Source organism: Nostoc sp. DedQUE07 (assembly GCF_034530975.2).
In the GTDB taxonomy this organism is placed as follows: Bacteria; Cyanobacteriota; Cyanobacteriia; order Cyanobacteriales; family Nostocaceae; genus Nostoc.
The window spans coordinates 1-56,105 of the sequence record NZ_JAVRCC020000045.1 but is presented as its reverse complement, the minus strand read 5'-3'; the positions used below and the strand labels follow the sequence as shown (position 1 = coordinate 56,105).

Genomic DNA, 56,105 nt, shown 5'->3' with positions numbered 1-56,105 from the left:
ACAGTAAAGTTGTGGAATCGCCAAGGTCTTCCCTTAGCTGAACCATTGCGCGGTCATGAGCGTATTGTCAATTCTGTTGCCATCAGCGCCGATGGGCAGACGATTGTTAGTGGCGGTACTGATGGCACAGTAAAGTTGTGGAATCGCCAAGGTCTTCCCTTAGCTGAACCATTGCGCGGTCATGAGCGTATTGTCAATTCTGTTGCCATCAGCGCCGATGGGCAGACGATTGTTAGTGGCGGTACTGACGGCACAGTAAAGTTGTGGAATCGCCAAGGTCTTCCCTTAGCTGAACCATTGCGCGGTCATGAGCGTATTGTCAATTCTGTTGCCATCAGCGCCGATGGGCAGACGATTGTTAGTGGCGGTACTGATGGCACAGTAAAGTTGTGGAATCGCCAAGGTCTTCCCTTAGCTGAACCATTGCGCGGTCATGAGCGTATTGTCAATTCTGTCGCCATCAGTGCCGATGGGCAAACGATTGTCAGTGGCGGTAATGACGGCACAGTGCGGTTGTGGAACCGCCAAGGTCTTCTCCTGGCTGAACCTTTGCGTGGTCATGAGGGTTATGTCTTACCTGTCGCCATTAGCGCCGATGGGCAGACGATTGTCAGTGGCGGTAGTGACGGCACAGTGCGGTTGTGGCCCAGTGGTTGGCGTGCATGGTTGCAAGTCTGCTGCGACAGGTTACGTTACCATTCCATCTTCACCAATCCGCAAACAGAGGAAGCAAAAGCTGCTTGCGAAGTCTGCCGTAAATATGTATGGAGTAAAGTAAACGGGTAAAAACACGGCATTGCCGTGCCTCTAAGAAGGCCTGTACTCGACTCAATTGCAAACGGCTATCAAAGCAGTAAGTGTCGGTTTGCGCTGGCAAGAACTTGCTGCTTACCTACAACCACAAATACACGAACACGCGATCGCCTTCCTGGATTTGCAATATATCTATGCATTGGTACGGGGGGTAAAGATGACTGGGCGGCAGAGATGTTAGAAAGTATGCAAACTCATGGAGAAAACGTCTTATATCATGTCCGGCTAATTAGTTATAATGCTTTTTTAGGCAGTATTCAAGATTTTTATTCATACTTGTTATTTCTAACGGTACAAGACAAAGAACTAAAAATGGTGCAATTTAAAAGTAGTGTAAATATGGTCAATTATGGACGCTGCCAAACGCCTTGCTACTCTAAATCGCATTCGCAAACTTAGCCGTCTGATGGATACATCAATACGTATTCCTTTGACAGGTTTTCGCATTGGCATAGACCCAATCATTGGTCTAGTTCCAGGTGCTGGTGATTTAATCAGTACAGCGTTTTCAGCTTACATTATATTTTTAGCTACTCAGTTTGGCATCCCGCGTCAAGACTTAGCCAAAATGATTTTTAATGTAGGTTTGGAAACAGTCGTTGGTACTGTGCCTTTAGTGGGTGATTTGTTTGATGCTTTCTATAAATCCAACATTCGGAATTTGGCAATTTTAGAGCAACATTTGACAGTAGTTGAACCAGAACTAAAAAAAGTGTCTGATGAACTTTACTCTCAAAAATTCAGCCAAATTTAAGTAGGAAAAGAGCGTAGTTTACGATCGCAGGCATCGCCATTGCACATTTACTATGTATTTTCTAGTACATTACTAGCCAGTTGTAGAGAAGCGATGACCGAGCGCTGTGGGTTGGCTGCTGAGTTCTTCTACAGCGTTAGGTCAACAACTGGCGATTTGCGTCTGTTCTGTTGATATCTTATTTAAAGGGCAATTCAGAGATAAGTTATGCCAAATTGCCAGAACCTTTGAACGTGGTATCGTCACTTCAACTTTTTCTTGAAGTGGAAAGAATTGATGCGCGAACCTATCGGTTAAATTAAGCCTTGGTGTAGTTGAAAATATTGTAGAGTATAGAATTGTCCTAAGTATTGCCCTACGCAACTCACCCTATGACTACCGCACCCTTAAGCTGGGAAGAACTAGAAACCCTCACGGACTATCAAATAGATACCGTTAATGGTCTCACCAATGCTAGAGCCAGGTTGCGCTTGTTTGGTCAGCCGGAATCTGATGTACGGGTAACGCTGTACCGCGATAACCATGCTTGGTGTCCTTACTGTCAAAAAGTTTGGTTATGGCTAGAGGAAAAACAGATCCCCTACCGCATCGAAAAAGTGACAATGTTCTGCTATGGGGAGAAAGAAAGTTGGTACAAACGTAAGGTACCATCAGGAATGCTCCCCGCGATCGAGCTAGATGGACGGATTATTAAGGAAAGCGATGACATTTTGATCGCTTTGGAAAAGGTATTTGCTCCATTGAACCAAGGGATGGAAGACCATAGGGTGCTTCCTCTACGGCAATTAGAACGACTTTTATTTAGAGCCTGGTGCGTTTGGCTATGCTCTAGAGCAGGTTCGTCTCAACAAGAACAACGCAACCGAGAACAATTTATCGGAGTAGTGGCTAGGGTAGAGTCGGCTCTGGGTAGCACCCCAAGCCCTTACTTTCTAGATAGCTTCGGCATTGTCGATGTCATTTTTACGCCATATCTCGAACGGATGAATGCGAGCCTTTACTACTACAAAGGCTACTCACTGCGGGAGGAAAACCCTCGTTTGAGCGCATGGTTTGCGGCAATGGAAAGCCGACCGACCTACTGCGGTACCCAGAGCGACTTTCACACCCACGCACATGATTTACCACCCCAGATGGGAGGTTGTTGGGAAAACGGCGAAACCCAGATGCTTCTCAATAAAGCGCGGGTGGATAACGGCCCCTGGTTTGGACTACCAGATGTTACTTATCCAGAGCCGGAAAACTCCCGTATGGAAGTTCTTAAACGAACAATCGATCACCGCATTAATATTATCCGAGTCAATCCCTTAGATGATAAATTGTTCGATCGCGCGCTACGTTGTGCTTTAACACACATGATGACAGGGGAAGACTGCGTACCTCCATCGGGATCTGATGTGGCTCTGCGATATTTGCGCGATCGCATTAATGTACCACGAGATATGTCTATCTACGCAGCCAAGCGATTGAGGGAATCCCTAGAAAAAACCGCAGCCCTTGCGGGTGATGGGCAGCCAGCCCCCATTCCCATTAAGCATCGACGAGATCAAGACCCGTCTAACTTTGCCATCAAGTAGGATTTCAGATATTTATGCCTAACCGAATGGCAGCAACCATGTAGCGAAAGATGTAGTCTAATAACTCAATATAATTACGAGCAGCTTCAAGAGAACAAGCCCAAACTGTCAAACCATGATCCCGAATTATGAATGCGGATATTTGCGGTGGAGTGACGGCAAAGCGTTGTTCAATATCACCAGCAATCTGGGCAACTTGGAAATGATTAGCAAAAATTGGCATTACACAACAGGGATTTTCTTGCCAAACTCCCAAACCTTTGAGCATTTCTAGGGGTGGTAAAAGTAAACTATCACCTTCAACCAAACGAGAAACCAAATTGCTCTCAATAGAATGTATATGATAACAAGCAAGTGATTGTGGAAACAGGCGGTAAACTAATTGATGAATAGCTGTTTCAGCTGAAGGTATCATCTGGGTGGCTGATGCTTCTATTTTGCCATCTGGAGCAATCAGAACAAAATCGTTGAGTAATAACTCACCCTTAGATTTACCACTAGCTGTAATCCAAAAACTACCATCAGCTAATTGAGCCGAGAGGTTGCCGGCAGTTCCTACCATCCAACCTTGTTGGTAAAAATACCGAGCATTGGCAATTAGTTGCAAACGAGGATCTGGTAATGTTGGGTTTAACTCCATGATTTTGCTAAATAATCGCGGATTTGGAAAAAATCATTCCAAGGAATATAGGGTTTTTGGTGTTCATCTAAATATTCTGCTAAGGGAGAGCGTGCAAAGACAACAGAAGCTTGCAATCCCATATTTAAGTCGGTAATGGAGTCACCAATCGCGATTTTTTCATCGGCTGGGTACCGATCCATAACTTGCACCTTAGCGATCAGTTCCGTATCTCCTTCGTATTCAGAATTTACTTTTAAATAAGCACTGCTAATATCGACATCTACAGCATAAATTTTCTCTATTCTATGCACTATCCTATCCAAAACAACCTCTACCATTCCCCGTAGTCCCCCAGAGATTACTATTAATGAAACTCCCTGAAACTCCAGAAAATCCAAAAATTCTATAAACCCAGGACGTATCAATTTAGGTTTAGTAAATTCCAGAATTTCTGGATAACTTGCAGATGGAATTGATTGCAGAATTTCCTTGACTCCCTCTCGCAGTGTCAGCCTTTTTGCATACATTTCAGGCAGTAGTTTTGCAGAAAGTACTGGTGCAAACTTTTTCAGAACCGCGACAAAAGTTTCGTCAACTGTAATAGTGCCATCAAAGTCACAAAAAACAATCCGCTTCATACTAATTCGTAATTCGTAATTCGTAATTCGTAATGTTTGATAATTTGGAATTGAGCGAAGAAAGATAAAAGGCAGAAAATATATTTTTGCCCTCTGCGGAACGGGTTTAAAACCCCTAAATTTATTTATGTCAATTACTTTCTGCCTTTTGCCTTCTCAACTCACTAGGGGTTGGCGGGTGCGAATTTCTCTACTTGTATATTGGGGTATCCAACCTTCTGTGGTGATGAAATAGCGTACTGCTTTCACTCGCTTTGCTGGGGTGAGATAAAACCAATGTTCGGTTCCGGCTGGAATGTTGATATATTCTTCTGGTTGTACTGTCAGTTCTACTTGACTACCATCAGAACGTACAAAGCCAAAAATCGCTTCTCCATCAATGATGTAGCGGACTTCATCATCTGCATGGGTATGAATTTGGTCAAACTTTGCCATTGACTCATCAAGGTTAGGAATCCCTTGATGAAGGACAACCAAATCACGAGATTTATAGCCGGCTGTCTGTTGTAGTTGCTCAAAGTAACTATCTATTGCTTTGAGTACTTGTTCTTTTTCATCTTCGTTGAGACTATCCTGTGCCAACAAATGTTGGAGTTTGGGGTTATCTCCTACCGTCTGACGATTAATTTGAATATTCAGGGGGGCTAATTCTTGAGCAATGTGAATTAAATCGGTGTAGAGAGTTCCATTTTCTAGTTTGAGAACTGCCATTTTTGACCTCCAGTAAAATAGTTAGAATAAGCCTTTTGAGGCATAAGGAACTTCCAACTAAAAAAATATCCTATCGTTGTGTAAGTAAAGGAGAAGGCTTGCTGTAAGTGACCCGTGCCGAGCGGTACTGAGGTAAGCCAACGGGAGCAGGGGAAGAAATGGTATTAGGTAATTTCTATTGTGAGCGCGGTGAAACTTCTGCATTCAACCAATTGACAAAACCCTGATTAACTGCTATCGGAGAAATTTCGGCGATGAAATTAGTATAAGTAATGTGCTCATGAATAAGTTTTTCGATTTCTAAAGCATAACCATCTTGAGTTTTGATAATTAAAACAACTTCTGGTTCTTCAGTAATTTCTCCTTGCCAACTATAAGCACAAGTAATCGGGAACCAATTGACACAAACTGCTAACTTACATTCTAGTAATGCCCGACCAATTTGACGCGCTTCATCTGTATTATTTAAAGTTACATAGTAGATTTTCATAAAAGTTTCCGACTTACAATTAGAGTGAGAAAACACGCCTTAATCCCTCTTGCTGGGCTACTGTTGCTTGCAAATGGGGTAAATGAGTATCTAGAGCTTCCACAGATGCCCACTTCTGTCCAAAAGTAAACTTATTTTATCTCGTTATGCCAGTATATTGACTCTGTTCTATCGATTGAGGCAGCAGTCGTGACTATTGCTTTGAAGTTTTGGGCTTACTTACTAATAGGATCGGTAGGGCTGGATGCCATTTAATACTTCTTGGTTAAGCAGAAAAGTGAAAAGAAAAAACCTTTAACCCAAACCCAGTAACCTTTTCGCAAAATCCGATTCCGAATTAAAAATCCTTAACTGATAAATATTGAGATGCCATTGAGTCGTGTGTGAATCTTTTGGCAGGGGGAGTAATCCAAGACTCAGCTAATAGTACTTCTTGAGTCGCTTTGATAGCAGCTAAAAAACAGTTAAAAGCAGATATTAATCAACTGGTTGTCTACACTTCTACTCAAGCACACTTTTCAATTGAGAAAGCTGCTATTGTAGCGGAAATTAAGCGAGAAAATTTCCATTTAATTAAGGTTGATGCTGATTATAGAATGTGTCCAGAATTACTACAACAGCAAATTGTTACAGATATTAAATTTGGGTTAATTCCTTTTTATATTGCTGCTACTGTGGGGATATTAACTTATTCGTCTCAAAAAAGTATTTCACGGGCGAGTAAGCTTTTTCTACCTTTGTCACTTTGGGGGTTTATCTTTTGATAGCAACATTTTGACTGCGATCGCAAAGCCTTCAAGCTCTTTAAATAGTAATTTTTGTTTGAATATTTATCTAAGATTGTAGACCATAGGCTTTTCTATAACATAGCTTATGGTCTAGGCTCCTAATCTTGTAGATTGCAAAGTTTATGAAAATTTTTACCCATTTACTTTAAAGACTTCTGAGCTTGGATTCGATCGAAAATAGCACCTTCATCAAAAAATTTCTGTTGAATCTTGTTCCATCCTCCTAAATCTTCAGCTTTGAACAGAGTTTTAACTTTAGGAAAATTGCTACCCAATTCTTTTGCAATCGTATTATTCACAGGACGAAATCCTATTTTGGAAAATTCCCGTTGTACCTCTGGGGTATAGAGATATTGAACAAATGCTTCTGCAACTTTCCGAGTCCCGTGTTGCTCGACGTTCTTATCTACCACAGCAATTGGATTATCAATAGATATATTCACATCAGGGACAACATATGAGAACTTTTCGCCTTTTTGTTTTGATAAAATCATTTCATTTTCATAGTTGAGTAAAGCATCCCCTTGACCTTGTTTAAAGAACAATTCACTGGCATTACGAGCAGTCTTGGGCAGCACAGGTACATTTTTATAAACTTTGGAAGTAAAATCTAATGCTTGCTTCTCATTCTGACCAGTTTTTGTTATGTAACCCCATAAACTTAAGAAGTTCCATCGCGCACCACCAGATGTTTTCGGGTTAGCTGTGAGTACGCTCACTCCTGGTCTTGTCAAATCTGTCCATGTTTTAATATTTTTGGGATTCCCCTCGCGAGTAGCGATCGCACCTACGGATTGGGTGACAATTGCATTATTTGGGGCTTCTTTTTCCCAACCCGGTTGAATAAAACCTGTCTGAACCAGTTTGTCAACATCAAGGGCTAGTGACAGATGTATCACATCAGCCTCTAAACCATCAATCACATTTAGGGTTTGAGAACCAGACCCATCATAACTTTCAGTAAACTTCAGATTTTGGTTATGCTCTTTTTTCCATTTTTCTACAAATTGGGGAATAATTTGCTCGTATGCAGCCTTTGTCACTGAGTAAGAAACAAACGTTAGGTTTAGATCGCGCTCTGAAGTGGCGATTCTATTACCAGTGTTATCAACATTAGCTCCAGAGCAAGCACTCATCACTATACTTAAGCTTACTCCCGCCAAAAATAGGGATATAAACCCCCAGTTTCTTATAGCTTGCCAAGCTTTAACAGTACGAGTGTGAACTTGTTTCCTGATATAGTTTAACTTCCAAGTATGCTGCCGCTTGTTTCTCAAAATTTCCCTCCTCTATTAAATTCGGTAAGCCGAGAGATTTACTGTAGTTTAGAGGTATTATAAGATAGTTGCGATTCATTGCATAACCTTTGGTTAACCTCAATTTAAACAAGTTGTATATGTAGAACACCGAAAGCACTTCGCCTGCCGGATCGTTGAGGCTCAAATGGTATCAAGTTAAGCTCAAACAAGCAACTAGTAGTTCGCGAAGGAAACGCAAGCGGGGTAAAGGGAAAGGGGTAAAGGGGAAAGGGAAAATAACAAACCTTTCCCCCTTTCCCCCGCGCCTTATCCCCAGAGGGGGCCCCACCTTCACTTTTTCCCGACTTTTGCCAAGAAGTCTAATGACCATGAAAATTGCAAATCCCTCAAAGCGTGGGCTAGAGAGGGATTTTTGATTATTGGGTATTGGGTGTTAGGGATTGGGTTGCTAGTTTAAATTATTTGCTTTCTCAACTGCTTCCTTTAACTTTTCAAAGGTAATACTACCGTCTTTGTCTGCATAATTTACTAGCAATTCCTGGGGACTAGTGGTATTTGTTTCTGATGAAATGATTGCACTTAAGCCAGGACTTAAAAAAAGATCGTTAATGAATACTTTACCATCTCCATCGGTATCTAAGGAATTAAAAAGGGATTGAAGCTCTTGCTCGGTCATGATAAGTTTCTATCTGAACTAGTTTTTCAACTTAATATCTCATTAATCTTTGATTAATATCTCAAAATTAAAAAAACTTGTATCTTTAGACGTAGAAACGGCGATCGCTGGGGCTTAGATCGGTTGTACGCTGTGGGTTACAGGGTTTACAGTCTGACAACGAAAATAAATCGACATGGATGCGCCTTCTTTCTAACGTAGTCAGATATTTCCCTCGACGACTGCCCGAATTCAATATAGGAATTTAGCAAACTTGCTTTTATTAAACACAAAAGCGATCGCTTTGCCAACGCCTGCCGTAGGATGCTCGAAGGGCTGTAGGGCGAACGTAACAGTTGAACTGATACAAAGCGTAGACGCTGCATCAGTGAGGAGTCGCAGTCTTCTTCCAAGGGGAGACAGTTAATAAGGGCGGGTTTCCCGACTTGAGACGACTGTCGTAGGCTCTGCGGACTTGTACTCCTACGCGGTAATAGTTACATTAAAGAAAAAGTTACAAATCACTAATCAACCTCGCCTTACGGAGAAAGAATTGCAGCACAGTTTCTTCACGGGAAATAATATCAACCCTACCCTCCATACCCAATTGAATATGACACTGGTTTTTCCCTTTACCTAAAACCAGAGTTTTCGGTTCAATTGTGACTTCATAAAAAGCACCGGGCGCAGTAGCTTTTGGGCTAGTAGTCCCATTCATCGATGTATTTGTGCCATTCTTTTGAGGAGCGATCGCATCTGGAGAAATGGTCTGCACTTGACCATTCAGAGTACCATAATCTGGGTAAGGACAAGCGCTGACCCGCATTTGGACTTTTTGACCAATTTTTAACTTACTTTGCTCATCAGATGCCACCGCAGCCTTCAAAACTTGAGGTGCATCAGTAGGGACAATTTGCAATATTTCCTCGCCAGCCCGCACAGTTTGACCTGGGTTTCGCAGATTGAGTTGAGAAATGATACCATCGGCGGTAGCTGCGATCGCGGTTTGAGCTAAATCTATTTCTGCTTGCTTGAGTTCGCTAGTATCATGCTCTAACTGCTTTTCAATTTCAATCCGTTGGTTAACTAGGGTTTGGCGTTCTTTTTCTAATGTTGCTTTGTTGCTTTCCCCTCCGGCTTTTTCTTGAGCGATTCGCTCAGTAGCAACAGTTACTGCTGCATTACTTGGATTTACGGCAACTTGGGCGCGTTGTTTTCTGGCAATCACAGCAGATACCGCTTGTTGTAACCGTTCAATTGTCTGTTTTTGCGCCTCCACTGCTGCAAGTTGTGCCTTTACCGCTTGCTCTTGCTGTCTGGCAGATAATTGTGCTTCTTCCAATTGATCTTGAGATAGCGCCCCTTGGTTGGCTACACTCTCATATCGCTTCTGTTTTGACTGCGCTACACCCAAAGCAGCTTCAGCAGCATGGAGATTTGCTTGTGTTGTTTTTAATTGTGCTTCCCCAGCCAGCAATTCTTTTTCAGCAATTTTGACGTTGGCATCAGCTTCTTGGAGTTCGGAAACAGTGGTGAGATTTTTATCTTGATATTCCCGACGGCGACCGCTCAATTCGGCTTGAGCGCCAGTAATAATCCGGTTAAGGCGGTCAGTTTCGGCTCGAATCTGGCTATTAAGGGAGCTAATCTGGGCATTAATTTGCACTAATTGTAACTTAGATTGTTGAATACTAGTTTGCAATTGGCTTTTTTTAGTTTGCAGACGCGAGTCATCAATAGTTGCGATCGCATCTCCTTTTTTGATAAGTTGATTTTCTTTGACATAAATGTGCATAACCTGGCCTTCAGTCGCCGCTTGCACAATTCGCAATTCACCTGCCGGACGCACAACCGCCTGTGCTTGGACTGTAACCTTATACTTACAAATTGCAGCAAGTGGCACAGCTAATCCGAGAACGCAGAGAATAAACATTCCGCCCCATGTTGTCCAACGAGTAATTGGTGGGAGAAATTCGTTTGTTTGAATTGGGGGGAGAAAATTTGTATTGCTAACCATGACCTTTTACAAATGACGAATTACGAATTACGAATTACGAATTATCTTAATTAATAGTGGCAGTCTTGCCGTTATGATGAGCCGGGGAAGATATCAGCACCAACCCATTATGAGAAGGAAAAATATCATCTAAAAAATCTAAATGTTCGCCAGGTAAAGAGCGCAATTCTTCTGGTGTACCTTGGATTTTTAAGCGTCCTTGTTCTAAAAATACAATTAAATCTGCCCTCTGTATCACCTTGGGACGGTGACTAATTAAAATAGTCGTTTGATTGTGACGATGGGATAAAAGTCTATCTAATACTTGTCTTTCGCTTACTGGGTCGAGTGCGCCTGTGGATTCATCTAAAATTAAGACTGGTGGCTGAGTAACTATGGCTCTGGCTATGGCTAATCTTTGGCGTTGTCCACCAGAAAGATTAGCCCCAAATTCTCCTAAAACAGTTTGATATTTATCAGGTAGTTTGCTAATAAATTCATCTGCACCTGCAATTTGACAAGCTTTAACAATTTCTTCAAAACTAATATGAGGATAGCTAAACTGGAAGTTATCAATAATCGAACGACTCCAAAAGTGGGGTTCTTGAGGAACTAATACTACTTGTTGACGCAAACATTCTAAGGATAAATCTTGCTGATTATAAAAACCATAACGAATATTCCCAGACTCGACTTTATATAAGCCTGTGAGCAATTTTGCCAGGGTACTTTTACCACAGCCAGATTTGCCAATTAAAGCAATAACTTTACCGCCAGGAATAGTTAAGGAAAAATCTTGTAGGAGGTCAACTCTACCTGCGTGATGAAAGTTAAGTTCAGTGCAAGTTATATCTGCATTGCCAGGAATTTGTGCCCAAGGCTTTTTAAAATCATTTTCGGATTCTGGAGTAGCGTCAATCACTTCTGTCATCCGTTGCAGGACTATCTGGGCTGTGATCAACTCATCTACTAAGCCGATCGCAGCACCTAAGAATCCGAGAAAGTTGCCACTCATGCCGTTATATGCCATTAATTGACCGATTGTTAAGGTGCGATTAATGACTAAATAGCTACCCATCCAAAGAATGCCAATACTAATGAAGGTGGAAAGAATACCAGTAACTGTACTGCTATACAGTCCCAGTTTCATCATACTCCAGCCCAAGTTGGCGAGGCGACCATAATTCCCTTGATATTCTGACCAAGCTTGGGGAGTAGCTTGGGTAGTTTTTAATACTTGGATGCCGCGAAATGTTTCTACCAAAAAGCCTTGGTTTTCTGTACCAGAAATAATCAGATTCCGGGTTTTCTGGCGCATCGCGGGTAAGAAAAGCAGGTTAACACCCGTGACAACTATAAATGCAACTATGGAAGCTAAAGTTAGTTCCCAACTGTAAAAGAGCATAAAACCCAAGGAAATTACAGCAATAAAGAATTGACTGGGTAATCCGAGGACAATTTGGGAAACTAAGTTATTGATGGCTTTGACATCGGCAATGCGGCTGACAACTTCCCCACTGCGTCGTCCTTCAAAGTAGGATAGGGGTAAATGTAAGAGTTTGCGTCCGTATTCTAGAATTAACCCTAATTGCAATCTTTGACCGAAGTGACCGATAAGGTGAGATTGGACTAAGCTAATGGCGCTTCTAATTAAGTTCATGGCAATAACGCCAATGGCGACGGTGGTTAGTAGTTGGGTATCACCTCGTACTAAGACATCATCGGTGAGGAGTTGCATCATGAAGGGAGATGCCAAAGAAAGTAGTCCAATAGCGATGTTAATAGCGATCGCTTGAGCGAGAATAGAACGATAAGGCCAAACCCGTTGCAGATATCTTCCCAAACCGCCAATTTTATCTGATTCTTGTTGATAAAAACGACTGTCGTCTGGAGTCAGCAGTAACATGACGCCATTACCCCAACCCGCCATTAACTCTTGACGGGTAAGATGACGAATACCAACCCCAGGGTCAGCGATGACGTATTTTTTGCCTTTTTGCCCGTATAATACGACCCAGTGGTAGCCTTTCCAGTGGATAATTGCTGGTAAGGGAGCTTGATGTAATTGGTCGATTAGTTGGGGACTAGCTTTAACTTGACGGGCGTTGAATCCTAGTACTTCTGCACCCCGCTTCAATCCTAGCAAGGATGTTCCTCTACAACCAGTGCCTACGGCTTCTCGAACGCGGTTGAGGGTAAATGTGCGTCCGTAGTGTTTGGCAATCGTGGCAAGACTTGCTGCACCGCAGTCTTCTTCGCTGTGTTGAAGGACTATTTGGTATTTCATTGTCAAGACGAATAGTAATGGAAAAAGAGAAGTCGGGGAGAAAACCCCGACTAGAGATGATATTTAGTTTGTCTAACCTAAATATCTAAGTACTAAGCTATTTCTGGAAAGTTCTACCAATTTGAAAAATGATTGCAATATATGGATTGCCCAAAAGCTTAGTCACTAACTCTTTTACAATCCAAAATCCAAAATCTAAAATCCAAAATGGTACTACTCAGGTCGGTTTGTAATCTCTTCAACTGACTGAGTAAGATACTCTGTATCTAGAACCGCCCCCACTTATAGTAGTTCTTTGTATGCCGTTTGTTGGGCCGGAGACGGAAAAACCGCCTAGAGCGTCGTCAGAGTCTGGCCAATCACTATCGAAAAAGCTGATTTCTGCATTTTCAAAAAAGTTAAATTCCCAACCTAGATTTTTACCATCTCCTGCACTCATGCCACCTACATCGAGTCTACTGCTTATCTCGTCAACAGTGACGTTAGCATAAACATCATCCTGGCTAAAACTATCTGCACCATCTTTCAGGCAAACTATACTACTTACATAGAGGTTATATCCTCCTTCAATGATAGCCGCTTCTTCTGGTGTTAGGTTAGTGAAAAGTTGTTCTTGAGCAACAACAGCAGCATTAGTAGAAATGATTTTTGACATGAACTTTATCCTTGATTTTAGTTTGCTAAATACACTTAAGAATTGCAGATTAGGCTACCTTGTTAATTAGATCGTACAAAGATAATTAAGTAGCTTTTAAAAAGTTGCATATTTGTGGGATGAATTTGCGGCTGTAACTATCGAAATTTTGTTCTGTATTTGACAAACTTATTCAATGATTCCGCTATTCCCCAAAGAAAGCATTTTTCTAAATGAACTTCTCTGCATATCACTCTCTACGATGTCTTTTAGTCTTTATGCACTAAGAACGGAAAAATTTTGAAAAAGCTGTTAAATCCTTATGCATGAAAAAATCGGGGCACTTGCCCCGACGTTATATTGTATTCAGCTTTTTAGCTCAGATTTTTGAGTAGTTAGCTCTTCGATCTGAATCGAGATAGGACAATCTAACCTCGGAAATTCAAATCAGTAAATCAACTTGAGAATTGCAGATTAGTCTACCCGATAAAGTTCGATATCATAATATTTTCTAGAGAGTGATAGAAGAAAAGTAGTTGAAAATTTTAATTTTGAATTGCTATGATTCATATCCAGGTTTTTTCTTCCGGTGACAGTTGATTTACTTGCTGTTGAAACCAAGTTTCAAAATTTTTTTGCAGTAATCGCTGGCGCATAAAATTGTCCAACTGGGCAGTTATAAACTTTTCCACACGTAAAATGATCCATGATTCTCCAAAGGGTATGGGTGGTTGAACTATACCCACTTGCCTTGTGCAAAGTAACTGAGCAAAATTGGGAGTAATAGTACCAAGTTCTACTGGGCCGACGATGCCGCCTGTATCAGCTTCTGTCCCTTGAGAATATTCACGCGCTAGTTCAGCAAATGACTGTTCCCCTTCTGTAATTCGGAAAAATAGTTCGTTGGCAGTTTCTCTATTTTCAGTCCGAATTAAAGAATAAATGACTTTATCAAAATGTTTTTTGTATTTGATAAAGTAAGATTCTAGTTGATGTCCCCAAGTTATTTGTTTGAACTTTTCAACTCTGAGCTTTCGGGTTGCGAAAAGTTCTAATTGCTCTTGAGTCAGACAATAACGCGAACACCAATCTTGGATTTTTTGCTCGCTTGTTAAATCCCAATGCTGATAAAATTGCTCTAGAGCATGAGATGTTTCTGCTTGTGTGCAGGTGATTGGTGCGATCGCAGATTCGATAATGCTCTGAGATAACAATTGCCCAATCAGGTTGTAACTAGCCAAAAATGGAATAATTTCTTTAGGTAAGACCGAGATGCAGCTATGCCCGTCGTAGACATCGCCTATTTGTAAAGCTTTAGTCATATTTCAAGACTATTTTGTTGAAATATTTAATAAGTGCAGCGATCGTTTTTGGAATAAAGCGGCAAAGTTCAAGTATGATTCTCTGCCGCAAGACTATTTACGTACACTTGAGAGCATTACCTTACAATGCTTTCAATTACCGCCTATCACTTCTAATGCCTAAACTTAAGCATCGGTGGTGGTAAATTGGTCAAAAGTTAAGGTGTAGGCAGTCTGTATACTACTAAATTGATTGACCTGCAAGAAGTAATTACCAGAAAGATTAGTGTTAGAAATTACTTCCGATGTAATACCACCACTAGTAGAACGTGCAACTTCCTCACCTGCATCAACAATACGATTGTTGTTATAGTCCGCAATCAGTCGGATGTCAGCATCACTTTGGAGTCCGCTCAGTGTAATGTCAACACCCTCAAATAATCCCAGAGAGAATTCGTAAGTATCTGTGGTGTTGGTATTACTTATTGTCCCAAAGCGGGTAACATCACCTGACAAGTCACCAAGTGCAAACTCTCTAGGCAAAAGATTGCTGAAACCACTTAGCGAACTATTGGGTGTAGTTGCAGACAAGGCTAAATTGTAACTTACATCGCCTGATGAAGTGCTAAAGCGACTGACTTCGGCAAAATAAGTACCTGCGTCTGCTCGACGATTAAGGAAGTCATCTTGGTTGCTTCCCCTACTGGAAAAATCAACTAGTTGGTCGCCTGTATCAAAGAAACCGTTACCGTTATCTTGATAAAGGCGCAAATCGGCATCATCACCAGCACTGATATTTGTCAGAGACAAATTTATGTTTTGGGTGGTGTCAATTCTGAACTCAAAGACATCAGTGGAATCTAAAACATTTAAATTAAAGTCATTGCGGGTAACAGGGGTAGCAGGTAGAACACCGATATCATCGTAGACAGTCATTTTTGACTCCTTTTGTTGTTGATGTTGGTTAATTAGGTGATGCAGAGATAATTAGGTAACTTTTAAGAAGTTGCATATTTGTGGGATAAATTTGCGGCTGTAATCATCGAAATTTTGTTCTGTATTTGACGAACTTATTCAATGATTCCGCTAGTCCCCAAAGAAAGCATCTTTTTAGATGAACTTCTCTGCATATCACTCTCTACGATGACTTTTAGTTTTTATGCACTTGGATGAAAATTTTTTGAAAAATCTGTAAAGTCCTTACGCAGCAAGGAATTAGCTTTTGTACCTCTGGCTGTATAATTGTAATCAGCTATGTTTCAAACAACGGCAAGTATTCCATGCAACCCCGACAGGGCATTATTGAAATCTTTTCTACGTTTGTGCAATTCGATGTAGACCAATTTAGTGGTTGGGCAACAGATGCCAAACTGCGACGTAGTATGAAATTTTGCCTGGAGGAGTCGTCAACTGAGAAATCAGATACCTTTTGGGCGCTTTACTGGTATAGAGTTTGGCAAACTCAATCTAGTGCTGTGGCACTTGCACATATTTCTGCTTATTTACAAGAGGTGTGCTATTGGACTGCCAGAAAATTCGCTCTTAACTTTCCCACGCAGTCGTCTGTAGCCGATTGTTTTCAGATGGCGATCGCTAATACTAACAAAATACTCAAAAATTTCAATCCTCAATACAGTTCGCATTTAAAAGCCTATGCACAATTAACTTTTGAATCGATTATCAAAGATGCAGTGCGCTTACAGCGGGAAGCAGACATTTGCTCAGACTGGGCATTATTGCATAAACTCAGTCGGAAACGACTAGTGCATTCATTAGAAAATGCCGGATTTAACAAAGAAAGCATCGAGAGTTATGTTTTAGCCTGGGAATGCTTTAAGGAACTCTACACAGGTGATAATACAAAAATTCGTCAGCTTGCCAAACCAGATGCTCAGACTTGGGAGGCTATTAGCAATCTTTATAATGCAGAACGTTTGGGCCGATTGAGTTCGTCCACTGCCGCAGTCAATCAGCAAACTATAGAAACCTGGGTATTATCTGCTGCTAAAGCTGCCCGTACTTTCCTCTATCCTAAGTTTGTTTCCGCAGACGCTCCCCTCAAAGAAGATGAAGGTAATTTATTAGATATACTGCCTGTAGATTTGCAAACATCTTTACTAACGGAAATTATTGAGCAGGAAGAAGCTGTGAATATGCGATCGCAGCAAACTCAGTTAAACCAAGTTTTGCACCAAGCGATCGCTGGACTCGATGCTGAGTCTCAAAAAGTACTACAAGCTTACTACGTTCAACAACTGACTCAACAAGAAATTGCTGCCCAGCTAGAAATTAAGCAATATACTGTTTCCCGTCGCCTGAGCAGTATTAAAAAGTCATTGCTCCTGACTCTTACACAATGGAGTCAAAACACCTTGCATATTTCCCTTAAATCCGACGTAGTAGATGCCATAAACACAAGTTTAGAGGAATGGCTCAAAGTCCAATATAGCCATACCCAGATTCAATCAGCAGACAAGAAATAATTTTGTCTCTCCCCTCTCCCTAATATGGTCTTTATATGGAGCCATTCTAAAATTATTTATGTTGAATTCACCTCCCCCATTCACTATTGACTCACAGCATTTATACTTGGAAATTACTCAATTTCCAGAAGTGCAAGAACAACCATACTCAACAGCTGGTGCTTGTCAACGTGGGTGGATAAATCAAAAATGCTTGCAAGCATTTTTGCCTTGGTTCCAGGAGGAAATTGCTCCCACCGCCAGGGTTTATCCTAACAGTGCGGCATTGCCGAGTTTTTGGGAAGTAGTCAATGGCACAGCTATTAGTTTCGAGCGCGATCGCCTGGTATTAATTCCCACCCTGGCGATGGATGACGATGAATTACGCGTACCGCAAGAATGGATAGATATACCAGAGTGGATTGCTGATTATTACATAGCTGTACAAGTTAATCCCGATGATGGCTGGATAAAGATTTTTGGCTATACAACCCATCAAATTCTGAAAACAAAAGGAGTTTACGATGCTGGCGATCGCACTTACAGCTTGGAAAGTGAAGATTTAATTCCAGATATTAATGTGCTGTGGGTTACACGCCAACTCGATCGCTCAGAAGCCTTACGTGCTGAGATTGCACCAATAGATCCTATTGGCAAAACCCAGGCAGAAAACCTTTTAGAAAGGTTGGGCGATCGCGATGTAAAATTCCCGCGTTTGGCAGTTCCATTTTCACTCTGGGGTGCGCTCTTGGCACATAGCGGTTGGCGAAAAAAGTTGTATGAACTGCGTCAGGGTTTACTCATACAGCGATCGATTCCGCAATGGTTGCAGACAGGAGTAGCCAATTTAGCTCAACAGTGGGGATGGGAAAAAAGAGAATTCGTTGTAGTACCTGCCGGAATGCGGAGTGCAGAACCAGTTCTCGGTTTGTCTCGGCAAATAAAAGTTGCAGAGCAAACATACGAGTTACGCATTTTCCCAAAAAGCACTTCTGAGGATTATGTTTGGCGTTTTGAATTGCGAAGTACAACTGTTGATGGTCAAATTCCGGCTGGATTTAAGCTCCGACTACTAACGGAAGACTTACAAGCTTTTGAAAATAATCAAGATACAGCAACAACTCCTGTAGATATGTTGTATTTGGAAGTAATTTTGGAACTAGGAGAAGGATTGGTTTGGGAAATAGAACCCACACCTGAAGACTATGACCGAGAGATTTTGCGGTTTTAAGTTTTACCTTCAAAAATCTTCACGGTTAGCTTCTATTATTTACTCTTAAACTGAATTTTACTACACACAACAACCTAGTTAGCAACCAAGATATATATAGCAGGGTGTAAGGGCACGGCAGTGCCCATAGGTGTCAATTTAACGTGAAACCTTGTCAAGACGTGATATTGAGTTCATTCACTTATGGTTACTCACAGCGTCACCTCACCTCGGTTTTGTCTAAACCCAAAACCGTCCCTCCTCTTACCACGGCTACGGTGTACACACAAGTCAAATTACCCCCCTCAATCCCCCCGTGTATTGGGGGGAAGCCGGAAATCGAATTCCCTCTTAAAGGGGCTGGTGAATTGTCGCCCACTAACTAACCTTGCAAAGAAAAGAAGCCGGAAATCCAGTACCCTCCCCTTTACAAGGGGAGGGTTAGGGTGGGGTAAAACATATGTGCAACAAGCGTTTAAGCTGAAGTTGACACCAATGGGCAGTGTCCTGCTCCTACGGGTGTACTCAACATCTAGGGAGAACTAGCTGTGGACAAGTTAATCATCTTAAAGTTAGGGGAGGGAAACTTTGAACAAGGGTTTACCGTGACTCTACAGATTGGCGATGAAAATGTCCGCCCGACTGTGGAAATCACAGGTGAGCTTCCCCCCAACCCGGAAATTCTTCGCGATTATCATCGTTGGCAATCTATTTATCGTAATTTAAGGCTGCCATCTCGTCCGATTGGTTTAGCTAAAGAACTTACCCAAGCCCCTAGCCTCGAATACTGCCAGCAGGTGAGTGAAGAATTCAAAGTAAGTTTTAATACTTGGCTTGCTTCCGATTCCTTTCGTTCCATCCGCGAGAAATTGTTAGAAAAACTCATGCTTGCGGATAATATTCGGATGCTTTTACAAACCAAAGACCTGCGATTACAGAAATTCCCCTGGCATCTTTGGGATTTGATAGAACGCTATCCCCAGGCGGAAATCGCCTTGAGCGCTCCTGGCTACGAACAAGTCAACCTTAACCGCATAGCAACTACATCCGATAAAGTAAAAATCTTAGCGATTTTGGGTAACAGTCAAGGTATTGATACCAAAGCAGACCAAGCGCTGCTTAATTTGTTACCCAATACAGATATCACTTTTTTAGTTGAACCACAATGTCTTGACCTTACCGATCAGCTATGGGAGCAGAATTGGCAGATTCTATTTTTCGCCGGACATAGTTCCACTCAGGAAACGAATCAAACCGGAAAAATCTACATTAATCAAACAGAAAGTCTCACAATTAGCCAGTTAAAGTATGCCTTGAAAAAGGCAGTAGAACGAGGTCTAAAACTAGCGATTTTCAATTCTTGTGATGGCTTGGGATTGGCATGGGAGTTTGCAGATTTACATATTCCCCAAATTATCGTCATGCGAGAGCCTGTACCCGATCGCGTGGCGCAACAGTTTTTAAAGTATTTTTTAGAAGCCTTTGCGCGGGGAGGCTCGTTGTATTTAGCCGTCAGGGAAGCACGAGAAAGGTTACAGGGACTAGAAAACCAATTTCCCTGCGCTACATGGTTGCCTGTCATCTTTCAAAATCCGGCTGAGACGCCGTTGAATTGGCGGGAATTGTTTAGAAATACACCCAATCTTTCTGCATCTTTGTCTCAAACCACGCCTGTTAGAAGAACTACAAATCGGCTTGGCTTCTCATTAATCTTACTGACGAGCATGGTAGTAACAGTAATATTAATCGGGATCAGGTATTTGGGCATGCTGCAAACATTAGAGTTAAGTGCATTTGACCAACTGGTACGCTTGCGCCCTCCTGAAAAACCAGACTCACGCCTACTGATTGTCACTGTGACTGAAGAAGATGTCCAGGCGCAAAAACCGGAAAAACCTCAAGGTTCGTTGTCAGACAAATCACTTGCCAAACTGTTAGAAAAATTAGAGGCATATCAACCACAAGTTATTGGTTTGGATATATACCGAGATTATCCAGTGGATAAGGATTATCCAGCATTGGCAAAAAGGATGCGAAAAAGCGATCGCTTTGTCGGGGTATGTCAACTCAGCGATTCTCAAGCCGGAAAACCAGGTGTAAAACCACCCCCAGAAGTTTCTTCACATAATCTCGGTTTTAGCGATATTGCCATCGATTCAGATAATGTTGTGCGTCGCCATCTGTTAGCGTTAACTCCTGCGCCTTCATCTCCTTGTACTGCGCCCTATGCCTTGAATGTTCAACTGGCGCTGCGTTACCTATATACGAAAGGAATTCGGTTGCAATTTACCCCTGATGGCGCATGGCAATTAGGGAAGGTGACATTTAAACCAATAGAAGCTCATACCGGAGGTTATCAAGGAGTTGATGCTTTTGGACACCAAATTTTATTAAATTATCGTTCTTCTCCTTCACCAGAAGCGATTGCACCAAGTATGACCTTACAACAAGTGTTAAGAGGTAAGCTAAATGCCAATGCAGTCAAAGGCAAAATAGTCATTATTGGCACAACAGCAGAAACTTTTGGTGATTACTGGTTAACTCCCTACATCACTCCTCAAGGAAAATTACAGGCAATACCAGGAGTATTTTTACAAGCCCAGATGGTCAGTCAACTGCTCAGTGCTGCTTTGGACGGAAAACCTCTGTTGTGGACTTGGCCGCTTTGGGGTGAGGTAATTTGGGTTTGGGGTTGGTCTTTTTTAGGCGGTTTATTTACTGCTTATCTGCACCGATTCATTTACTTAAGTTTGGCAGGAGGAATAGCCATTATTAGTTTATACGTTAGCTGTTTTATATTTTTAATTGTATATAGTTGTTGGGTTCCGCTAATTCCTGCTATGTTGGCTTTAGTAGTTAATAGTTTAATAGCTACAACTTACTTAAACATGAAATTTAAAAATTAATAATAATGCCAATCAAAAGAGGATGTTTGGAAAGCTATATTTGTTACCCAAAGTATCTAATACTCCCCCTAACCCCCCCTTGCAAAGGGGGGGAAATAGTCTCTTAAAGCCCTTGGAAAGGGGAGGAAATAGTTTCTTAAAGCCCTTGGAAGGGGGGGGAAATAGTTTCTTAAAGCCCCCCTTTATAAGGGGGGTTGGGGGGGTAATGTCAGAGAAAGCTTTATAAGGGGGTTGGGGGGGTAATGTCAGAATTTAATATGTTATACGACACTTTTCAAACATTCTCTAAGCATGAAAATCGCCGTTCAGCAAGCAAGTTTAGGAGGTTTTATGAAAAGCTATTGGCAAAAAATGCAATTAATCGCGGCAGTGGGAATGACTTTCTGGGGAATTATCGGCTATTCTCCAATGATTTGGATGACACCAGTTGCGGCGGCTACTCCTAAGAAATTTTCGCCTCCTCCGCCTCCTCCAGACAGGGGTGCAGCAGGCGATCGCGGAGGGGCTGCAAGTCGCGGTTGTGGCGTTGGGAATCAGTCTGTAGTTGGACTTGTACCTATATATAAAGAGACAGTCAATCAAGGAAAAACAGAAGCTGTTTCTGTTACTAAAGTTTGGGGCTTGACGAATGAGGAATATCCAACTTTTTGGTTTTTTGTCCCCTATCAAAAGTCTCTAATTGATTCCATTGAATTTGTTGTCAAAGATGAGTCAGGTAAATCAAGTCAAACTCTTTACCGAACAATAGTAACAATACCAGAAACACCAGGAATTGTTAGCATTCGCTTAAACGCAAATGCTTCTCCATTGCAAGTAGACAAGATGTATCACTGGTTTTTCAAAATAAAAGTCATTTGCAATCCACAACAACCTCCAGAACGAGAGTATGTGGAAGGATGGGTGCAACGAGTCAATCCAAATCCTCAATTAGTAGATAACTTGAAGCAAGCAACTCCCCAGCAACGGGTAAACCTTTATGCCGAAAATGGTATTTGGTTCGATGCCTTAACTACTTTAGCTGAATTACGTCTTAGCAAACCTGAAGATCCAACTCTAGCGGTGGAGTGGATGAATTTGCTTCAATCCGTAGATTTAGAGAATTTAGCTAAACAACCTTTGATAAAATGTTGCCAAGCTAATGCAAAGTAGCACAGCAGAGCAATAGACCTTTTGCAAAAGTCGTCAGGCAAATTCGGTTTGAGCGATCGCTCATGAACAGCTTTTGTCACACTCCAAAAGGGCAACCTCTAGAAACTTCAATAAATGAGTAGAATTTGTCAAAGCCAGTTACCAACTAAAACATAAGGTGCCCAGTAGCCAGGACGACTGTAATTGGGATAATCTTTTAACAACTTTATTTGGGCACGACGCAAGGCTTCAGCCTTTGTCACCTCATTTTTAACTAACTCACGATAAAATTCCCCAATTAAGATAGCAGTAGATTTATCGCTGATATGCCATAGTGAAGCCAAGGTACTACGGGCGCCAGCTTTCACGGATGCTCCTGCTAGCCCTAGCGTGGCGCGATTGTCACCAGTAGCAGTTTGGCAAGCACTTAACACGAGCATTTCCAAGGCTTCTGAGCGAGTTCGATCTCGACGGCGCAATAAGCTATCAAATTGCGTAACGTTAATCGGCCCATCGTTTGCAAGTATAAAAGTATTCTCAACATTGGAACTAAATTGACCGTGGGTTGCCAGATGTAACACATTAAATGGCACAGTATTTACCTTACTCTCTAGGTTTTTGCTGTTGAAGTCTCGATCTAGTAACTGGGTGGTAGAGGCGATCGCTTGGGAAATAGAGTCGAATTCTGATTTAATTTCTGGTAGCGGTGGAAATTGCTGTTGAAAGCCTTGTGGTGGTTGCATTAACCCGGCAGCTAGTACATTGAGTTTTGTTTGTGTCAAGGGTTTGAGTGCGAGTAACTGGAGTCCTAAGCTGAGTGCTACAGCGTATTTTTCTACCAAATATTGCTGACCGTCATACAATATAGCCATTGGCACATTTCGCAATATGCCATCCAGTACAAATACAAGGGTTTTGACGCCACTATCTTTTAAATCTGACTCAATTTCTTTGATTAACCAGCCATAGACTTCCTGCGATAACGCTTGCACTTCTTCATTGCGATCGGGTTCTAATAAATACTCTCTGAGTTGTTTTATAGTACCTTCTACCTCATTCTGGGGCTTATTTACTGTATAATTACGCAGTGGTTGTTTAGGAATTTTGACAATCACTTGGAGTCGATCGGGTAAAATAATTGGATAAACGATCGCGGCTGTGGGATTATCTTTATCTACCACTGTGTCAAGCAAAACAGTTTTGGCATTAATGCAAGCTTCCCGGAAAAAGTCGTCTAATTCCGCTAGTTGCAGTGCTTCAATCCTCTGTCTAGCTTTGTCTAGGATTGGTTCGCTCGGATGAGTTTGCTGAAACTGCAACAATAATTCTACGGACTCTCGATATACAGGTTCTACACTTTCTTTAAAGGAAAACTGGACATCTCGATTCACAACTACTAAGTCACTACGGAGAGTCTGCAACTCACCGATCGCAGTATCATAGCTAGCAATAGCGCCCTCAATTTCTCCCTGCTGTTTTAACAAGCGTCCTAACTGCCAATGCCAACGATAAGCGATATCTGGGGCATTGATTGTTTGAGCGATGTTCAGTGCTTGTTGGGTGAGGTTCTGGGCAATTGACCATTGCTTAGTTTGTTCGTATACACTGCCTAGAGTACCAAGGGCAAAGCTTTCGGCTCGTTTATCTGCTAAATTTTCAGCTTGTTGCAAGGCTCTGGCGCAGATTTGAGCGATCGCTTCGGGTGTAGTTCCGAATTTCATTAAGCTTTGAGCTAGATTAATCTGCGCATAAATAGTTGTCACAGAAGCAGGTAGTTGTGCCAGTTGAGTTTGGATTTGCGGCAATAGTGTCTGCACGGCGGCTGTTTGTCCAGCGTTCACTAGTAAATTCAACTGATTAACTTGAGCCTGAACCTTGCTAATCGGGTGAGGAGCGATCGCAGCAGCTTGCTGATAAAACTGTATTGCACCCTTAAAATCTTGCTGTACTTGTGCCGTGTTGCCTAAACTAAATAAAGCCGCGCTGACATCCTGGGGAGAATCCAATTTTTGGGCAATTGACAAACTTTGCTGTAATACCTGACGAGATTGATTCAAATCTCCTGCTAATTGCAGAGCATTCCCAAAAGACCGTAATTCTACTGCTTTACTGACTGAATTAGGTTTTGATTGTAACTCCTGCTGCAATTGAGTCAAGATCGTCAAAGCCCGACGGTAAAATCCCAAAATTTGCCATGCTTGTGCTTGATTGATGCGATCGCGGATAATGCCATTGCGATCGCCTAATTGCTTATAGCTAACTTCCGCACGTTGCCAGGTGTTGAGTGCCTGTTCAGCTTGCCCTAAGTCTAGTTGAATACTACCTTGAATATCTAGAATTGGAGCCAAAACCTGAAGATTTTGGGAATTAGAGGATTTTTCGAGCAACTTTAAGCTATCTGTAATTGCCTGTTGCGCTGGTGGTAAATTACCCAGTTTTTGATATGCCAACGCCAAATTACTTAATGCTACAGCTTGTTGCAATTCATTGCCTTGGCTGCCAAAACTTTTAACTGCTTGTTGCAAAACTTTAACCGCTTCTGCAAATTGTCCTGCCTCATACAGCACTTTACCCTGTTGCAGCAAGTCTTGTGTTTGTGCAGTCGGATTTTGGATTGAGACTCCAATTGCGATATTTTGTGTTTCTATAGTTGCAGCAACGGGAAAAGCAGTAACGCACAAAAAAGCTGTCACCACAACCAAGAGGATGAAAACAGGTAAGTTATGGTTTTTAAAGGAACGAATGAACCATCTGGTGCATCCGTTATATATCTGTTGCCACTGATTATTTTTATAACTCTTGAGTTTCATCGTAATTCCTCCCCCGATTCTTGGAGTAACGAATTATTGACTACAGGACATAGCAGAGGGAATAGAAGAACTTTGTCCAGACTGAGCCACAAGCATAATATCACCGTTACCATCAACAATCCATCCTTGAGCCTCCACAATTGGGTTGCTAGATTTGGTGATAGTTGCAGTAGATAAATTATCCGCGATCGCTGTTGCTTGTGCAGGCAAATCTACCCAACCAGTAATCACTGCTCGTCCCCGCAACGGTTCATTAGGACTTTGGGGTAGTCCACCGCGTCCAGTGGCGATAAAACGACTAGCGTTTTGTCCTCTTCTGGGAGTGCAACCTTGGGCAATTTGTTGGGATACATCTATGAGGTTAGAGGGTAGTTGAATTAAGCCGCGACTGGGGTCAGTATCTGGAGTGTTAATAGTTACTTCCCCGCTCACTCCCAATTCTGAACTTGCTGTAATGTCGCTATTTTCGGTTGGGCTTTTTTGCGAGAGAATACCGAAAATCCCGTTTGTTGTAATGTCAACTCTACCACCAATCCCTGTAAAAGCATTAGCGCTGATATCGCTATTTTCTTTAGGAACTGCAACGATAAATCTTGAATTGATTTTGATATTACCGCCATTGCCACCTAATTTTTCTGTACCTGCGTTGGTGGAGATTTGACTATTGCGGCGGAGTAAGAGTAAGTCGCTGTTGACGTTGATGTTACCACCGTTACCGGATGCAGATTCAGCATTGAGTTTACCTTGGTTATCTAAGGTAATTTTGGGTGAGTTGATTTCGATGTCGCCTGTGATTCCTGAACTAGTAGAACTTACAAATAAGCCACTGTTATCGCCGATATGACTAGTTCCAGAAATAGTTACCGCATCTTTTGCATTGATGCGAATATTCCCTGCATTCCCCACTCCTGAAGTTGAGGCAGAAAGTTTAGCACCATCTCGTAACCAAAAGTCACGAGAATCGATAGTAATGTTACCCCCATTGCCAACTGTTCCCGTTTCCACACTGCTGAAAATCGCACTAACCAAACCATTTTTCTCTCCAGCAATATCAACAGCGCCAGTAACATTCACATTGACATTCCCCGCATTCCCCTGTCCTGCTGGCTGGGTATCAAATGCACTACGAGTAAAGGTTAGCAGTTGAGCACCATTAGTGAGTGACAGGGTTGCTGCATTGATGTTGATATTGCCACTCTTACCCACACCTCCGGCTTCCACCGTACTGAGAATGCCAGCATTAACTAGGGAAACAGCATTTTTTGCACCTACTGTCACATTCCCTGCATTCCCCTGTCCAAGAGTTGAGGCAGAAAGTTGAGCGCCATCTCGTAGTGAGAAGTCACCAGAATCGATGGTAATGTTACCCCCATTGCCAACTGTTCCCGTGGACACTATACTGGCGATCGCACTTTTCAAACCGTTTTTCTCCCCAGCAATATCAACAGCACCTGTTACCAAAACATTGACATTCCCCGCATCCCCTCTTCCTGCTGGTTGGGTATCAGATGCACCACGAGTAATGGTTATCAGTTGAGCGCCATCAGTGAGTGACAAAGTTGTTGCATTGATGTCAATATTGCCACCCTTACCCACACCTCCGGCTTCCACGGTGCTGAAGATGCTAGCATCTGCAAGGAAAACAGCATCTTTTGCAATCACCGTCACATTCCCTGCATTCCCCACTCCAAAAGTTGAGGCATTAAGTCGAGCACCATCTCGTAATGAGAAGTCACCGGAGTCGATGGTAATGTTACCTCCATGGCCAACAGTCCCGGTATCCACTCTGCTGAAAATCGCACTGGGAAAACCGTTTTTTTCCCCAGCAATATCAACGGCGCCAGTGACTTTCACATTGACATTCCCCGCATCCCCTATTCCTGCTGGCTGGGTATCAGATGCTTCACGAGTAGAGGTTAGCAGTTGAGCGCTATCAGTGAGTGACAAAGTTGCTGCATTTATGTTGATATTGCCACCCTTACCCACACCTCCGGCTTCTACGGTGCTGAGGATGGCAGCATCTGCAAGGTAAACAGCATCTTTTGCAATCACCGTCACATTCCCTGCATTCCCCTGTCCAAAAGTTGAGGCATTAAGTCGGGCGCTATCTCGTAATAAGAAGTCACCAGAATCGATGGTAATGTTACCCCCATTGCCAACTGTTCCTGTGGCCACACTGCTGACAATCCCACTGAGAAAACCGTTTTTTTCCCCAGCAATATCTACAGCACCTGCTACTTTAACATTGACATTCCCTGCATCCCCTATTCCTGCTGGTTGGGTATCAGATGCTTCACGAGTAATGGTTATCAGTTGAGCGCCATCAGTGAGTGACAGGGTTGCTGCATTAATGTCGATATTGCCACCCTTACCCACACCTCCTGTTGCCACTGCACTGTAGATGGCAGCAGCATCTGCAAGGGAAACAGTATCTTTTGCAATCACCGTTACATTCCCTGCATTCCCCACTCCAGAAGTTGAGGCATTAAGTTGGGCGCCATCACTTAGAGAGAAGTCACCGGAACCGATGGTAATGTTACCTCCATTTCCTTGTCCACGAGTTGAGGCATTAATTTCAGCACTATCTCGTAGTGAAAAGTCACCAGAATTGATGGTAATGTTACCCCCATTGCCAACTGTTCCTGTTTCCACACTGCTAACAATCCCACTCAGAAAACCGTTTTTCTCGCCAGCAATATCAACATCACCTGTTACCAAAATATTGACATTGCCTGCATCTCCTTTTCCTGCTGGTTGAGTATCAGATGCTTCACGAGTAATGGTTATCAGTTGAGCGCCATCAGTAAGTGACAGTGTTGTAGCATTAATGTCGATATTGCCACCCTTACCCACACCTCCGGCTGCCACTGTGGTCAAAATGCCAGTATTACCTGTCAGAGACACACCATCTTTTGCACGCACCGTTACATTCCCCGCATTCCCTTGTCCAAGAATTGAGGCAGAGAGTGTAGCGCCATCAGTGAGTGACAGTGTTGCTGCATTGATGTTGATATTGCCACCTTTACCCACACCTCCGGCTTCCACTCTGCTGAAGATGGCAGCGTTACCTGCAAGGGAAACAGTATTTTTTGCATCCACTGTCACATTCCCCGCATTTCCCACTCCAGAAGTTAAGGCAATAAGTTGAGCGCCATCTTGTAATAAGAAGTCACCAGAATCGATAGTAATGTTGCCTCCTTTGCCTTTTGCTCCTTCTTCTACAAAATTGGCAATCCCGCTACCATAATCAGCAATTTTGATGTCTCCGGTAGCATTTAGCGTGATATCCCCAGCAACAGTCTCAGGTGTACCCAAACCCCCCACAATCCCAGCATAAAGGACACTCCCGCCTAATATCTCCAAATTTCGGGCATTGATAGCAATATTACCGCCACCAGCAGCTTGTACATACACACGCGCCTGATTGGTAAGCGATACCGAAGCACGAGTCGCATTATCAGGAAATTTCAAGCTGAGATTATCTCCATTAAAAAGAAGATTGACATTTCCAGGTGCTGCTAACCCTCCTAACTCAACTCTCCCACCATAAGCATTTAACTGTCCGCCATCCATGCTGACATTACCACCCACTAACAGCAAACTTTTACCATCTCCTACTCGTAAACCAAATGCATTAAAACCAGCAGGAGCTATTCCTGCTGGTGCAATTGACCTGTTTTCAATTCTGCCAGCCTGAAGTTGATTGAATAGGAAAGCGGAAGGATTGACCGTCAGTAGTGCAGGAGAATTTGGATTGTTAACATTGAAAAAACCTTGATTGCCAAATTGAATCGCATTTGCGGTCGTTGCAACAAACGACCCGCCAATATTCAATTGGCCATTTTCGCCAAAAATAATCCCATTGGGATTAAGGAGAAACAGGTTTGCTGTACCCGACGCGCGGATTAACCCATCAATGTTAGAAACTGACTTACCCGTTACCCTGCTAATGATATTCTGAATGTCAAGAGCATTATTAAAGAAAGCAGTGCTTGCAGTGGGAACGGAAAATTCTTCAAAGCTGTGGAACAAATTGCCACCCGCTCTGGTTCCTCCTTCAATAATTCTGGTGTTACCTTCTAGTTTGACGGTGGAATTATTAGGTAGAGTGCGATCGGGAGTAATTTGGGCAGAAGCACAATTTGCCCAAAAAGCTGCGATCGCAATTCCCATCCCCACACAAACAGCAATTGTTGAATCAAGGTTAGTTTGTATAGTAATTGTGGTGGTGGGTCTTTTAGGCTGTGTCATCGCTGTAGCGATTCGCTTTAATGCTTTGGCCTAATTTTATTCTGCTAAGAGTAATGAAAAGTAATAACTTTTCTGAAGAAATACTTAGATAAATAGAAATTCCTCTCCCATTGGAGTAAGGAATTATTGACTACAGGACATGGCAGAGGGAATAGAAGAACTTTGTCCAGATTGAGCCACAAGCATAATATTACCGTTACCATCAACAATCCATCCTTGAGCCTCCACAATTGGGTTGCTAGATTTGGTCATAGTTGCAGTAGATAAATTATCCGCGATCGCTGTTGCTTGTGGTGGCAAATCTACCCAACCAGTAATCACTGCTCGTCCTTGCAACGGTTTGATCGCTGTTGCTTGTGCGGGCAAATCTACCCAACCAGTAATTACTGCTCGCCCTCGCAACGGTTCGTTAGGACTTTGGGGTAATCCACCGCGTCCTGTGGCGATAAAACGACTAGCGTTTTGTCCTCTTTTAGGAGTGCAACCTTGGGCGATTTGTCGGGATGCATCCACGAGGTTAGAGGGTAGTTGAATTAAGCCGCGACTGGGGTCAGTATCAGGTGTGTTGAGATTTATCTCACCATTTAAGGAAGGGTTGGTTTGGGAGATGGCAGTGATATCACTTGTTGGTAACTGATTAGGATTTAGCTTTTTCGGGTCGGTTGTTTGCAACTGCTGCTCAAGCTCTTGCCGACTGCGCGGCTGTAGCCCAAAGATGCCAGTAGAGTTGATAATAACTTTCCCGCCGCTACCCTCGAAAGCGTTGGCAGTGATATCGCTATTTTCATTGGGGACGGCAACGACAAAGCCTCGGTAATTTGGGAGGTTATTGATAATGATATTACCGCCATCACCACCACCTTGTGTAGTGCCCGCAGTAGTGGAGATTTGACTGTCTCGACGCAAGAGTAATAAGTCCCGCACATTCAAGTCGATACTGCCGCCATTGCCTGAGGCAGTCGTAGCTTGAATACTGCCTTTATTGTTAAGAAAAATCAAACTGGCTGTAACTCCTATATCACCTGCTGTCCCCTGTCCAAGTCCCTCAGTAGTGGTAGTTAATCCTGCTCCATCGGCGATCAATAGCAACCCCGTGGTGACGGTAATGTCCCCAGCATTACCCGATGCTCTAGGATAAACTACGGTGGCGACTTTTGCGTTGTTTGTCAAGGAAAAGCGCTCTTTAGCTTTAATCGTCACACTGCCTGCATTTCCTTGCCCAAAGGTACTAGCAGACAATAAAGCGTCTTTGCTGAAGGAGACGGTATTGCGAGCCTCAATCCTCACATTTCCTGCATCTTTTTGTCCTACAGTACTGACTGTTAGGAAAGCCCCATCTGTTGCAGACAGCGATCCGGTAGTAATAGTGATATCCCCACTCTTGCCCGCTAGTTCAGATGCTGAGTTGCTGAATATACTACTGAAATGTCCATTACTACCTATTCCACTGAAATAAACAGCATCACGGGCGTTAATTGTGACGCTGCCTGCATTCCCTTGACCTTCAGCGATGCTCACTAATCTAGCTCCATTAGTAATATATAGTGAGTCAGTATTAATAGTGATGTCCCCAGCGTTGCCCACTGCTCCTTTTTGCACTGCGGTGATAGCAGCACTGCTACGCTGCCCGTCATCACTGACCCCTTCAAAAGAGACTGTATCACGGGCGTTTATCGTTATACTGCCAGCATCCCCTCGTCCTTCAGTGTTTGCGAATATTCGTGCCCCATTGGTAACAGAAACAGCCCTGGCAGTGATAGTCACATTCCCACCCTTGCCTTCTTCTGTTCCAGGTCTGACTGCGCTAGAAGCAACGCTGTCTACTCCATCAAAAGAGACTGTATCACGGGCGTTTATCGTTATACTGCCAGCATCCCCTCGTTGAGTGTTTGCGACTATTTGTGCCCCATTGGTAACAGAAACAGCCCTGGCAGTGATAGTCACATTCCCAGTCACATTCCCACCCTTGCCTTCTTCTGCTCCAGGTCTGACTGCGCTAGAAACAACGCTGTCTACTCCATCAAAAGAGACACGATCCTGAGCCTTAATCGTCACATTGCCTGCATTCCCACGCCCAAGAACGTCCGCACTCAATTGAGCACTATTAGTGACAAACAGCGAGCCATTGGTAGTAATATTGACTTTCCCAGCATTACCTTCGCCGAGTTTTTCGACTCTGCTGAAAGCACCTGTATCTCTGCCATCAAAAGAGATTCGATTACGAGCGTCAATACTGATATTGCCTGCATCGCCTTTGAAGAAGGTACTTGTACTCAGTTGAGCGTTATTGGTGACAGATAGCGTTCCGGTAATGACGGTAACATTCCCACCATTACCCCTATTTGTCACATTACTGAAAACACCTGTACCACGACCATCAAGTGAGACAGTATCACGGGCATCAATCAACACATTACCTGCATTTCCTAGACCAGAGGTACTAGCGGTTAATCTAGCGCCATTACTTGCCAATAGTGACCCAGTTGCCACACTAATGCTGCCTCCATCACCAACAGATCCACGTAAGACCTCATTAAATACTCCACTGAAAAAGTTATTATCTTCTACTCCATCCAAGACGATATTATTTCTAGCATCAATGAAGATATTGTCTGTATCTCCTCGGTCACGAGTGCTAGCAGACACTCGAGCGCCATTGGTTAGGGAGAGTGACCCAGTTGTTACACTAATGTTACCACCGTTGTTCGTATTCAATCGAGCGCCATTAGTTAAAGCCAGCGATCCACTTGTAATACTGATAGTGCTTCCTTTTCCTGTTGCACCTGGTTCTACAGCACTAAATGCACCACTAGAAAAACCATTATTATCCACTCCATCAAAAGAGATATCTTCAGCTTGAATGGAAATATTACCTGCATTCCCTTGTCCAAAAACGCTGGCAGACAATTGAGTGCCATCAGTTAAAAATAGTGAATCTGCAATGATGTTAAGGTTGCCAGCACTACCTTTACCATTAGAGTTTACGATATTTAAAATTCTGCTAGCCTGCCCACCTCGAATCGTGCCTGTGGCATTCAGCGTTAAATCTCCTGCCTGAGTACTTGCAGAACCTAACCCTGGTGCTATTCCAGCTAGTAGCCAACTTGCTCCCAAAACCTCTATGTTTCGGGCGTTGATGGCGATACTTCCCCCCTTGTCAGCAGAGACATTTACGTTGGCTCCGTCGATCAGTGATACATCTGCCCATGCTATATCTTCAGGAAGATTCAAACTCAAATTACTACCATCTATATTATTTAAATTAACTGTTCCTGCACCCGCCAATCCTCCTAACTCAACCCTCCCACCAAAAGCATTTAACCTTCCACCATCCATGCTGATGTTGCCACCCACTAGCAGCAAACTTTGACCATCTACTACACGTAGACCAAAGGCATTAAAGCCGGACTGATTTAATCCTGCTGGTGCGACTGAGTTATTTTGAATCGGCGCAGCAGCAATTTGATTGAATAGAAAAGCTGAAGGATTGACTGTCAATAATGCAGGACTATTTGGATTGTCAGCACTGAAAAAACTTTGATTGCTAAACTGTATCGCATTGGCAGTAGTCGCCACAAAAGAACCACCAATGTTCAGTGAGGCATTTTTACCAAAAATAATCCCCGACGGATTAATCAGAAATAGGTTAGCTATACCATTAGTGCGAATTAACCCATCAATGTTAGAAACTGACTTACCCGTTACCCTGCTAATGATATTCTGAATGTCAAGAGCATTATTAAAGAAAGCAGTGCTTGCAGTGGGAACGGAAAATTCTTCAAAGCTGTGGAACAAATTGCCACCCGCTCTGGTTCCTCCTTCAATAATTCTGGTGTTACCTTCTAGTTTGACGGTGGAATTATTAGGTAGAGTGCGATCGGGAGTAATTTGGGCAGAAGCACAATTTGCCCAAAAAGCTGCGATCGCAATTCCCATCCCCACACAAACAGCAATTGTTGAATCAAGGTTAGTTTGTATAGTGATTGTGGTGGTGGGTCTTTTAGGCTGTGTCATCGCTGTAGCGATTCGCTTTAATGCTTTGGCCTAATTTTATTCTGCTAAGAGTAGTGNNNNGGTGGTGGGTCTTTTAGGCTGTGTCATCGCTGTAGCGATTCGCTTTAATGCTTTGGCCTAATTTTATTCTGCTAAGAGTAGTGAAAAGTAATAACTTTTCTGAAGAAATACTTAGATCAATAGAAATTCCTCTGCCGATAGAGTAATGAATCATTGACTACAGGACATGGCAGAGGGAATAGAAGAACTTTGCCCAGATTGAGCCACAAGCATAATATCACCGTTACCATCAACAATCCATCCTTGAGCCTCGACAATTGGATCGCTAGATTTGGTCATAGTTGCAGTAGATAAATTATCCGCGATCGCTGTTGCTTGTAGTGGCAAATCTACCCAACCAGTAATTACTGCTCGTCCCTGCAACGGTTCGTTAGGACTTTGGGGTAATCCACCGCGTCCAGTGGCGATAAAACGACTAGCGTTTTGTCCTCTTCTGGGAGTGCAACCTTGGGCGATTTGTTGGGATACATCTATGAGGTTAGAGGGTAGTTGAATTAAGCCGCGACTGGGGTCAGTATCTGGACTGTTGATAGTTACTTCCCCGCTCACTCCCAATTCCGAACTCGCTGTAATGTCGCTGTTTTCGGTTGGGCTTTTTTGCGGCAGAATACCGAAAATACCGTTTGTTGTAATGTCAACTCTACCACCAGTTCCTGTAAAGGCGTTAGCGCTGATATCGCTATTTTCTTTAAGAACGGCGACAATGAAAGGGCTATTAATGGTGATGTTACCGCCATCGCCACCGAATTCGCTACTGCCGGCAGTGGTAGAAATTTGACTATGATTGCGTAGTAATAATAAGTCTTGCAACTTCAAGGTAATATTACCACCATTCCCCGATCTGGTTATGGCGGCGATCGCTCCTTGATTATCCAGGCTCAAAGAACGAGCTTGGATGTCAAGGTTGCCTGCCGTCCCCGCGCCGGCACTACTGACAGTGACTTCACCTCCATCTCGGACACTCATCTGCTCAGTTTCAACCTTTACACTTCCCCCGCTACCAGTACCTTCTGGCGTCACCGCAGCGCTGATTTGGCTGTTAAAGTTACCATTTGCTGATTTACCAACGACTTCTACAGATTTCGACGCATGAATTCGTAATTTACCTGCATTGCCCACTCCAGCAGTTCCAACCGATACTACTGCACCACCTCTCACACTCAAGCGATCGGTTTCAATTGTTAAATCGCCACCGTTGCCTCTGGGTGGAATCACTGTTTCGTCTGCGTCTACTTCAACACCTGCATTGATACCTGTAGCATAGAGGTTATCAATAAGTGTATCAAATACTTCTACTTCCGAAGCCCGAATTGTGAGATTCCCAGCGTCGCCTTGACCAAAAGTAGCGACTTGCACTTTACCTCCATTACTGACACTCAAGCGTTTTGTCTCAATGGTCAAGTTGCCACCGCGACCCTCACCTCTAGGGTTTACCTGAGCAAATAAGCCAGCAGGATTTTCAAGATTAGATGTAAATGATTTGATTTTTCCGCTAATTTCCACTGACTCGGCAGCGTGAATAGTCAAATTTCCGGCAAACCCTTTACGATAAACACTGCTTCCCACTTGACTATCAATGATATTCATAGTGACAGTTTCAATGTTTATATTGCCAGCATTCCCTTGTCCAAAAGTACTGGCAGATAGTTGTCCTTGTCGGACAATCAATTGATTCGTATTAATTGCCAAATCTCCTGCTGTTCCTGTACTCGATGTTTGAGTTAACAAGCTGCTGGGAAAGGGAAATAGACTATTACTATTAGTAGCAAATCCTATCAGTTTAACTGATTGGGAGGCATTGACTGTCAAGCTTCCTCCAGCCCCACTACTGCTAGTTCGAGCTGAAATCGCTGCTCCATCTTGGATTAATAACTGATTGGTGTTAATCGTAATCTTTCCTGCGGGCCCTATGTCATAGGCGTTAGAACTTATTCTGCTCGGATACCATCTATTAGGAAACTGTGGAAGAATAGCAGTACCGACTAGCTGCACTGATTCGGCATTTACTGTTATACTCCCTCCAACCCCTTTACCTTCGCTATCGGTTATAATTCCGGCTCCATTTTGGATGAGTAACTGTCTAGTGTTAATCGTGATGTCTCCGGCGTCTCCTACTCCATTAGATGCAGCAAACATACCAGTAGAGCCTAAATTGGGATTATCTGGAATACCGATTATTTGCACTGATTCTGAGGCATTCACAGTCAAATTTCTTGCCACACCTGCATTCGTTGTACTAGATGAAATCTTTCCTCCTGCTAAGATTTGTAACTGTCTGGTGTTAATTGTCAGGTCTCCTGCATCTCCTGTCCCAGAATTTTCAGCAAATAAACCACTGCGAATTCCAGTAGGTGATTCTCCAACGACTTGCACTGATTCGGAAGCATTTACACTCAATCCTTTTCCAGGTAATGCTCCTAAAGTGCTGGCTTCAATCTTGGAACCTCCACTAACTGTAACTCCTTTACCCCACACCTGAATAGCGCCGCCACCTTCGCCACTGGTACTGACCAAGGCTTGATTACTGAGTGAGATATCGGCTTTAGCTAGATTATCAGGAACAACCAAACTTAAATTATTACCATCCACATTCAGTCCGACTGTCCCCTCACCTGCAACTCCTGCCAATTCCACTCGCCCACCCGGAGCATTCAATTGACCTTCGTTGATGGCAATTTCTCCACCGACTAATAGCAAACTTCGAACATCTGGTACTCGTAGACCAAAGATATTATCTCCTATTGGTGCAATTGAACTGTTTTCAATTCTGCCAGCTTGAAGTTGATTGAATAGCAAAGCCGAAGGATTAACTGTTAGTAATGCAGAAGGAGTCTGAGGATTTGTTGCACTAAATTTTAACCCATTGCCAAACCCAAAAGAATTCGCCGTACTCGCCACAAAGGAACCCGCCACATCTAGTCGTGCATTGTTCCCAAATAAAATGCCATTGGGATTAATCAAAAACAAATTTGCATTACCATTTACCCCCAATGTACCGAGAATATTCGAGATATTACTTCCCGTCACCCGTGTGAGAATATTGGAGATTCCTGTGGGATTGGCAAAATAAACTCGCTGCAATTCACCCACATTGAATTCCTGGAAACTATGGAACAGGTTTGTACCGCGAATTGCTCCACCATCAATCCGGTCAGCAGCACTACCTTTGATATTGACATTAGGAGTGACTTTTGAAGAGTTATTACCCAATGTTCCATCAGGGGTAATCTGGGCTAAGGCGTGATTTTCACAAGAAAATATGCCATGAGCCAGCACTCCAATAATGCTAATAGCTTCTAATAAATCTGAGTGCCAATTCCTATTTTTACAGGTTGTCATATCAGAACTAGCCTCGCTTGCTCATTTCTTACCTGTGAATATGCAATCAATTTTTTGAGAAATTTATCTATAATTAATTTCATTTCAGCAGATATTTTGACTAGATGAGAGTAAAATATTAAAAAATTAAAATTAATTAATAGACATTTAGTGAAATTAAATATGCGTTATCCAGAACCCTTGTAAGCAGTTTAAAGAAAAAATAGCACTATAGATGAATTGCTTTACCACTAGCAATAACCAGGATTTTAAATCCATTGAGTATCAAAAGAGTCTTGCCCGGCACCATAAATTAAGTCGCCATACTCCTGCCAATGAGTTAGTTCCTGCTGCGAAAGTTGGGGTGAGTGCAGCACAGAAAGATTTTCCAGTAATTGCTGCCTATTTTTTGGGGCAGTAAGTGCCAGACGCACTGCCCGATGACTTAGTGCCATTCGGTAACAGTCTGCTGCTAGTGGTGGTTTTTGTTGCCAGTTGGGATGCCCCTTAAGTAATGACCCCCAACGAGTACAGGTAAATGCTACTACTGGAATACCTGCCTTTGAAGCGCTGGGAAGAACATCTTCTTCAGCTTTTCGATGTGCCATATTATAACGGAGCATCAGCACATCAATGTGACGTACTTCAATTAATTGTTTGGCAATAGGTAGGTTGTGAGTTGTGACTCCTACATAACGCACGAGTTTTTGATCTTTCCAAGAATGCAGTTCGTCAAGCACCGCTTGAAGTTGAACTATGTCATCAGCAGGGGAAACATATTCAGCAAAAAATACATCCACTTGCGCGATATTTAAACGATGGCGCACGCAGTCCAAGTAATTGCGTAAAGATTCTATATTCCAATTTTCACTACCTGTTGCTATCAAGGTCTGCTCACGCTTTCCTACCAGCAGAGATTTCAAGCCATCCAAGAAGTTTTCCGATTCCAAATTGTAAAAGAAAAAGTAATTGATCCCCGCTTCAAATGCCAATGAAACAGTTGCAGCATCTATCGATTGCCCTGCTAAACCAAGAATGCTTGCTGGCTGTCTATGTATAGTTACTAACTCCACGTCAACGCTCCAATTCTCACTTTTACTCTATTACACCTTCATGATGTTAGTGAAAACTCAATGAATCTTAATTTTTAATCATCTTCTGCAATGATTGATAAAAATTGGTTAACTTATGAAAAAAGGAAGTCAGGAGTATTGAATTAGGAGCTACAAGTTGGAAACCACGCAATCATGTCACGGGTAAGCATATAGCAATTCCTAGTTACGTGAGGTACAGAAATAATGTTTTTAAACGCAGAGGAGCGCAGAGTCAAACGCAAAGGTACGCAGAGGCTTACCTAATGTTATTAGTGATTTACTCAGTACCTTAGCAGGTCGGGAAACGCTATAATAAAATATAAAATTCTTACTGTCGAATCTTATTTCACAATGATTAAGCTAATATTCTCACGCCAGAATGTATATTTCAACCAAATAAAGTAATTGAGCTTTAAAACGCTTTAATTCATGCAGAACTCTAGTTAATATCGTCACATTCGTCAAGCGTCAACAGAATGGCTCCATGTTAATTTAAGATTTTTTGTGTGCAATGAAAAAGCCTGGATTTATTGAGCGTCATCACCTGTGGACAGAAATCCAAAAAGAAGCATCTAAAAAGCTTGAGGCTGTTGTCAAAGAACGGGATCTATTGTTGATTCGTACCGCTTGGTCAGACCAGCATGGGATTGTTCGCAGCAAATCGCTCTTACCGCAGACATTTTTCAGCGCCTTAGAAAACGCTATGCAAATCAGCACAGGCACATTCCTGTTTGATACTGGTGGTGCAATAGTATTTAACCCGTTTGTTCCTGGCGGTAGTTTAGATATGCCTTTGATGACAGGTGCGCCAAATCTTGTAGCTGTTCCTGTCCCTGATACCTTCAAAATTCTGCCTTGGGCAAAACGTACTGGTTTTATTCTCTGTAACGAGTACTTTCAAAATGGTCAGGTAATGCCCTTTTCCAGTCGCGGTATTTTGCGCCAATCATTGGTAGAGTTACATCAAAGGGGATTGGAGTATATTGTCGGCTTAGAAGTTGAGTGGTATCTGGCAAAGTTAGAAGATCCAATGTTAGCGATCGCTAATGTTGGTACTTCTGGAAAACCTGGTGAACCTGCAAAAGTTAGCGCTGTAGAGCATAGTTTCCAATATCTTTTAGAATCCCACAATCCAGAGATTCACGACTTACTGCGCGTTTTAGCCGAAAACTTAGTTGAAATGGGATTGCCTTTAAGGAGTGTAGAAAACGAAGGAGGTGTCGGTCAATTTGAATTTACAATCGCTTTTTGCAGTCCGTCGGCGATCGCCCACCAGAAGACTATTTAAAACAGGTGACTAACTGGGAGCAAAGAGAATATTTTGAATTATTTTGAAGTAAATAATTCCTAGAAATGTTGCGCTTTTAAGGATGATTATTAAGATATTTAAGTGAATTTTTTGATAATTACCTGCCCCACCATCCCCAGTCCCCAGTCCCCAGTCCCTTGCTATACTGTTTCACAATTGCGCCCCGTTCATACTTGCTGTAAGAAAAATTATTATATTTTTAACTTTATACAAGCAATGATTATACAAAAGTAAATATTTGTTAAAGGATAAATTAATACTTATTTTGGTAAGTCAAACTTCGCCAATTTCCGAGGTTGAGTTGATGTATAAACTCTTTTTTTGGCAAAGGTATTAGTATGTAATATGTCATATAATACAGGAGATATTTAAGTTCAGTTGTTATAGGAGAAAGATTGTGTCTGAAAACAAACCAGAAAAGTTGAATTCACAAGCAGTACCATTCTTCGCTCGATTCTTGGAAGGGCAAAGCCTTGAAGACCTTTCTGATGAAGACTCAAAAGCGATTATCGGTGGTAAATGTAATAATGCCACAAACAAGAATAAGGATGAACTTGTAACAACTCTGAAGTTTCCATCCGATCAAGAAGATGGCGCAGTAACTAAGAAGTACCCTTCTGATAGTGATGAATACGCTGTTACTCAGAAGTATCCTTCAGATGGCGATGATGACAGTTCGCCGTCTAAACCTGTATAGCTGCATACTTTTGATTACACCAGAGATGCGGTTTTAAAACTATTGTCAGTATAAAAATACAGTTAGTGCCAACTTCGTCTAGGGGTTGGCTTCTCATTAAAATTAAGTTCACTTTTTTAAAATTTTGCTTTCTCAAGAGTTAACAATAGTGAAAATGCAAAAACTAATAAAAATATTTTATGCACCTCGATCGTGATGTAGTTTTATTAATCACCCATAGTGGTGATTATTTTACAATAGATAAAGTTGCAGAAGCGGTATCAAAGCTAGGCGCACAGCCATTTCGTTTTGATACTGATAAGTTTCCGATCGCACTCCAACTCCAGGCTAATTTAAGTAACTCTGGTAGCAATCATTCACTGATATATAACGATCGCTCCCTCAACACCGAGCAAGTGCAAGCAGTATGGATGCGGCGTATTTGGCAACCCGATCTCGGTCAAGAATTGGCTCCACAATTTCAAGCAGCCTGTTCTAATGAATCACTCGCAGTCTTAGATGGCTTTTGGGACAGCCTCAGAGATGCTAAGTGGGTGGATGATTTACACCGGATAAGTGCAGCTGAAAACAAGTTACGTCAACTGCGGATTGCATCGGAAGTAGGTCTTGTCATACCTCGGACTCTTGTCACCAACAATCCTCAAGAAGCACGAGAATTTTTCCACCAAGTTAAAGGAAAAATGATTGTCAAGCTGCTCAGACCTCTTTCTTTTGGGATGCAAGCCTCTTCTTTTTTCATGTATACCAGCGTCGTTAAAGAAGAAGACTTACTTGATGCTGAAACACTGCGCTATTGTCCAGTTATGTTTCAAGAACAAATTCCTAAACAGCAAGAACTACGAGCAGTATATGTGGATGGCAATCTGTTTGTCGGGGCGCTAGATGCGTCTGAATATGCAGCATCTACCCAGGATTGGCGACGCGAGACAAAAAAGATTCTTACCTGGCAACCAGAGCAATTACCCGATCGACTAATCCGTTGTTTAGATGCCTTTATGGCTAAGTTTGGACTGGTTTTTGGAGCATTTGATTTAATTAAAACGCCATCAGGAGAATATGTTTTTTTAGAAATTAATCCTACAGGAGAGTGGGGGATGCTGGAAAGAGATTTGGACTATCCAATTGCTTTTGCGATCGCATCTGCACTACTTTCAACAAGCCCGAAGTAAAATGCTCTTACTTAAAAATTCCCAACCAACTGATAACCCAATACGCTTGGGTTAAGGCTGAATGGCACTAAGTTAAAATATAGCCCCTGCCCTGACTGGTTAAGAGCCTCCAGGCTGGGAATCCATCCTGGGAGGCTCCGCCTCCAGTGGCTTGACCAGAGGCAGCAGCCCACAGCAATACATTCCCAGTCTTCAGACTGGGAACGAGGCGAATTTATTTATGGGGATTATTAATTTTGAATTTTGAATTTTGAATTTTGAATTCGGAGCGAAGCGACGTGACTATTTTAATCATTACTCACAGCCAAGATAACGAAAGTATTCCTTTAGTTATCCAGGCAATTGAAGCCCAAGGAAAGAAAGCATTTCGTTTTGACACAGACCGATTTCCCACAGAAATGCAGTTAGATATTTACTATGGTAGTAGTCAGCGAGTGATTTTGAGTGTCGATGACCAGACATTAGATTTAAATGAAGTGTCAGCTGTTTGGTATCGGCGCATTGCAATTGGGTCAAAAATTCCCAACTCAATGGATAGGCAACTTAGAGAAGCCTCACTCAAAGAATCTCGCGTCAGCATTGAGGGAATGATTGCTAGTATCAGGGGGTTTCATCTTGACCCTCTGCCAAATATTCGCCGAGCCGAAAATAAGCAACTGCAATTACAAATAGCAAGAGATATCGGTCTAGATACGCCTCGCACTCTGACTACAAATAATCCAATAGCAGTAAAGCAATTTGCCCAAGAGTGTCAGCAGGGAATGATTACCAAAATGCTCTCTTCCTTCGCTATTTATGATGAACAAGGGCGAGAAAAAGTTGTATTTACAAATCCAATTTCCTCAGAGGATCTAGACAACCTTGATGGCTTACGTTTCTGCCCAATGACATTTCAAGAAAAGATTCCCAAAGCATTGGAATTGCGGACAATTATTGTCGGTAAACGCGTGCTAACGGCTGCGGTTGATTCTCAAGCTTTGGATAAGGCACGTTACGACTGGCGCAAACAGGGAATCGCCTTACTCGACGCTTGGAAGTCATACACTTTGCCCGAAGATGTCGAAGAGAAATTGCTCAAACTCATGGTAGAATTTGGTTTAAATTATGGAGCGCTTGATATTATTTTGACTCCTGATGGTCGTCATGTATTCCTGGAAGTTAACCCAGTTGGCGAGTTCTTCTGGCTGGAACGCTGTCCTGGTTTACCGATTTCCCAGGCGATCGCTGAGGTTTTAAATAATTCAGCTAGTTGATTACAAATTCTCTTTATAGGATGTCTGAAAAGTTCTTTTATATACATCTAATCCTTGGAGATCCCCCTAAATCCCCCTTAAAAAGGGGGACTTTAAGACTCTTATTCCCCCCTTTTTTAAGGCTACGGTGTACACACAAGTGTTGGTGCAGTGTATCTATCCCGCCTCGGAATAAATTCCGAGTCTCATAACCAAAGTCCTCTAAAAGAGGACTAAACAAGAAATTTAGTTTAGTCCTCTTTTAGAGGACTTTAGCTTATCAGCCCAGAACTTTAGTTCAGGGCGGGATATTTGCTCAGTGTGAGACTTTCACTTGAACAGAAATATTGGGTGGGTAGGATTTTTAGAGATGTGTGTACACCGTAGCTTTTTTAAGGGGGGTTAGGGGGGATCGATAAATATTTGATACTTCTCAGACATCCTCTTTAGCTGGCGTTGCGATACCGCGTTTAACTAGACTCGCTTCAAGTTCCTGAATAAATTTTAAGTCTTCCTCCAATAAAGGCTGGCTTTCGCTAGAAGAAAGATTTTTTTCCATAAAAGCAAATGCTTGCCGAAATTGACGCGGATTTGCTTTAATTAGCGATTCAAAGTGACAGGAAATAATCTGCTGAAAATCCCAACTTGCAACTGTATCAGCCCATTTGAGGACTTGTTTTGGTGCTTGAGGAAAAATGAGGATTTGCAAAATCGGTGCGACAAATGGTCGTCCCTGGCCTCGTAGAGCGTCGAATGCCTGCTTCCAGGTTTCTTGCCAGCGAAAAGGAAATAAACCAAAGTACGTTTTTAGCGATCGCTCTGGTGCTTTGAGAGCATCACGAAACATCTGTTTGACTGAAGCAACTTCCAAAGCACTTGGACGGAAGTAAAGCGCAAACAGTGAAATGCGTTGCCATCCTTTGCGACGGTTGTCTTTATTGTCCTCGATTGTCTCCGAGGCATTATCCCTGGCATGAAACAGTAAGGGATAAGGATCTAATTGGAGGATTTCTGGTGGGTCAACTGGCACAGAAAGTATAGAATCAGTTACAAGCAGAGTGCGCGATCGCTTGTGAAACAATGCAACTTCTGCAAAAGATCCTCGTCCCAAGTCGATGTCCAATATTGCATAGTCAAACTCCAGAGCAAAGGGAGCAAGGCTTGAGTCCTCTGGGAGTTCTTGAGTTCGTTTTTGGGGAAAACCTAGCCAACTAAGCGGCAGATTGAACGGAAAACTCCACTGGTGCGGGGCAACAAACACTTGTGCTTGAGGAAAGCGACGAGCAAAGGGGCCAACGAAGACTTTATGCTCTAGACCAGAACTGGTTGGCAGTAAGATATACTTAACTTCACCGTGCTTTGCTACCAACTCATTAACCAAGCGGACACACTCAGTTGTGGGAGCAACGGGTGCATAAACCAGAAGTCCTCCGGCAAAAAGCTTGACGATAGTCATGCGAATCGGCACGATGGTGTAGAGAATGCCGTGAAGCTGATCGAATGTCCAGATAGTATCCTTAACTATTTCCTGACGAACTGTCCGCCGCCTGCCGTAGGGGTAGAGTGGGACAGCAGCCCAGAATGACCATGACCAATCCTTGGGGTTGTTCAAAGGAGACATCCCTCGATCTCGTACTTCAACTCTCGACTGAGATCCAAGTGAATTCATCGTCGTTTTATTGTCCTGGCGCGGGCCAGTTGTGAGAGTGCTGTAGTGGCTACAAGATTGGTATAGCACGCTTGTCGAGCGAGAGCAACTGGCTAGAATCTCCCCACACAACACTTGTCGGTAATTGAACTATTTTACTGGTTATTTAACTGCTTAACTGTTCATCTCATCGTCAGCCTTACCCTGAGAACTCCGATGTTCTAAACTGGAACTACATTGTTAGCGATCGCCGATCGCACAAATCACGTTTAAGGATGGAGCATTTTGGGATTTATATCAAGTCCGGGTAATTCATTGTACCCTTCCCACTCTTCGGACTACGGTTTACACACAAGTCGAATTACCCCCCTTAATCCCTCCTTATAAAGGGGGGAAATAGGAAATTTGGTTCCCTCCCCTTTATAAGGGGAGGGTTAGGGTGGGGTAAAACCTTAGTTAATCAACTATTTGAGACTTGTGTGTACACCGTACTACTAGAATTTCGATAGGAGGTAAAAACAATGCTACGAACCATTGAAGGAATTTATAAAAATGGCAAAATCGAACTAGCTGAAAAACCACAAGGTATTACTGAAAGCAAAGTCTTTGTTACTTTCTTAGAAACAAAACCCATCACTTGGCCAGAAACTATTATGCAACATCAAGGTGTAGTAGAAAGTATTATTTTTGAGTCCTACCGGGACGAACTGCTACCACCTAACGAAATCGAGTTTTAATGATGGGTTATTTACTCGCATAATTACGGCGCTTATGTTGCCCACCCCACAAAAATTATATAAATTTTAGATATGCAAACTAGATGTGGTTTAGCTTTTTGTTGTAACATCTAATGTTCGAGAATTTCAAAGAGTAAACGGTTTGCAAATAGAAAATTGGCGTTCTTCTTAAATTACATATCAATGTATTGGAAATGGGGCTTTAGGCTATTAATCGGATTTTTGGGGCTGTGGCTACTGTTGGATCTGGGTTGCCGTTTGGGAGCAGAGATTTTTTGGTTTCGGGAAGTCGGCTATCTGCAAGTATTTTTGTTGAGGCTGCTGACTCGTGGTATTTTGTGGGTAGTCGTGGCTGGAATAACTGCTGCCTATCTACTGTTAAACTTGGCTTTAGCACAACGGCTAAAATATTCCCAGTTAAAGATTGAGCAAGCAGAACTCAACAGTGAATTAACAAATTTTCTCAGTCCTAATTATCTAAGACGCAACCAAACCCGGATACTTACGCCACAACGCCCTCAAGCATTAAAATTGCGCTGGTTATTACCTTTAACTCTGATATTGAGCTTGTTAATTGGGTTAATGCTGGCTCACTATGGTCAAATTGCTCTTTTCTATTGGCATTCTCCAGTTAATCAGGCTATTCTACCCGTTCCCGCTCTATTTCGACTGGAGACAATCTGGCAACTTTTGAAGCAGATTGTCTCTCAAGTTTGGTATCTCGGTTTAATTGGGGGAGTAGCGATCGCCATTTTAATCTATCCGCAATTTTTACTGACTGCGATCGCAATTCTCTCCAGTCCCATTTTTGCCTTCATCATCTTCCGACACTGGCCAAAGGTGCTGGAATATTTGCACCCTACACTTTTCAACAGCACTGAGCCTTTATTTGGTCGAGATATCAGCTTTTACGTATTTTCTTTACCTTTTTGGGAACTGCTAGAACTCTGGCTGATGGGTTTATGTTTGTATGGCTTCGTCGCCGTTACTCTCACTTATCTTTTGTCGGCAGATAGTTTGAGTCAGGGGATTTTCCCTGGTTTTTCACCCCAGCAGCAACGTCATTTATTCGGTATGGGTGGCTTGTTGATGCTGGTAGTGGCTTTTAGTTATTGGCAAAGTCGCTATGAACTGGTGTATTCTAGCCGGGGAGTGAGTTATGGTGCTAGCTATACGGATGTGACAGTCCAGTTGCCAGCTTACACCGTTTTGGGGATTGTGGCAGTAGCGATCGCAACTTACCTCCTTTGGCGAACGTTTTTCTGGAAATCCAAATCTCGGTATCGTCGCTTTTTCTTTTATGGGTTAGGGGTTTATTTAGTATTAGTTGTAGCTGCTGATGTTGTTTTACCTACTGTGGTGCAATATTTAATTGTTCAGCCTAATGAGTTGCAACGAGAGCAACCTTACATTCAGCGGACTATTGCCTTAACTCGTCAAGCATTCGATTTAGAGGCGATCGATTCTAGAAGCTTCAACCCGCAAGGAACACTGACTGAAGTTGATATTCAAAAGAATGCCTCGACAATTCGGAATATTCGCCTTTGGGATGAGCGACCACTTTTAGAAACTAATCGTCAACTGCAACAAATTCGGCCGTATTATCGGTTCCCTGATGCCGATATCGATCGATATACTCTCAAAACAGATGAACCTTCACCTCAGCCGCCAGAACCTAAGCAGGAAGCAGTTGACTCAACAGAACGGCGGCAAGTATTAATTGCCGCGCGAGAATTAGACTACAGTGCCGTACCACAGGAAGCTCAAACATGGGTTAATCGTCATTTAATTTATACCCACGGTTTCGGGTTTACTGTTAGTCCAGTTAATACAGTTGGGCCGGGTGGACTACCAGAATATTTTGTTAAAGATATTAGCGGTAATAGTAGCGCTCTCACAACTTCTAATCAAGCCGTTCGTGAAAGTATTCCCATTGGGCAACCCCGGATTTATTACGGTGAAATTACGAATACTTATGTAATGACTGGCACAAGAGTTAGAGAGCTAGACTACCCTAGCGGTAGTGATAATGTTTACAACTCTTATGAGGGTCTAGGTGGCGTTGAAATCGGTTCAATATGGCGACGATGGCTATTTGCAATGTATTTGAAAGATTGGCAGATGGTGCTGACGCGGGACTTTTTGCCAGATACAAAAGTGCTACTGCGACGAAATGTCAAGCAAAGAATTCAAGCGATCGCACCCTTCCTCAAATTTGACAGCGATCCTTATTTAGTTGCTGCTGCTGCTAATCAAGATTTCCCCAGTAATCCCAGCTATCTTTATTGGATTGTTGATGCTTATACAACGAGCGATCGCTATCCCTATTCAGACACGGGTAGCGATGGTATCAATTACATTCGCAATTCTATCAAAGTAGCGATCGATGCTTATCACGGCACTGTAAAGTTTTACATTGCCGATCGAAGCGATCCAATCATTGCCACTTGGTCAGCGATATTTCCCAATATGTTCAAACCGCTCAGTACAATGCCAGTCAATCTCCGCAGTCATACCCGATATCCAGAGGACTTTTTCAAAATTCAATCTGAGCGGTTGATGACCTACCACATGACCGACCCCCAAGTATTTTACAACCGGGAAGACCAGTGGCAGATTCCGAATGAAATCTATGGTAGCGAACCTCGTCCGGTAGAGCCGTATTATTTGATTACTAGTTTACCCACCGGAGACTTTGTTGGCGAAGCCTCTGCTAGAGAAGAATTTCTTCTGTTTTTACCTTATACTCCCAAACAACGGACTAATTTAATCGCTTGGTTAGCGGCGCGATCGGATGGCAAAAACTACGGTAAGCTGCTGCTATACGTCTTTCCTAAAGAACGCCTGATTTACGGAACAGAGCAAATCGAGGCGCGGATTAACCAAGATCCAGTAATTTCTCAGCAAATTTCCTTATGGAATCGCCAGGGTTCGAGAGCGATTCAAGGTAATCTACTAGTAATTCCCATTCAGCAATCGCTGCTGTATGTCGAGCCAATCTATATAGAAGCCACACAGAATAGTCTGCCAACCTTGGTACGAGTAGTAGTTGCTTACGAAAACCGGATTGTTATGGCGCAAACCTTAGAACAAGCATTGCAAGGAATTTTTAAACCAGAAGTGACACCAGCGCCGGCGATTATCCGTCCCTTTGAAGAAGCAGCCCCGCCAGGTTAAGTAAGGGCGCAAGACCTTGCGCCCCTACAAATCTATAAATAATTTGGGATAATTTATTTTTTAGAAAAGAATGCAACAAATAGACCATTTGTAGAGACGTTGTAGAGACGCGATTCATGAGCCAGCGCGTTGCGGGGGTTCCCACGGCAGTCGCTCATGGGGGGAACCCCCAAGACCGCGCTGCCTCCCCGTTGTAGCGACTGGCGTCGCGTCTTTACCCAAGGATGTGTTGCAATCATTAATTGAATTGGTATACATATCAGGCGATTTTTTGTATCCCTTGATTCGTGCGATCGCAACTAATGGTTATCACTGGCGATTGCTACGTGATTTTTCATTGAGTACAAAAGTCTACTGAAAGTAGAAAAGTTCTTCGCAGTCTTTGCAATTGCCCTGGAAAGGTAGATTATTAATTAACTTTTAATATAAAAGGAGTTAAAAAAGCGCATTTTTTAACTCTAAGTTTCCTATTTTATTTCAGTTTTTTCATTTGAAAACTTTCCTTTCAAAATTGCAGTGACTTTTTTACATACCCCCAAACTCCTTTTCAAAAGCTGCACATAAGATTCAAATTACCGTGTAATAACCTGATAATCAAGGGGTGATAGAAAACATCCTACTTTTCCTACTTTTCCCACCTTTCTTGTTTTTTATCTATACATAGGCAATTTCCAATCAGATGTGAAGATAAAAAGGAATATTAAAATTATCTTATGAAATATTTATTATGGGATATTTATAATACAGTGATAGGCTAGAAAATTTATTATGTCTTTTTTAAATCGGAAAAGTAAATTTTTCAGTAAGTTTAATTGCCGAGATTTAAGGACTAGCTTGATTATATCTAGCATATTTTTATTTTTAGGAACTGCTGGTGGTGTGGTGCAAGTTAAAACAGCACAGAAGTCAGGGTTCACACTACAACTTTTACATACTTCCGACCAAGAAGCAGGTGTCCCGGCGCTGAAGGATGCACCGAACTTTTCGGCGGTGTTGAATGCACTGAAAAATCAGGATGCTAATCGCGACGGTAAGCCTGATTATCCTAATACCTTAATTCTTTCATCTGGAGATGCTTATATTCCCAGTCCCTTTTTATTTGCCAGTGACACAGCTTTTGGTGGACAGGGGCGGGGAGATATTTTAATTTTAAATGCTCTTGGGTTTGGTGCGATCGCCTTTGGCAATCACGAATTTGATTTAGGTACGGGTGTTGTCGCTGACTTGCTGCGTGCTAAAGAAGATTACCCAGGTACAAAATTTCCCTATCTCAGCGCAAATCTAGACTTCAGCACTGATAAAGACCTGGCAAAATTAGTTACTGCTGATGGGCAAGAGGCAAATAAAATTCCGAATAAAATTGCCCGTAGCACCATTATTACTGTCAATGGTGAAAAAATTGCTGTAGTTGGGGCAACAACTCCCACACTGCGGACTATTTCTTCTCCCGGTGGTGTGACTGTCTTGCCTAAAAAATTTAATAGCCGTGATACCGCAGATATCGCTGCTTTGGCTGCTGAAATTCAAACTTCTGTTGATACGCTGCTGACGAAAAACCCCAAGATTAATAAGGTCATTTTGTTGGCACACATGCAGCAAATTGCGATTGAGCAAAAGCTAGCACAGTTACTTAAGGGAGTAGATATTATTGTTGCTGGTGGTTCCAATACCTTACTAGCCGACAAAACAGACCGTCTGCGAGTGGGTGATAAATCTGCTGGAACTTATCCAATCATCAAGAAAGCCGCAGATGGTAATCCGATAGCTGTAGTTAATACCGATGGAAACTATCGCTATGTTGGTCGTCTAGTAGTTAACTTTGATGCCAAGGGAGTGATTATTCCCCAAAGCATTGACCCTAAAATCAGCGGTGCTTATGCGACTGATTCCCAAGGTGTAGCAGCTGTAGGTGGGAAACCCGATGCTAAAATTGTTGCCATTACAGAAGCACTCAAAAAAGTGATTATTGCCCAAGATGGTCAGATTTTTGGGAAAACCAACGTTTTTCTCAACGGCTGGCGGGGTGATGTCCGCACTCAAGAAACCAATTTAGGGAATTTGACAGCTGAAGCTAATTTAGCGATCGCAAAGAGATACGATCCTAAAACTGTCATTTCCATTAAAAATGGTGGCGGTATCCGTGACAATATTGGTATATATACCTTTCCCCCAGGTTCGACTCGCTCGCGGGATGTTATCAAACTGCCACCCCAAGCAAATCCTGTGGCAGGTAAGAAAGAAAAGGAAATTTCCCAACTTGATATCACCAATGCTTTACGGTTCAACAATGGCTTGACTTTAGTAACTTTGAATGCAAAAGAACTACTAGTAATAATTGAACACAGTGTAGCAGGCATCGCACCAGGTGCTACCCCTGGCAGTTTTCCCCAAATAGCGGGATTAGCCTTTAGCTTTGACCCAGATTTGCCAGCAGGTAAGCGTGTTAAATCCCTGGCTATCAAAGACGGGAAAGGCAAAATTATTGATGTAGTAGTGAAAAATGCAGAGTTAGTGGGTGACTCTAATCGCATCTTCCGCGCTGTCACCTTAAACTTCCTAGCAAATGGTGGTGATGGTTATCCTTTTCCTAAAACTGAACAAGTTGATTTGATATCAAAAGATGCTAAACGTACAGGTTTAGCCACCTTTGCTGCTGATGGCTCCGAACAAGATGCATTAGCAGAATATCTGGCTGCTAAGTTTAACCAGATTCCATTTGCTCAGGAGGATGTACCAGCTACCGAAGATACTCGCATTCAAAATCTGAAGTTGCGTAAAGATGTGGTATTTTGAATCAATGGTTAGAATTCCAGTAATTGATTTCACTAATTTTACTAAAGGCAACGCAATAACTCGGCAAGCTGTCATCAAACAAATTTATGAGGCTTGTCATGAAATTGGCTTCATGTACTTGCAAAATTCGGGAATATCAAAAGAGTTAATCGAGGAAGTATTCACTCACAGCAAATCTTTTTTCAATTTAGCTTTAGAAGTTAAGCAAAAACAAGCTTGGAGTGATGAATTTAGTAATATGGGTTACGTTGGGATTGAAAGAGAACGTCTTAACCCCAATAAACCAGGCGATTTAAAAGAGGCATTTAATGTAAACAAACAAGCGGTAGGGATAGATGCTTCTCTTGTTACCTTCTACGCTGGTTGTACAGAACTTGCTAATACGATATTACAAGCTTATGCGTTGGCATTGGAATTGCCAGAAGATTTTTTTACTATCAGACATAATCAACAAAATCATACGTTGCGACTATTACACTATCCGCCATTGCAGACACCAGCGAAACCCGGACAGGTGCGTGCTGGCGAGCATTCCGATTATGGTAGTATTACCTTACTTTTTCAAGATGAGGTTGGCGGGTTAGAAGTACAGACAGTATCTAAAGAGTGGATTGTTGCGCCTGCAATTCCTGATACTGTAATAGTCAATACTGGCGATTTAATGCAACGGTGGACAAATCATCGATTTTGCTCAACTAAGCATCGAGTGATGATTCCCACTGATAAAAGAGTGAATCAGTCGCGGTATTCTATGGCTTTTTTCTGTCATCCTAATGATGATACAGAAATTAGTTGTTTGGAGAGTTGCCAGAAAGAACAATCGCCTATCTATCCGCCTATCCTGGCGGGAGAATATCTTTTACAACGTTTACAAGCAACTTATGGTAATTCGTAATTAAGAAAGTAGGCCTCTTGCATAAGTTGAATAGACCCTCCTTTATTCCCCTTTCAAAGGCAGGTTTTTAAGCTTTCGATAAATAGTTGAGAATGTTCTCAATTATTGAACGTAGTTTTAAGTTCTCATATCATGTCCGCCAAATTACCCATAATAAAAGAACCCCACCCCCAACCCCTCTACGGTGTACACACAAGTGTTGGTGCAGTGTATCTATCCCGCCTCGGAATAAATTCCGAGTCTCATAACCAAAGTCTTCTAAAAGAAGACTAAACAAGAAATTTAGTTTAGTCCTCTTTTAGAGGACTTTCGCTTATCAGCCCGGAACTTTAGCCTCGGAATAAATTCCGAGTCTCATAACCAAAGTCTTCTAAAAGAAGACTAAACAAGAAATTTAGTTTAGTCCTCTTTTAGAGGACTTTCGCTTATCAGCCCGGAACTTTAGTTCCGGGCGGGATATTTGCTCAGTGTGGGACTTTCATTTGAACAGAAATATTGAATGGGTAGGATTTTTAGAGATGTGTGTACACCGCGCCTTCACGTTTGAGTATTTCGCGCACTCTGGATCGAATTTTGCCTTCACGTTTGAGTGTTTCGCGCACTCTGGATCGAATTCCGTCTTCCCTGGATCGAATTTTGCCTTCACGTTTGAGTGTTTCGCGCACTCTGGATCGAATTCCGCCTTCACGTTATCAGAAGTAGCCGGAAATTACTTAAATTTTAGGTTTTTAAATAAAAACCAATAATTTTACGTATGACAACTTTTGAAACAATTGTCCATTATTGAGTTATGGTAAATTTGAAAAATCAGTAGCAATTATGGCAAGACCAAAACGAAATTCACGTATTCTTGGTAAAGCTGAAACACGTCTAGCAAGCGTTAAATCTATCAATTCAAGTCTAGATGTCGGAGAAGGATTGTCAGTCAAAGATTATACTGGAAAAATCGAAAGTCTGCGACAATCTCTAGAAGCATACAATACTACCCTCTCTACTATTGATGTCTTGCTAACCCAGATCCTTGAAAATGAGCAAGATTTAGCAGATTATTCTGAGCAAATTTTGCGTGGTATTGCTTATAAATTTGGTAAGAATAGCTATGAATATCAGATGGCTGGAGGTATTCGTAAAAGCGATCGCAAGCGTAATGTGCGTAAAAACGTGGTTTCTGCTGTCGGCGAACCCGCACCTACTGCTTTGTAAAGGATTACCAAGAAATAAATTATCCACTCTTGTGGGGTGGACATCTTGTCCGCCCTATGAACTGGGCTCTCGTGTCGCCCACCCCACAATAAAAGTTGTATATTTTTTTATTTATCAGTCCCTAAATCGAATAGAAAAGAGACGTTGCATTGCAACGTCTCGACATTTAGGTTAGTGGATAAGAATCTGGCGGATTAAAATGCTCATCACCTTATCTGGATTCTCGGTGGGTACTAATGGACTCCAGTCTCCAACGCTGGCATAACCAATTACTTGTAAATAGTGGATGGTGCTGGTAACGGCTTTGGCAGAACCAATCAATGTATGTTTTATCGGTTCTCGCCGGGGTAATGGCTGTCGGGTTGGTTGATGGCTGGTGGATGTATCGAAATTTTCCCCAGACAAAAACTGTTTTAACTTGGACTGGGCAGATTCTGGTAATTGTGACATGATGATATTCATACTCTGATATTGGGGTTTATATAAAGGCGATCGCTGTCTTCTTTGCGGGATTTGGCGATCGCCTTTATCGATTTTGGGGTTTAGATAGGGGCGATGTCTACGACGGGCTATGCCTACGCTGTCTTCTTTGCGGGATTTAGCGATCGCCTCGATCGTATTCTGATATTAATGTATAATTTTATACTTACTAATCGATAATTGAAAAATTTTTATTAGTAATTATCGAGTTTTAACGAAAATAAATTATGCATAATTTTAGTAATATTAGTTACTGAAATATCTATATAACTGAGTACAAATTATTGTTTTAGGGACTGACAAATAAAAAAACATACAATTTTTCTTGTGGGGTGGACATCTTGTCCGCCCCAAGCCTTGGGCGGGCGAGACGCCCACCCCACAAGATTGGATAATTTATTTCTTGGTAATCTTCAAGAGATTGATGAATTACTATTACTATCTTCTCTTTGAGATGCTCCGCGAACGTCATTATCAATTACGAATTACCTTAACCTATTTATAATTTGCAAAATATGAAAACCTACGACTGGATTGTTGTCGGTGGCGGAATTACGGGTGCTGCACTCTCTTACGAACTAGCGAAAAAAGGTTTTGCTGTACTTTTGCTAGAACAAGATGTTACACCACAAAATGCAACTCGTTATAGTTATGGTGGGCTGGCTTATTGGTCTGGTACTACATTGCTAACTCGGCGATTGTGCGAAGAAGCGATCGCACGTTACCATATCTTATCTCAAGAGTTAGACGCTGATATTCAATTTCGGGAATTAGATTTATTACTGACTATTTCAGCCGATAACGACCCAGAAACAACTGCGGCATCATATAATCATTTTGCCATTCCACCGCGTTTACTCAGTATTCAAGAAGCTTGTGAGTTGGAACCGCAGCTAAATCCAGAGGCGATATCTGGGGCTTTAACTGTCAAACACGGTCATATTCACCCAGAAAAAACAGCACAAGCTTACATCCAAGCCTTTAAGCGGGCTGGGGGTGAAATGCAGATTACCCAAGTATTGCAAGTATTGCAAAATGGCGTACAAACTACCATTAATGCAACTTTCCACAGCGCTAATGTTGTCATCTGTGCGGGTGGACTGGGCCGCCAGCTGCTCAAGTCTGCTGGTGTTTCCATCAAGCTGTATTTTACCCACGAAGAAATTATTGAAACCCCAGCCGTTGATGTCAGGTTACGCACCTTAGTTATGCCAGCGAATCAGCAACGGTTTCAACTAGAAGCTGAATCTACTCAAGTTGATGAATTGTGGGATGAACTTGGTAATGAGTTAGTACCACCAATTTTAGATGTGGGTGCAATTCAGTTTCAAGATGGTAGTATCCGCATCGGTCAAATTAGTCGGGCGATCGCAGATCCTCATGCCGAGGTAAACTCAGACGTAAGCGAAAAATGGTTGCGAAAAGGTGCTGGTCAAATTTTACCAGCATTAGAGCATTTACCAGGGACTTGGTATCACTGCTTAGTGGCATTTAGTAGCAATCAACTTCCCTTAATTGGTGCTATTCCAGGATTGGAAGGCGTTCATGTTTTCTCTGGATTTAGCAATCCCCTAGTACTTATACCACCTTTAGCAAAGCGCTTTGCTAATTTTGCAACTGGTCAGGAAGATGAAATTATTACAAAAATATTAATCTAAGAGCTGATATCATGTCCGCCAAATTACCCATGATAAAAGAACCCCACCCCCAACCCCTCCCCGCCTGCGGGGAGGGGAGACAAAGCACAGCTTTGGCGGGGTGGGGTTCTTCGGGTTTAATAAGCAATCAAGCGGACATGATATGATTCGTAAAGAAAATTTTAAGGATACCCAATTCATTGCTGGGTATGACTTTCAGGCGAGGGAACGTGGAACTTTGATTGCCCCACGCCCAAAGATCGGCTAATAGTTAGTGAAGTGATGCTTCTGATTTTCTAATGATGCGATCGCGAGCCTCCAGGAGCATCCGCAAGGCACTGTGCGAGTGACAGCCACCGTCTTGTTTGCGCAGTCTTTTCTCGCACCCAATTTGCCGGAGTTTCTGCTGACCTACCCCAATATTCAAGTGATTCTCCATGCAACGACTGAATACAAAGATATTGTGAAAGAAGGATACGATCTAGCGATTCGGATTGGGGAATTGCACGATTCATCCCTGATCGTGCGGCAGATTAGCACAGATCGCATGAAACTCTTTGCCAGCGCGACCTATCTCAAAACCGCTGGCGAACCAAAAGCGATCGCTGATTTGATCGGTCATGCGTTGCTTTGTATGGCTCATCGTCAGAACAATGTGACCTGGACATTGCACAATGAACAGCAGGAAACAGTAACGCTCTCCTTTCGAAATGCACGGTAGTTTACCAGGACTTCCCCTCGGCCCTGAAGGGGTACGCAAACTCTTTGGTTCATTTGGCTCTATCGAGCAGAAATGGACAATCGAAGACGTAATCGCTGAAGGTGATAAAGTTGTTGTGCGTGCGACTAATACCTGCATCCAAGAGAGTTTTTTTGGCATACTTAGTCGCGGCCGTCAGCAGACATTCACCGCTACGTTCATTCATTATATTGTTGATGGTAAGATCGTCGAAACCTGGCGAAACGCTGACGACCTTGGACGAGTTCTTCAGCTTGGCGCACGAATTGAACCAGGAATATCTGAGTAATAGCAGTAGTTGATTAAAACTATTGTTGTGTTAACCAGCTATCTGTTCAGCACAGACCAAAATTTTGAAAAAAGATAAATAAAATAAACTCCTAGTTTGTAGTGAGCGATTTATCGCTCAGAGGTTGTTTGAAAAGTCGTAAAGTATACCAGAGACCCCACTTCCACTCCTCTCTCCGTTTCGGGGAGAGGCTTTAAAACCCCCATTCCCTTGTAGGGAAGGGGGGCTAGGGGGGTTAGGTTTCCGAGGTCTATAAGTTACTAAAAATACTTTTCAAACATCCTCTGAGCTCGACTTTATCCATTTTTGGCTACGGGTCATC

39 protein-coding genes are annotated in these 56,105 nt (G+C 42.5%); 21 read left to right on the top strand and 18 right to left on the bottom strand.

The window, feature by feature from the left end:
• The 4 genes from RMZ95_RS26000 to RMZ95_RS25985 form a co-directional block, all read left to right on the top strand.
• Positions 1 to 786 (top strand): WD40 repeat domain-containing protein (locus tag RMZ95_RS26000; protein WP_409883834.1); only part of this gene is annotated, 786 nt, incomplete at its 5' end.
• 46 nt (positions 787 to 832) lie between these two features.
• Complete coding sequence (locus RMZ95_RS25995) at positions 833 to 994, top strand: hypothetical protein (RefSeq protein WP_322684192.1); 162 nt, start codon at positions 833 to 835, stop codon at positions 992 to 994.
• A gap of 168 nt (positions 995 to 1,162) precedes the next feature.
• Positions 1,163 to 1,567 carry a DUF4112 domain-containing protein gene (locus RMZ95_RS25990; RefSeq protein WP_289799845.1) on the top strand — a complete coding sequence of 135 codons (405 nt, stop codon included), beginning with the start codon at positions 1,163 to 1,165 and terminating at the stop codon, positions 1,565 to 1,567.
• A gap of 371 nt (positions 1,568 to 1,938) precedes the next feature.
• Entirely contained in the window at positions 1,939 to 3,144 is a 1,206-nt protein-coding gene (locus RMZ95_RS25985) for a glutathione S-transferase family protein (protein ID WP_322684193.1), read from the top strand.
• A 4-nt stretch (positions 3,145 to 3,148) separates the two neighbouring features.
• Here the strand turns inward: RMZ95_RS25985 and mtnB are convergent, their stop codons facing one another.
• The 4 genes from mtnB to cutA form a co-directional block, all read right to left on the bottom strand.
• The gene (mtnB, locus tag RMZ95_RS25980; RefSeq protein ID WP_322684194.1) at positions 3,149 to 3,784 is read right to left on the bottom strand and encodes a methylthioribulose 1-phosphate dehydratase; all 636 of its coding nucleotides are present in this window, start codon (positions 3,782 to 3,784) and stop codon (positions 3,149 to 3,151) included.
• Entirely contained in the window at positions 3,775 to 4,404 is a 630-nt protein-coding gene (locus tag RMZ95_RS25975) for an HAD-IB family phosphatase (RefSeq protein ID WP_322684195.1), read from the bottom strand. The genes mtnB and RMZ95_RS25975 overlap by 10 nt, the downstream gene beginning before the upstream one ends.
• Positions 4,405 to 4,560: 156 nt before the next feature.
• A complete protein-coding gene (locus tag RMZ95_RS25970; protein WP_322671223.1) occupies positions 4,561 to 5,115 on the bottom strand; it encodes an acireductone dioxygenase in 555 nt (184 codons plus the stop codon).
• Positions 5,116 to 5,290: 175 nt separating this feature from the next.
• A complete protein-coding gene (cutA, locus tag RMZ95_RS25965) occupies positions 5,291 to 5,605 on the bottom strand; it encodes a divalent-cation tolerance protein CutA (protein ID WP_322684196.1) in 315 nt (104 codons plus the stop codon).
• 443 nt (positions 5,606 to 6,048) lie between these two features.
• Here cutA and RMZ95_RS25960 point away from each other — a divergent pair, with 443 nt between their 5' ends.
• Positions 6,049 to 6,369, top strand: coding sequence for a pyridoxal-dependent decarboxylase (locus tag RMZ95_RS25960; protein WP_322684197.1), 321 nt, complete (start codon positions 6,049 to 6,051; stop codon positions 6,367 to 6,369).
• Between the two features lie 164 nt (positions 6,370 to 6,533).
• Here the strand turns inward: RMZ95_RS25960 and RMZ95_RS25955 are convergent, their stop codons facing one another.
• The 7 genes from RMZ95_RS25955 to RMZ95_RS25925 all read right to left on the bottom strand — a co-directional run bounded on the left by RMZ95_RS25955 (position 6,534) and on the right by RMZ95_RS25925 (position 15,461).
• On the bottom strand, positions 6,534 to 7,631 hold the full coding sequence (locus RMZ95_RS25955) for a sulfate ABC transporter substrate-binding protein (protein ID WP_322684208.1): 1,098 nt from the start codon (positions 7,629 to 7,631) through the stop codon (positions 6,534 to 6,536).
• Between the two features lie 469 nt (positions 7,632 to 8,100).
• On the bottom strand, positions 8,101 to 8,331 hold the full coding sequence (locus RMZ95_RS25950) for an EF-hand domain-containing protein (protein ID WP_322671254.1): 231 nt from the start codon (positions 8,329 to 8,331) through the stop codon (positions 8,101 to 8,103).
• Between the two features lie 490 nt (positions 8,332 to 8,821).
• Entirely contained in the window at positions 8,822 to 10,324 is a 1,503-nt protein-coding gene (locus RMZ95_RS25945) for an HlyD family efflux transporter periplasmic adaptor subunit (protein ID WP_322684198.1), read from the bottom strand.
• A gap of 46 nt (positions 10,325 to 10,370) precedes the next feature.
• Positions 10,371 to 12,590, bottom strand: a complete 2,220-nt coding sequence (locus RMZ95_RS25940; protein ID WP_322684199.1) for a peptidase domain-containing ABC transporter — start codon at positions 12,588 to 12,590, stop codon at positions 10,371 to 10,373.
• A gap of 238 nt (positions 12,591 to 12,828) precedes the next feature.
• The gene (locus RMZ95_RS25935) at positions 12,829 to 13,245 is read right to left on the bottom strand and encodes a hypothetical protein (protein WP_322684200.1); all 417 of its coding nucleotides are present in this window, start codon (positions 13,243 to 13,245) and stop codon (positions 12,829 to 12,831) included.
• 545 nt (positions 13,246 to 13,790) lie between these two features.
• On the bottom strand, positions 13,791 to 14,546 hold the full coding sequence (locus RMZ95_RS25930) for a peptidylprolyl isomerase (protein ID WP_322684201.1): 756 nt from the start codon (positions 14,544 to 14,546) through the stop codon (positions 13,791 to 13,793).
• Between the two features lie 165 nt (positions 14,547 to 14,711).
• Positions 14,712 to 15,461 (bottom strand): pre-peptidase C-terminal domain-containing protein, encoded by a 750-nt coding sequence (locus RMZ95_RS25925; protein ID WP_322671231.1) that lies wholly within the window; start codon positions 15,459 to 15,461, stop codon positions 14,712 to 14,714.
• A 344-nt stretch (positions 15,462 to 15,805) separates the two neighbouring features.
• Between RMZ95_RS25925 and RMZ95_RS25920 the strand changes: the two genes are divergently transcribed.
• The 4 genes from RMZ95_RS25920 to RMZ95_RS25905 all read left to right on the top strand — a co-directional run bounded on the left by RMZ95_RS25920 (position 15,806) and on the right by RMZ95_RS25905 (position 22,252).
• On the top strand, positions 15,806 to 17,008 hold the full coding sequence (locus RMZ95_RS25920) for a sigma-70 family RNA polymerase sigma factor (RefSeq protein ID WP_322684202.1): 1,203 nt from the start codon (positions 15,806 to 15,808) through the stop codon (positions 17,006 to 17,008).
• Between the two features lie 58 nt (positions 17,009 to 17,066).
• Positions 17,067 to 18,218: a DUF1822 family protein gene (locus RMZ95_RS25915; protein WP_322684203.1), complete on the top strand. Its 1,152-nt coding sequence runs from the start codon at positions 17,067 to 17,069 to the stop codon at positions 18,216 to 18,218.
• A gap of 527 nt (positions 18,219 to 18,745) precedes the next feature.
• Positions 18,746 to 21,103, top strand: a complete 2,358-nt coding sequence (locus RMZ95_RS25910) for a CHASE2 domain-containing protein (RefSeq protein WP_322684204.1) — start codon at positions 18,746 to 18,748, stop codon at positions 21,101 to 21,103.
• A 291-nt stretch (positions 21,104 to 21,394) separates the two neighbouring features.
• On the top strand, positions 21,395 to 22,252 hold the full coding sequence (locus RMZ95_RS25905; protein ID WP_322684205.1) for a DUF928 domain-containing protein: 858 nt from the start codon (positions 21,395 to 21,397) through the stop codon (positions 22,250 to 22,252).
• 128 nt (positions 22,253 to 22,380) lie between these two features.
• Here RMZ95_RS25905 and RMZ95_RS25900 read toward each other — a convergent pair whose 3' ends face one another.
• The 5 genes from RMZ95_RS25900 to RMZ95_RS25880 form a co-directional block, all read right to left on the bottom strand.
• Positions 22,381 to 25,041 carry a CHAT domain-containing protein gene (locus RMZ95_RS25900; RefSeq protein WP_322684206.1) on the bottom strand — a complete coding sequence of 887 codons (2,661 nt, stop codon included), beginning with the start codon at positions 25,039 to 25,041 and terminating at the stop codon, positions 22,381 to 22,383.
• A 33-nt stretch (positions 25,042 to 25,074) separates the two neighbouring features.
• Positions 25,075 to 29,292, bottom strand: a complete 4,218-nt coding sequence (locus RMZ95_RS25895; protein WP_409883826.1) for a filamentous hemagglutinin N-terminal domain-containing protein — start codon at positions 29,290 to 29,292, stop codon at positions 25,075 to 25,077.
• A gap of 123 nt (positions 29,293 to 29,415) precedes the next feature.
• Positions 29,416 to 33,306 (bottom strand): filamentous hemagglutinin N-terminal domain-containing protein, encoded by a 3,891-nt coding sequence (locus tag RMZ95_RS25890; protein ID WP_409883824.1) that lies wholly within the window; start codon positions 33,304 to 33,306, stop codon positions 29,416 to 29,418.
• A 210-nt stretch (positions 33,307 to 33,516) separates the two neighbouring features.
• A complete protein-coding gene (locus RMZ95_RS25885; protein WP_322683911.1) occupies positions 33,517 to 36,705 on the bottom strand; it encodes an S-layer family protein in 3,189 nt (1,062 codons plus the stop codon).
• 248 nt (positions 36,706 to 36,953) lie between these two features.
• On the bottom strand, positions 36,954 to 37,757 hold the full coding sequence (locus RMZ95_RS25880) for an aldo/keto reductase (RefSeq protein ID WP_322683910.1): 804 nt from the start codon (positions 37,755 to 37,757) through the stop codon (positions 36,954 to 36,956).
• Positions 37,758 to 38,289: 532 nt separating this feature from the next.
• Between RMZ95_RS25880 and RMZ95_RS25875 the strand changes: the two genes are divergently transcribed.
• From RMZ95_RS25875 to RMZ95_RS25860, 4 genes are all read left to right on the top strand, one after another.
• Complete coding sequence (locus RMZ95_RS25875) at positions 38,290 to 39,066, top strand: hypothetical protein (protein ID WP_322683909.1); 777 nt, start codon at positions 38,290 to 38,292, stop codon at positions 39,064 to 39,066.
• 418 nt (positions 39,067 to 39,484) lie between these two features.
• Entirely contained in the window at positions 39,485 to 39,784 is a 300-nt protein-coding gene (locus tag RMZ95_RS25870) for a microviridin/marinostatin family tricyclic proteinase inhibitor (RefSeq protein WP_322671241.1), read from the top strand.
• Between the two features lie 179 nt (positions 39,785 to 39,963).
• The gene (locus RMZ95_RS25865; RefSeq protein WP_322683908.1) at positions 39,964 to 40,953 is read left to right on the top strand and encodes an MvdC family ATP-grasp ribosomal peptide maturase; all 990 of its coding nucleotides are present in this window, start codon (positions 39,964 to 39,966) and stop codon (positions 40,951 to 40,953) included.
• A 278-nt stretch (positions 40,954 to 41,231) separates the two neighbouring features.
• On the top strand, positions 41,232 to 42,206 hold the full coding sequence (locus RMZ95_RS25860) for an MvdD family ATP-grasp ribosomal peptide maturase (RefSeq protein ID WP_322683907.1): 975 nt from the start codon (positions 41,232 to 41,234) through the stop codon (positions 42,204 to 42,206).
• Positions 42,207 to 42,618: 412 nt separating this feature from the next.
• Here the strand turns inward: RMZ95_RS25860 and RMZ95_RS25855 are convergent, their stop codons facing one another.
• Positions 42,619 to 43,806: a DUF4336 domain-containing protein gene (locus tag RMZ95_RS25855; RefSeq protein ID WP_322683913.1), complete on the bottom strand. Its 1,188-nt coding sequence runs from the start codon at positions 43,804 to 43,806 to the stop codon at positions 42,619 to 42,621.
• 548 nt (positions 43,807 to 44,354) lie between these two features.
• Between RMZ95_RS25855 and RMZ95_RS25850 the strand changes: the two genes are divergently transcribed.
• From RMZ95_RS25850 to RMZ95_RS25830, 5 genes are all read left to right on the top strand, one after another.
• Positions 44,355 to 44,570 (top strand): hypothetical protein, encoded by a 216-nt coding sequence (locus tag RMZ95_RS25850; protein WP_322683906.1) that lies wholly within the window; start codon positions 44,355 to 44,357, stop codon positions 44,568 to 44,570.
• 183 nt (positions 44,571 to 44,753) lie between these two features.
• Positions 44,754 to 47,747 (top strand): UPF0182 family protein, encoded by a 2,994-nt coding sequence (locus RMZ95_RS25845; RefSeq protein WP_322683905.1) that lies wholly within the window; start codon positions 44,754 to 44,756, stop codon positions 47,745 to 47,747.
• Between the two features lie 834 nt (positions 47,748 to 48,581).
• Complete coding sequence (locus RMZ95_RS25840; RefSeq protein ID WP_322683454.1) at positions 48,582 to 50,540, top strand: bifunctional metallophosphatase/5'-nucleotidase; 1,959 nt, start codon at positions 48,582 to 48,584, stop codon at positions 50,538 to 50,540.
• A 4-nt stretch (positions 50,541 to 50,544) separates the two neighbouring features.
• The gene (locus RMZ95_RS25835) at positions 50,545 to 51,435 is read left to right on the top strand and encodes an isopenicillin N synthase family dioxygenase (protein WP_322683455.1); all 891 of its coding nucleotides are present in this window, start codon (positions 50,545 to 50,547) and stop codon (positions 51,433 to 51,435) included.
• A gap of 819 nt (positions 51,436 to 52,254) precedes the next feature.
• Positions 52,255 to 52,638, top strand: coding sequence for a hypothetical protein (locus RMZ95_RS25830; protein WP_289799826.1), 384 nt, complete (start codon positions 52,255 to 52,257; stop codon positions 52,636 to 52,638).
• A 171-nt stretch (positions 52,639 to 52,809) separates the two neighbouring features.
• On the opposite strand, the gene RMZ95_RS25825 is transcribed toward RMZ95_RS25830, so the two are convergent.
• Complete coding sequence (locus RMZ95_RS25825; RefSeq protein WP_322683456.1) at positions 52,810 to 53,088, bottom strand: hypothetical protein; 279 nt, start codon at positions 53,086 to 53,088, stop codon at positions 52,810 to 52,812.
• A 545-nt stretch (positions 53,089 to 53,633) separates the two neighbouring features.
• Here RMZ95_RS25825 and RMZ95_RS25820 point away from each other — a divergent pair.
• The 3 genes from RMZ95_RS25820 (at position 53,634) to RMZ95_RS25810 (ending at position 55,783) form a co-directional block, all read left to right on the top strand.
• A complete protein-coding gene (locus tag RMZ95_RS25820) occupies positions 53,634 to 54,776 on the top strand; it encodes an FAD-binding oxidoreductase (protein WP_322683457.1) in 1,143 nt (380 codons plus the stop codon).
• Between the two features lie 286 nt (positions 54,777 to 55,062).
• Positions 55,063 to 55,476, top strand: a complete 414-nt coding sequence (locus tag RMZ95_RS25815; protein WP_322683459.1) for a substrate binding domain-containing protein — start codon at positions 55,063 to 55,065, stop codon at positions 55,474 to 55,476.
• A complete protein-coding gene (locus RMZ95_RS25810) occupies positions 55,466 to 55,783 on the top strand; it encodes an ester cyclase (RefSeq protein ID WP_322683458.1) in 318 nt (105 codons plus the stop codon). The genes RMZ95_RS25815 and RMZ95_RS25810 overlap by 11 nt, the downstream gene beginning before the upstream one ends.
• Positions 55,784 to 56,105 lie beyond the last annotated feature (322 nt).

Bases quoted from the DNA above. Each gene is read 5' to 3' on its own strand.
- RMZ95_RS25990 (WP_289799845.1), top strand. From the start codon at position 1,163: ATGGACGCTGCCAAACGCCTTGCTACTCTAAATCGCATTCGCAAACTT.
- RMZ95_RS25985 (WP_322684193.1), top strand. From the start codon at position 1,939: ATGACTACCGCACCCTTAAGCTGGGAAGAACTAGAAACCCTCACGGAC.
- mtnB (WP_322684194.1), bottom strand. From the start codon at position 3,784: ATGGAGTTAAACCCAACATTACCAGATCCTCGTTTGCAACTAATTGCC.
- RMZ95_RS25975 (WP_322684195.1), bottom strand. From the start codon at position 4,404: ATGAAGCGGATTGTTTTTTGTGACTTTGATGGCACTATTACAGTTGAC.
- RMZ95_RS25970 (WP_322671223.1), bottom strand. From the start codon at position 5,115: ATGGCAGTTCTCAAACTAGAAAATGGAACTCTCTACACCGATTTAATT.
- cutA (WP_322684196.1), bottom strand. From the start codon at position 5,605: ATGAAAATCTACTATGTAACTTTAAATAATACAGATGAAGCGCGTCAA.
- RMZ95_RS25945 (WP_322684198.1), bottom strand. From the start codon at position 10,324: ATGGTTAGCAATACAAATTTTCTCCCCCCAATTCAAACAAACGAATTT.
- RMZ95_RS25940 (WP_322684199.1), bottom strand. From the start codon at position 12,590: ATGAAATACCAAATAGTCCTTCAACACAGCGAAGAAGACTGCGGTGCA.
- RMZ95_RS25935 (WP_322684200.1), bottom strand. From the start codon at position 13,245: ATGTCAAAAATCATTTCTACTAATGCTGCTGTTGTTGCTCAAGAACAA.
- RMZ95_RS25930 (WP_322684201.1), bottom strand. From the start codon at position 14,546: ATGACTAAAGCTTTACAAATAGGCGATGTCTACGACGGGCATAGCTGC.
- RMZ95_RS25925 (WP_322671231.1), bottom strand. From the start codon at position 15,461: ATGACTGTCTACGATGATATCGGTGTTCTACCTGCTACCCCTGTTACC.
- RMZ95_RS25920 (WP_322684202.1), top strand. From the start codon at position 15,806: ATGCAACCCCGACAGGGCATTATTGAAATCTTTTCTACGTTTGTGCAA.
- RMZ95_RS25915 (WP_322684203.1), top strand. From the start codon at position 17,067: ATGTTGAATTCACCTCCCCCATTCACTATTGACTCACAGCATTTATAC.
- RMZ95_RS25905 (WP_322684205.1), top strand. From the start codon at position 21,395: ATGAAAATCGCCGTTCAGCAAGCAAGTTTAGGAGGTTTTATGAAAAGC.
- RMZ95_RS25900 (WP_322684206.1), bottom strand. From the start codon at position 25,041: ATGAAACTCAAGAGTTATAAAAATAATCAGTGGCAACAGATATATAAC.
- RMZ95_RS25895 (WP_409883826.1), bottom strand. From the start codon at position 29,292: ATGACACAGCCTAAAAGACCCACCACCACAATTACTATACAAACTAAC.
- RMZ95_RS25890 (WP_409883824.1), bottom strand. From the start codon at position 33,306: ATGACACAGCCTAAAAGACCCACCACCACAATCACTATACAAACTAAC.
- RMZ95_RS25885 (WP_322683911.1), bottom strand. From the start codon at position 36,705: ATGACAACCTGTAAAAATAGGAATTGGCACTCAGATTTATTAGAAGCT.
- RMZ95_RS25875 (WP_322683909.1), top strand. From the start codon at position 38,290: ATGAAAAAGCCTGGATTTATTGAGCGTCATCACCTGTGGACAGAAATC.
- RMZ95_RS25865 (WP_322683908.1), top strand. From the start codon at position 39,964: ATGCACCTCGATCGTGATGTAGTTTTATTAATCACCCATAGTGGTGAT.
- RMZ95_RS25855 (WP_322683913.1), bottom strand. From the start codon at position 43,806: ATGTCTCCTTTGAACAACCCCAAGGATTGGTCATGGTCATTCTGGGCT.
- RMZ95_RS25850 (WP_322683906.1), top strand. From the start codon at position 44,355: ATGCTACGAACCATTGAAGGAATTTATAAAAATGGCAAAATCGAACTA.
- RMZ95_RS25845 (WP_322683905.1), top strand. From the start codon at position 44,754: ATGTATTGGAAATGGGGCTTTAGGCTATTAATCGGATTTTTGGGGCTG.
- RMZ95_RS25835 (WP_322683455.1), top strand. From the start codon at position 50,545: ATGGTTAGAATTCCAGTAATTGATTTCACTAATTTTACTAAAGGCAAC.
- RMZ95_RS25830 (WP_289799826.1), top strand. From the start codon at position 52,255: ATGGCAAGACCAAAACGAAATTCACGTATTCTTGGTAAAGCTGAAACA.
- RMZ95_RS25825 (WP_322683456.1), bottom strand. From the start codon at position 53,088: ATGTCACAATTACCAGAATCTGCCCAGTCCAAGTTAAAACAGTTTTTG.
- RMZ95_RS25820 (WP_322683457.1), top strand. From the start codon at position 53,634: ATGAAAACCTACGACTGGATTGTTGTCGGTGGCGGAATTACGGGTGCT.
- RMZ95_RS25810 (WP_322683458.1), top strand. From the start codon at position 55,466: ATGCACGGTAGTTTACCAGGACTTCCCCTCGGCCCTGAAGGGGTACGC.